The sequence below is a fragment of the Caldovatus sediminis genome, from assembly GCF_014644455.1.
GTDB lineage: Bacteria > Pseudomonadota > Alphaproteobacteria > Acetobacterales > Acetobacteraceae > Caldovatus > Caldovatus sediminis.
Genome location: NZ_BMKS01000005.1, coordinates 183716 through 230260 on the forward strand (window position 1 = coordinate 183716; position 46545 = coordinate 230260).

36 protein-coding genes (1 of these 36 running past the window's edge) are annotated in these 46545 nt (G+C 75.6%); 22 read left to right on the plus strand and 14 right to left on the minus strand.

The window, feature by feature from the left end:
* The 3 genes from IEX99_RS10330 to IEX99_RS10340 form a co-directional block, all read left to right on the plus strand.
* On the plus strand, nt 1–1549 hold the 3' portion of the coding sequence (locus IEX99_RS10330; RefSeq protein WP_188899952.1) for an SLBB domain-containing protein. Its footprint begins 1271 nt before the window's first position; only the last 1549 of its 2820 coding nucleotides appear in the window; its start codon lies off the left edge, out of view; the stop codon is at nt 1547–1549.
* A gap of 4 nt (nt 1550–1553) precedes the next feature.
* Nucleotides 1554–3770 (plus strand): YjbH domain-containing protein, encoded by a 2217-nt coding sequence (locus tag IEX99_RS10335; RefSeq protein WP_229677929.1) that lies wholly within the window; start codon nt 1554–1556, stop codon nt 3768–3770.
* A gap of 71 nt (nt 3771–3841) precedes the next feature.
* On the plus strand, nt 3842–4909 hold the full coding sequence (locus IEX99_RS10340; protein ID WP_188899953.1) for a glycosyltransferase family 4 protein: 1068 nt from the start codon (nt 3842–3844) through the stop codon (nt 4907–4909).
* A gap of 99 nt (nt 4910–5008) precedes the next feature.
* Here the strand turns inward: IEX99_RS10340 and IEX99_RS10345 are convergent, their stop codons facing one another.
* Nucleotides 5009–5725 carry a YjbF family lipoprotein gene (locus IEX99_RS10345; RefSeq protein WP_188899954.1) on the minus strand — a complete coding sequence of 239 codons (717 nt, stop codon included), beginning with the start codon at nt 5723–5725 and terminating at the stop codon, nt 5009–5011.
* 162 nt (nt 5726–5887) lie between these two features.
* Between IEX99_RS10345 and IEX99_RS10350 the strand changes: the two genes are divergently transcribed.
* Nucleotides 5888–6589, plus strand: coding sequence for a CBS domain-containing protein (locus IEX99_RS10350; protein ID WP_229677930.1), 702 nt, complete (start codon nt 5888–5890; stop codon nt 6587–6589).
* Here the strand turns inward: IEX99_RS10350 and IEX99_RS10355 are convergent.
* Entirely contained in the window at nt 6574–7911 is a 1338-nt protein-coding gene (locus IEX99_RS10355; protein ID WP_188899955.1) for an MFS transporter, read from the minus strand. The genes IEX99_RS10350 and IEX99_RS10355 overlap by 16 nt on opposite strands.
* A gap of 45 nt (nt 7912–7956) precedes the next feature.
* Here IEX99_RS10355 and IEX99_RS10360 point away from each other — a divergent pair, with 45 nt between their 5' ends.
* Complete coding sequence (locus IEX99_RS10360) at nt 7957–8418, plus strand: DUF6789 family protein (protein WP_188899956.1); 462 nt, start codon at nt 7957–7959, stop codon at nt 8416–8418.
* Between the two features lie 144 nt (nt 8419–8562).
* Here the strand turns inward: IEX99_RS10360 and IEX99_RS10365 are convergent, their stop codons facing one another.
* On the minus strand, nt 8563–13317 hold the full coding sequence (locus IEX99_RS10365; RefSeq protein WP_188899957.1) for an NAD-glutamate dehydrogenase domain-containing protein: 4755 nt from the start codon (nt 13315–13317) through the stop codon (nt 8563–8565).
* 151 nt (nt 13318–13468) lie between these two features.
* Between IEX99_RS10365 and IEX99_RS10370 the strand changes: the two genes are divergently transcribed.
* The 8 genes from IEX99_RS10370 to IEX99_RS10405 all read left to right on the plus strand — a co-directional run bounded on the left by IEX99_RS10370 (nt 13469) and on the right by IEX99_RS10405 (nt 20747).
* Nucleotides 13469–14725, plus strand: coding sequence for a cupin domain-containing protein (locus IEX99_RS10370; RefSeq protein WP_188899958.1), 1257 nt, complete (start codon nt 13469–13471; stop codon nt 14723–14725).
* A gap of 25 nt (nt 14726–14750) precedes the next feature.
* A complete protein-coding gene (locus IEX99_RS10375; protein WP_188899959.1) occupies nt 14751–15200 on the plus strand; it encodes an OmpA family protein in 450 nt (149 codons plus the stop codon).
* 198 nt (nt 15201–15398) lie between these two features.
* The gene (locus IEX99_RS10380) at nt 15399–15584 is read left to right on the plus strand and encodes a DUF1127 domain-containing protein (RefSeq protein WP_229677931.1); all 186 of its coding nucleotides are present in this window, start codon (nt 15399–15401) and stop codon (nt 15582–15584) included.
* A gap of 96 nt (nt 15585–15680) precedes the next feature.
* On the plus strand, nt 15681–16475 hold the full coding sequence (locus tag IEX99_RS10385; RefSeq protein ID WP_188899960.1) for an alpha/beta fold hydrolase: 795 nt from the start codon (nt 15681–15683) through the stop codon (nt 16473–16475).
* 20 nt (nt 16476–16495) lie between these two features.
* Nucleotides 16496–17743, plus strand: coding sequence for an LLM class flavin-dependent oxidoreductase (locus IEX99_RS10390; RefSeq protein WP_188899961.1), 1248 nt, complete (start codon nt 16496–16498; stop codon nt 17741–17743).
* Nucleotides 17744–17860: 117 nt separating this feature from the next.
* Nucleotides 17861–19168, plus strand: a complete 1308-nt coding sequence (locus IEX99_RS10395; RefSeq protein ID WP_188899962.1) for a thiolase family protein — start codon at nt 17861–17863, stop codon at nt 19166–19168.
* Nucleotides 19149–19613, plus strand: a complete 465-nt coding sequence (locus IEX99_RS10400) for an acyl-CoA thioesterase (RefSeq protein WP_188899963.1) — start codon at nt 19149–19151, stop codon at nt 19611–19613. Before IEX99_RS10395 ends, IEX99_RS10400 begins: the two co-directional genes overlap by 20 nt.
* 60 nt (nt 19614–19673) lie before the next feature.
* Entirely contained in the window at nt 19674–20747 is a 1074-nt protein-coding gene (locus tag IEX99_RS10405; RefSeq protein WP_188899964.1) for an NAD(P)-dependent oxidoreductase, read from the plus strand.
* Nucleotides 20748–20766: 19 nt separating this feature from the next.
* Here the strand turns inward: IEX99_RS10405 and IEX99_RS10410 are convergent, their stop codons facing one another.
* Nucleotides 20767–22086: a TIM barrel protein gene (locus IEX99_RS10410; RefSeq protein ID WP_188899965.1), complete on the minus strand. Its 1320-nt coding sequence runs from the start codon at nt 22084–22086 to the stop codon at nt 20767–20769.
* A gap of 361 nt (nt 22087–22447) precedes the next feature.
* On the opposite strand from IEX99_RS10410, the gene lepA reads away from it, so the two are divergent.
* Nucleotides 22448–24253, plus strand: coding sequence for a translation elongation factor 4 (lepA, locus tag IEX99_RS10415; protein ID WP_188899966.1), 1806 nt, complete (start codon nt 22448–22450; stop codon nt 24251–24253).
* A 21-nt stretch (nt 24254–24274) separates the two neighbouring features.
* Here lepA and aat read toward each other — a convergent pair whose 3' ends face one another.
* Nucleotides 24275–24958, minus strand: coding sequence for a leucyl/phenylalanyl-tRNA--protein transferase (gene aat, locus IEX99_RS10420; RefSeq protein WP_188899967.1), 684 nt, complete (start codon nt 24956–24958; stop codon nt 24275–24277).
* 106 nt (nt 24959–25064) lie between these two features.
* Entirely contained in the window at nt 25065–25535 is a 471-nt protein-coding gene (locus IEX99_RS10425; protein WP_188899968.1) for an Lrp/AsnC family transcriptional regulator, read from the minus strand.
* 158 nt (nt 25536–25693) lie between these two features.
* Here IEX99_RS10425 and IEX99_RS10430 point away from each other — a divergent pair, with 158 nt between their 5' ends.
* On the plus strand, nt 25694–26209 hold the full coding sequence (locus IEX99_RS10430; RefSeq protein WP_188899969.1) for a cupin domain-containing protein: 516 nt from the start codon (nt 25694–25696) through the stop codon (nt 26207–26209).
* A gap of 84 nt (nt 26210–26293) precedes the next feature.
* On the opposite strand, the gene IEX99_RS10435 is transcribed toward IEX99_RS10430, so the two are convergent.
* The 3 genes from IEX99_RS10435 to IEX99_RS10445 all read right to left on the minus strand — a co-directional run bounded on the left by IEX99_RS10435 (nt 26294) and on the right by IEX99_RS10445 (nt 29445).
* On the minus strand, nt 26294–27070 hold the full coding sequence (locus tag IEX99_RS10435; protein WP_188899970.1) for a competence/damage-inducible protein A: 777 nt from the start codon (nt 27068–27070) through the stop codon (nt 26294–26296).
* 197 nt (nt 27071–27267) lie between these two features.
* Nucleotides 27268–28359, minus strand: coding sequence for a bifunctional GNAT family N-acetyltransferase/(deoxy)nucleoside triphosphate pyrophosphohydrolase (locus tag IEX99_RS10440; RefSeq protein ID WP_188899971.1), 1092 nt, complete (start codon nt 28357–28359; stop codon nt 27268–27270).
* 33 nt (nt 28360–28392) lie between these two features.
* Entirely contained in the window at nt 28393–29445 is a 1053-nt protein-coding gene (locus IEX99_RS10445; protein ID WP_188899972.1) for a glycosyltransferase family 2 protein, read from the minus strand.
* A gap of 390 nt (nt 29446–29835) precedes the next feature.
* Here IEX99_RS10445 and IEX99_RS10450 point away from each other — a divergent pair, with 390 nt between their 5' ends.
* Nucleotides 29836–31740, plus strand: coding sequence for an AMP-binding protein (locus IEX99_RS10450; protein WP_188899973.1), 1905 nt, complete (start codon nt 29836–29838; stop codon nt 31738–31740).
* A gap of 24 nt (nt 31741–31764) precedes the next feature.
* Here the strand turns inward: IEX99_RS10450 and argJ are convergent, their stop codons facing one another.
* Both argJ and IEX99_RS10460 read right to left on the minus strand, forming a co-directional pair.
* The gene (gene argJ, locus IEX99_RS10455) at nt 31765–33009 is read right to left on the minus strand and encodes a bifunctional glutamate N-acetyltransferase/amino-acid acetyltransferase ArgJ (RefSeq protein WP_188899974.1); all 1245 of its coding nucleotides are present in this window, start codon (nt 33007–33009) and stop codon (nt 31765–31767) included.
* Nucleotides 33010–33121: 112 nt separating this feature from the next.
* Nucleotides 33122–34051, minus strand: a complete 930-nt coding sequence (locus IEX99_RS10460) for a peptidylprolyl isomerase (protein WP_188899975.1) — start codon at nt 34049–34051, stop codon at nt 33122–33124.
* 392 nt (nt 34052–34443) lie between these two features.
* On the opposite strand from IEX99_RS10460, the gene secA reads away from it, so the two are divergent.
* Nucleotides 34444–37185: a preprotein translocase subunit SecA gene (gene secA / locus IEX99_RS10465; protein WP_188899976.1), complete on the plus strand. Its 2742-nt coding sequence runs from the start codon at nt 34444–34446 to the stop codon at nt 37183–37185.
* A 22-nt stretch (nt 37186–37207) separates the two neighbouring features.
* Here secA and IEX99_RS10470 read toward each other — a convergent pair whose 3' ends face one another.
* A complete protein-coding gene (locus IEX99_RS10470) occupies nt 37208–37597 on the minus strand; it encodes a response regulator (protein WP_188899977.1) in 390 nt (129 codons plus the stop codon).
* The gene (locus tag IEX99_RS10475; protein ID WP_188899978.1) at nt 37594–40812 is read right to left on the minus strand and encodes a PAS domain S-box protein; all 3219 of its coding nucleotides are present in this window, start codon (nt 40810–40812) and stop codon (nt 37594–37596) included. The genes IEX99_RS10470 and IEX99_RS10475 overlap by 4 nt, the downstream gene beginning before the upstream one ends.
* A gap of 388 nt (nt 40813–41200) precedes the next feature.
* Here IEX99_RS10475 and IEX99_RS10480 point away from each other — a divergent pair, with 388 nt between their 5' ends.
* Nucleotides 41201–42343 (plus strand): CaiB/BaiF CoA transferase family protein, encoded by a 1143-nt coding sequence (locus IEX99_RS10480; protein ID WP_188899979.1) that lies wholly within the window; start codon nt 41201–41203, stop codon nt 42341–42343.
* 76 nt (nt 42344–42419) lie between these two features.
* On the plus strand, nt 42420–43598 hold the full coding sequence (locus tag IEX99_RS10485; protein WP_188899980.1) for a CaiB/BaiF CoA transferase family protein: 1179 nt from the start codon (nt 42420–42422) through the stop codon (nt 43596–43598).
* On the opposite strand, the gene IEX99_RS10490 is transcribed toward IEX99_RS10485, so the two are convergent.
* Nucleotides 43585–44400, minus strand: coding sequence for a crotonase/enoyl-CoA hydratase family protein (locus IEX99_RS10490; RefSeq protein WP_188899981.1), 816 nt, complete (start codon nt 44398–44400; stop codon nt 43585–43587). The two genes, IEX99_RS10485 and IEX99_RS10490, sit on opposite strands and share 14 nt — an antisense overlap.
* Before the next feature lie 122 nt (nt 44401–44522).
* Between IEX99_RS10490 and IEX99_RS10495 the strand changes: the two genes are divergently transcribed.
* From IEX99_RS10495 to IEX99_RS22475, 3 genes are all read left to right on the plus strand, one after another.
* Nucleotides 44523–45365 carry an alpha/beta fold hydrolase gene (locus IEX99_RS10495; RefSeq protein ID WP_188899982.1) on the plus strand — a complete coding sequence of 281 codons (843 nt, stop codon included), beginning with the start codon at nt 44523–44525 and terminating at the stop codon, nt 45363–45365.
* A 106-nt stretch (nt 45366–45471) separates the two neighbouring features.
* Nucleotides 45472–45969: a MarR family transcriptional regulator gene (locus tag IEX99_RS10500; protein WP_188899983.1), complete on the plus strand. Its 498-nt coding sequence runs from the start codon at nt 45472–45474 to the stop codon at nt 45967–45969.
* Nucleotides 45950–46545 (plus strand): HlyD family secretion protein (locus tag IEX99_RS22475; protein WP_229677932.1); only part of this gene is annotated, 596 nt, incomplete at its 3' end. The genes IEX99_RS10500 and IEX99_RS22475, both read left to right, overlap by 20 nt.

A 46545-nucleotide genomic window follows, 5' to 3' on the forward strand; every position in this document is an offset into this window, starting at 1 on the left:
GCCCGGCGCCGACGTCACGGTGAACCAGCTTCGGCTGAGCGGACACGTCGTCGCGCCGCTCACCCGCGCGAGCGGCGGGCGGGACGGCCTGTCGCTGCGCGCGCTGCTCGCCGATCCGCGCCTGATCCGTCCCGACCCCTATCCGCGCCTCGGCGTGGTGTGGCGCGCCGATCCGGCGACGCGGGTGCGCCGCTTCCTGCCCTTTGACCTGGGGCGGGTGCTGCGCGGCCAGGCCGACATGCGCCTCGCCGATTCGGACGAGGTGGTGGTGCTCGGCCAGGCCGACATCCAGTGGCTCGCGAGCCCGCCGGTGCAGCGCGCGCTGCGCGGCGAGGCCCCGGGCGAGGAGGGGCCGGGCGCCTGCCCCGCGCTCGTCCAGCTCGCCGTCGCCGCGCGCGCCTCGCCGCACCGCTTCGCCCATGCGCGCGGCGCCGGCTTCCCGGACATCGGCGCGCCGCCCTGCCCGCGGATCTTCCTCGACTACCCGGCCCTGCTGCCCTTCCTGCTCGACCAGACCGTGCTGCTGACCGGCGAGGCGCGCCAGCCCGGACTCTACCCGATCCTCAACGACACCGGCCTCGACGCCCTGCTCGCCGCGGCGGGCGGGACGACCGACGCCGTGGACCTCTCCGCGGTCGAGTTCGCGCGCGAGCCGGTGGAGCAGAGCGCGGCGATCCCGCTCGCCCGCAACCTGCTCGACCTGCGCAGCCGCAACTTCGCCGCCGTGCGCCTCTCGCCGCGCGACGCGGTGCGCCTGCCGCGCGGCTTCGCCGACCGCGACATCGGGCCGGTGACGCTGCTCGGCGAGTTCCAGCGCCCGGGCGTCTACGACATCCGCCGCGGCGAGCGGCTCTCCGAGGTGATCGCGCGCGCCGGCGGGCTGACGCCGCAGGCCTATCCCTACGGCGCCGTGTTCACCCGCGAGAGCGTGCGCCAGCGCCAGCAGGAGGGGTTCCTGCGCACGGCGCGCGAGCTGGAAACCTCGCTGCTGCAGGTGGCGGCGGGGCAGGCGGTGGCGGGCTCGCGCGGCTCGCCGGCGGATCTCGGCAGCGCCATCACCGCCGGGCGCGAGCTCGCCAACGCCATCCGCGAGGCGCGCGCCGCCGGGCGCATGGTGGTCGAGGCGAACCCGACCGTGCTCGCGGCGCGGCCGGAGCGGGACGTGCTGCTCGAGCCCGGCGACCTGATCGTGATGCCGAAGCGGCCGAACGAGGTCACCGTGGTCGGGGCGGTGCTGAACCCGGGCAGCCTGCAGTTCGTCTCGGGCTGGCGCGCCGCCGACTACCTGCGCGCCGCCGGGGGCGCGCAGCGCTTCGCCGACACGAGCCGCGCCTTCGTCGTGCTGCCGAACGGGCAGTCCACGCCGGCCGGGCTCTCGGCCTGGCAGCAGGGGGGGCCGCCGATCCCGCCGGGGAGCCTCGTGGTCGTGCCGCAGGACCCCTCGCCCTACGAGACCTGGGGCTTCGTCCGGGACCTGACGCAGGTGCTGACGCAGGTCTCGATCAGCAGCGCGGCGCTGGCGGTGATCGGGCGGCAGGTGCGGAACTGACGGCGTGGCGCGGGCTGCCTGCGGGGGGCTTCGCCGCATCGCCGGCCCCGGGCCGGCGATCCCGCCGCGCGGGGCCGGGAGGCCCCGGAGCCCGGCCTCCTGCCGCGCCGGCGCCCGCCTTCTGGCGCTGCTCGCCGCCCTCGGCCTCGTCCCCGCCGTCCGCTCCGAGGAGGTGCCGGCGACCGCCTCCGACTACGGCGGCGTCGGGCTGATCGAGATGCGCAACGCCCGCTTCCGGCCCGACGGGACGCTGGAGGCGGGCACCGCGCTGCGCCGCCAGCGGCGGTTCTGGTTCGCCGGCTTCCAGGCGCTGCCCTGGCTCGAGACGACCTTCCGCGTCACCGAGCGGCTGGACGCGACACGGGGCCGCGGCACCACCTCCGACCGCGCCCTCGACCTCAAGATCCGGCTCTGGACCGAGAGCGACTGGCGGCCGGCGCTCGCGATCGGCCTGCAGGACGCGATCGGCACCGGCCTCTACGCCGGCGAGTACCTAGTGGCGTCGAAACGCTGGTGGGATCTCGACGTCACGCTCGGGATCGGCTGGGGGCGGCTCGGCACCGGGGCGGATCTCGGCAATCCGCTGACCGCACTGCACCGCGGCTTCGCCGACCGCCCGCGCAGCGTCGGCGAGGGCGGCACGGTGCGCGTGCCCGGCTTCTTCCGCGGCGAGCGCGCGGCGGTCTTCGCCGGGCTGGAATGGAGCGTGCCGCCGCTGCCCGCGCCCTGGGGCGAGCTGGCGGGGCTGCGCGCCAAGCTCGAATGGTCGGGCGACGCGCTGCGCGACGAGCGCGGCGGCTATCCGGCGCGCCTCGATCCGCGCGCGGCGGGGCGGGCGCGGACGCGGCTGAACGCCGGGCTGCAATGGTCGAACGGCTGGATGGACGCCGGGCTGCACTTCGTGCACGGCACCGACCTGCTGTTCCGCCTCTCCTTCCGTCTCGATCCCTGGCGGCCGCCGGAGGCGGAGCGGCCGCCGCCGCCGCGCATGGCGCCGCGCCCGGTGGGCGGCGCGGGGGATGCCGGGATGGTCGCCGAGCGTGTCTTCGCGGCGCTGCGCGCGGCGGGATTCCGGCCGCTCGCCCTCGCGATCGCGGGCGATGCGGCGCGCATCGCCGTCGAGGGCGGCCGGCACCGCACCCTGGCGCAGACCGCCGGGCGGGTGCTGCGCGCCGCGCAGCCGCACCTGCCGGCGGCGGTGGAGCGCGTGGAGATCGCCTGGTCGCTGCTCGGCGTCGAGGTCGCGCGCCTCGAGCTGCCGCGCCGCGCGCTGGAGGACGCGGCCGCCGGCCGCGGCAGCGCCGAGGAGATCTTCGCCGGCGCCCTGCTGCTGCCGGCCGGGGGCGGCGATCCCTGGCCCGGCACGGTGCCCGGGCCGGCGGTCGGACCCGACTGGGGGATCGAGCCGCAATTGCGGCTGCTGCTCGGGGACGCCTCGCGGACGGCGCGCTGGGAGGCGGCGGGCGTGGCGGGGGCGCGGCTCTCCCTGCCGGCGGGGTTCGCGCTGGCGGGCGGGGTGCGGCAGACCGTGGCGGGCGATCTCGACCGCGGCCTGCCCTCCGACAGCCGGTTGCCGCATGTGCGCAGCGACTTCGCCCGCTACGCGCGCGAGGGCCGCACGGCGATCCCCGCGCTCTATCTCGAGCGGCTGTGGAACCCGGCGCCGGACTGGTTCGCGCGCGCCACCGCCGGCTATCTGGAGCCGATGTTCGCGGGCCTCTCCGGCGAGGTGCTGTGGCGGCCGCGGGAGTCGCCCATCGCGCTCGGGCTGGAGCTCGGCTATGTGGCGCAGCGGGCCTTCGACCAGCATTTCGGGCTGCGCCGCTACCGGGTGGCGACGGGGCACCTCTCGCTCTACGCCGACCTGCCGTGGTGGAACACCTATGCGGTGCTGCGCGCGGGGCGCTACCTCGCGGGCGACTGGGGGACGACGGTCGAGCTCGGCCGGCGCTTCGATTCGGGGATCGAGGTCGGGGCCTTCGCCACCTTCACCAACGTGCCCTTCGACCGCTTCGGCGAGGGGAGCTTCGACAAGGGGATCTATGTCCGCATCCCGCTCGACCTGTTCGGCGTGGAGACGCGCGGGCGGGCGGAGGCGCTGATCCGGCCGGTGCAGCGCGACGGCGGCCAGCGGCTGGCGGTGGACAACCCGCTGTGGGAGGTGGCGCGCGACGGGCGGGCGGACGCGCTGCGGCGCGGCGCGGCGGGGTTCGTCCGCTGAGCGCGCCCGCCCGGGCGCGGCCGCCGGCCGCTTGCCCGCCCGCGCCTTCTCGGCCATAGGCCGGCGCGCCCATGCTGCCCGAAGCCGTCCTTCGCCACCTGGCCTTCGCCGGGGGGCTCGCCCTGGTCTCCGCGCTCGCGGTGCGGCTGATGATCGCCTTCCCGATCCTCGACCACCCCGACGCGCGCAAGGCGCATGCCCATCCGACGCCCAAGGGCGGCGGGGTGGGGATCGTGCTGGCCTTCCTCCTCGGCATGCTGGTGCTGTTCGCGGCGGCGCGCTCGGCGCGGCTGGCCGATCCGCAGTTCCTCGGCGTGATCCTGGCCGCGGCCGCGATCGCCGCGGTGGCGCTCGCCGACGACATCCACGACTTCCGCTTCACCGTGAAGCTGGCGGCGCAGACCGCGGCGGCGCTGGTCGCGCTCGCCAGCGGGCTCGGCCTGACGCGGCTCGCCATCCCCTATGTCGGGCCGGTGGAGCTCGGCTGGCTCGGGCCGGCGCTGACGCTGTTCTGGATCGTCGCCTGCACCAACGCGGTGAACTTCATGGACGGGCTCGACGGGCTGGTCGGCGGGACGCTGCTGATCGCCTGCGCCGTGCTCTCCGCCATCGCGGCCTTCGAGGGCGGCTGGTTCGTCTACATCGCGGCGATGTTCCTGGCCGCGGGCCTGCTCGGCTTCCTGCCCTTCAACCTGCACCCGGCGCGCATCTTCATGGGCGATGTCGGCAGCCAGTTCTGCGGCTTCGTGATCGCCGTGCTGGCGGTGGCGAGCGCCAGGTTCGACGCGGCGCAGCTCTCCTTCCTGCTGGTGCCGCTGCTGCTCTTCGGGCTGCTGTTCGACACCGGCTTCACCCTGCTGCGCCGCGCCGCGATGGGCGAGCGGCTGAGCGCGCCGCACCGGACGCACCTCTACCAGCTCGCGCAGCGGAGCGGCGTGCCGGTGCGCGCGGTGGCGGCGCTGCACTGGGGTTTCGTCGCCTTCCACGCCGGCCTCGCGGTGCTGTTCCTGCGCCTGCCGCCGTGGGCGAAGCCGCTGGTGGTGCTGCCGGCGCTGGCGGTGCAGCTGCTGTGGCTGGCTTACGTGGCGCTGCGGGTGCGGCGGGCGGGGATCGGCTGGCGGGGGGCGGCGCGGGGCTAGAGCCGTCTTCGCTCGGCTGTGCTCGCTGCAACGGCTCCCGCTCGTTGTCTGCCGAGCCGATCCACGCTCCCGGCTGTTCCCGGCCGTCCGCGATCTGCTCTAGCGGGCGGCCGCGCCGGGCCCGGGCGGCGCCAGCACCTCCATCGCCAGCGGCGGCGTGTCCTCGCCGATCCACTGCACGGAGCGGAACACGGCGCCGGTGCGCGGATCGGCCCAGAAGCGGTTGGTGAACCGGGCGTCGCCGCCGCAGCGCTCCTCGATCAGCAGGACCTCCTCCTCCGGCGCCTCGGCGCCGCGCAGGCGGCAGGTGAGCACGAGGCCGAAGCGCATGCCGGCGGGGCCGCCGCCGGCGCGGGCGAGGTCCACGGTGCGGCGGGCGCGCCGCTCGCGTCCGACCAGGGCGCGGGGATCGTCCAGCGGGTCGGGGTCGTCGAAGCGGGTGGCGGTGACGCGCTCGGCGAGGCCGGCGGTGGCGACGACGCGCGCGCCGTCGGTCGCCACCACCACGCCGCCGACGCTGCGCCAGAGCCGGCGCTCGCCCTGCTGCTGGATCAGGAGGGCGCGGGCGCGGCGGCTGCCGAGGCGGAGCGAGAGCGCGGGTTCCTCCGCGGAGGGGGCGTCCTGCCCCGGCTCGGCGCGCCAGTCCACCGGGCGTTCCGGCTCGATGCCGTCGCGGCGCGGCAGGATCAGCTCGCCGAACGGCCAGAGCGCCGCGCGCGCCACGTCGCCCATCGTCGTCTGGCCGCAGCCGGGCGCGAGGGCGATGGCCGCGAGCGGCAGGAGGACGGGCAACGGCGCGCGGCGGCGGCGGCGCATGGCCCCCGGCTAGCACGGGCCGGCCCGGGGCGCGACGGCCGCGCCGGCGGTTCACGGCGTTTTCGCGCTGGGCGGCGGGGTCCGCGGATTTGACCTGGCGCAATGCGCAATTGAGGCGGGCCGCGCAACGTCCGGCCCGCGAGACCGGAGGAGGCTCTCCCCATGCAAGGCCTGCGCGCCCGCGACCTGATGACCCCGGACGTCGTCACCGTGCCCCCCGACACGCCGGTGACCGCGATCGCCCGGCTGCTCGCCGAGCGGGGCATCTCCGCGGTGCCGGTGACGGAGGCGGACGGCACGCTGCGCGGCATCGTCACCGAGGCCGACCTGATCCGCCGCCTGGCCGGGGAGGAGGACGAGCCGCCGGGCTGGCTCGGCAGCCTCTTCGCCGACCCCGAGGCGCTCGCCGACCGCTACGCGCGCACCCACGGCCTGACCGCCGACGAGGTGATGACCGAGCAGGTCGTGACCGTCGGGCCGGACGAGACCGCGCAGCGCATCGCCCACATCATGGAGGAGCGCGGCATCCGCCGCGTGGTGGTGACGGAGGGCGGGCGCCTCAGGGGCATCGTCAGCCGCGCCGACCTGCTGCACGCCCTGATCGCGCCGCCGCAGCCCGAATCGGCGGAACTGTCCGACGAGCGCATCCGGCGCGCGGTGCTGGCGGCGATGCGCCGGGAGCCCTGGGTGGACACCTTCTACACCATGGTCGAGGTGAAGGACGGGGTGGTCACCTTCCACGGCTTCCGGCGCTCGGACGCGGTGCAGCGGGCGCTGCGCGTGCTCGCCGAGAACGTGCCGGGCGTGCGCAAGGTGGAGGACCAGACGCGTCCGGTGCCGGCCTTCATCTACGTGGCGTCGTGAGGCGGCGCGGCCGCCGGTGCCGCCGCCGGTCCGGTCGTCGCCGGCGCGGCCGCCGCGTGCGGCGGCTCGCTGATCGTGGCGAGGATCGCCGCGCCGGCGCCGAGGAAGACCAGCACCGTCGCCATGCCGGCACGCTGGCTGCCGGTCGCCTCCGTCACCGCGGCCAGGGTCGCGGGGCCGAGGAAGGAGGTGATGCGGCCGGAGAGGGCGAACAGGCCGAAATGCGCGGCCTCCTCGCCCTGCGGCGAGAGGCGCGCCATCAGGGTGCGGCTCGCCGCCTGCGCGGGGCCGAAGAACAGGCCGAGCGCGAGCGCGAGGGCCCAGAAGGCGGTCTTGCCCTCGACCAGCAGCAGCGCGGCGCCGATCGTGATCAGGGAGCCGAGCGCGAGCAGGACGGTGCGGCGGGAGCCGAGCCGGTCCTCGACCAGCCCGAAGCCGGCGGCGCCGAGCCCGGCGGTGACGTTGAGCGCGATGCCGAAGACGAGGACCTCCTCGATGCCCATGCCGAAGACGCCGGCGGCGAAGATCGCGCCGAAGGCGAACAGCGTGTTCAGGCCGTCGGTGTAGAACAGTCGCGCGACCAGGAACCGGAGCAGCGTCGGGTTGCCGGGCAGGGTGCGCAGCAGCGCGGCGACGTCGCGCAGGCCGGTCCGCGCCGCCGTGCCCAGGGGGGGGCGCAGGACGCGCGGCGGATCGGGCAGCGCGAGCAGCACCGGCCAGCCGAAGCCGATCATCCAGGCGCCGACCAGCAGCGCCACGGCGCGCACGTGCTCCGCCTCGTCGCGGTCGAGGCCGAAGGGCGGAGGATCGGGCCGCACCAGCACGAACAGCGCGATGGCGAGGCAGGCGAGGCCCCCGACGTAGCCGAGGCCCCAGGCGAGGCCCGAGAGGCGTCCGATCCGCTCCGGCGTCGCGACGCGCGGCAGCATCGCGTTGTAGAACACCGTGCCGAGCTCGAACGCGACGGTGGCGACGCCGACGCAGGCGAGTGCCCACAGGGTCCACGCCGGGTCGGGCCGCGCGAACCAGACCAGCGCCGTGGCGCCGGCGGCGACGACGGTGCAGGCGAGCAGCATCAGCCGCTGCCGCCCGCCGGCGTCGGCGACCGCGCCGAGCGCGGGCGAGAGCAGCGCGATGGCGAGGCCGGCGGCGGTCTGCATCCAGCCCCACTGCGCCTGGCCGGTGACCGGATCGGGCGCGACGCCGCTGGCGAAATAGGCGGCGATGACGAAGGTCGAGACGACCGTCGGGAACGCGCTGTTGGCCCAGTCGTAGAGCGCCCAGGCCAGGGCCTTGCCCGGGGTCGCCGTGCCTGACGTCATGGCGCGGCGGGGCGGGGGCGCGGAGGCGCGGGGGAGGGAGCGACCATGGTGGACATCGGCCGGGGCATGGCGGCGGGCTTCGTCGCGACGATGGTGTTCTCGCTGCTCGTGCTGGCGGCGGTGGCGCTCGGACTGATGCCGCAGCTCGCCGCGGTGGCGATGTTCGGCCGCGTGCTCTGGGCGCAGGGCGCGCCGGCGGTGGCGTGGATCGCGCACTTCCTCATCGGGACGGTGCTCTGGGGCGGGCTGTTCGCGGCCTTCTCGCCGCGCCTGCCGGGGCGCACCCACACCGCGCGCGGCATGGCGTTCGGCCTCGTCACCTGGCTGCTCGCCATGGTTGTCCTGATGCCGCTGGCCGGCGCCGGGCCGTTCGGGCTCTCGCTCGGGCCGCTGGCGCCGCCGACCACCCTGGCGTTGCACCTCGCCTTCGGCGCCGTGCTCGGCGCGACCTACAGCTGGCTGCTGGAGCGGCGCGCCCAGGAGGGGCGCGGCACGCCGGGCGGCTAGGGCCGTTTTCGCTCGGCTGCGCCCGCTGCGCGATTCCGGCCCGCTGTTTGCCGAGCCGATCCGCGCGCCCGGGTGTTCCCGGCCGTCCGCGATCCGCCCCGGGCGCCCCGCCGGGCGGCGGCGGGCCGCGATGGCGCCGCCGGCTCACGCCAGCGCCGCCAGGGCGCGGCTGGCGACGGTGACGGCGGCGAGATCCGCGACGCCGGCCGCCTCCCGCGCCAGCCGCGCGGCGGCGGCGGCGCGGCCCGGGTCCGGCGCCTTGCCGCGCAGCCGGGCGAGGGCGAGCCGCATCTGGCTCGCCGTCAGCTCGTCGAGCAGCGCCGCCTTGGCGCGGGCGCCGAAGGCGCCGGGGGCGCGCGCGGCGGCGGTGGCGGCGCGCAGGGCGTCGAGCGCGAAGGCCTCGCCGGTGGCGCCCCAGGCGGCGGCGGCCTCGGCCGGCGCCACCCCGGCCAGGTCCGCCAGCCGCACGATCGCCGGCGCGGCGGCGAGGCGGGGCGCGGCGGCGACCAGCGCCGCGGGCTCCGCCGGCAGCCCGGCCTCGCGCAGCCCGGCCGCCGCGGCGTCGGCGCGCGCCGCCTCGGCCAGTGTCAGCGCCGCGACGCCCGGGCGCAGCATCGCCACCGCCTCGGCCAGCGGGCCGGCGGCGTCCGGCGCGGCGGCGAGCAGCTCGCGCGCCGCCGCCTCCTGCAGGCGGCGCAGCGCGAGCAGCGCGGCGAGGCGCGTGCCCGCGGGCGCCGGCGCGGCGTCGATCGCCTCCGCCGCCGCCTCGAGGCCGAAGGCGGCGTCGGCGAGCCAGGCGGCGCGCGCCGCGGCGGCCGGCGCCGCCTCCGTCGTCAGCCGCCCGAGCGCGGCGCAGCCGAGGCGGTTGGCGACGGCGTTGGCGAGGATCGTGGCGATCAGCTCGCGCCGCAGCCGGTGGCGGCGGGCGAAGCGGGCGAAGCGCGCCTCGCGCAGCGGGGCGGGGAAGTAGGCGAGCAGCAGCGGCTCCAGCGCCGGGTCGTCGGGCAGGGCGCTCTGCGCGATGGCGTCGGTGAGCCAGAGCTTGGCGAAGGGCAGCAGCGCGGCGAGCTCCGGCCGCGTGAACGCCTGGCCGGCGGTGATCCGCGCGCCGAGCGCCGCCGCGTCCGGCAGGCCGGCGACGGCGCGGTCGAGCAGGCCCTCCGCCTCGAGCCGCGCGATCAGCGCCGCCTGGGCGGGCAGCTCCTCGGCGCCGGGCAGGGCCTCGAGGCTGATCGCGAGCGACTGCCGGTGGTTGTCGCGCAGCACCAGCGCGGCGACCTCGTCGGTCATGGCGGCGAGCAGCTCGTCGCGCTGGCGGCGCGTGATGACGCCCTCGGCCATCGCGTCGGCGAGGAGGATCTTGATGTTGACCTCGTGGTCGGAGGTCGAGACGCCGGCGGAATTGTCGAGCGCGTCGGTGTTGATGCGCCCGCCCTGGCCGCCGGCGCCGAGGCGGGCGTACTCGACGCGCCCGGCCTGGGTGACGCCGAGATTGGCGCCCTCGCCGACGACGCGCGCGCGGAGGTCGCGGCCGTCCACGCGCACCGCGTCGTTGGCGCGGTCGCCGACCTCGGCGTGGCTCTCCGTGCTCGCCTTCACGTAGGTGCCGATGCCGCCGAAGTAGAGCAGGTCCACCGGGGCGCGCAGGATGGCGCGGATCACCGCGGCGGGCTCGGGCCTCTCCTCCTCGATGCCGAGCAGGGCGCGCGCCTCGGGCGAGAGCGGCACCGTCTTGGCGCTGCGCGGATGGACGCCGCCGCCGGGGGAGAGCTTCGCCGGGTCGTAGTCGGCCCAGGAGGAGCGCGGCAGGGCGAAGAGCCGCGCGCGCTCCTGGTAGGACAGCTCCGGGTCCGGGTCGGGGTCCACGAAGATGTGGCGGTGGTCGAAGGCGGCGAGCAGGCGGGTCCTGCGGCTGATCAGCATCCCGTTGCCGAACACGTCGCCGCTCATGTCGCCGACGCCGACGCAGGTGAAGGGCGCGTCGTGCACGCCGCGGCCGAGCGCCTCCCGGAAGTGGCGCTCGATCATCACCCAGGCGCCGCGCGCGGTGATGCCCATGCGCTTGTGGTCGTAGCCGGCCGAGCCGCCGGAGGCGAAGGCGTCGCCGAGCCAGAAGCCGTACTCGGCGGCGATCGCGTTGGCGATGTCGGAGAAGCTCGCGGTGCCCTTGTCGGCGGCGGCGACGATGTAGGGGTCGTCGCCGTCGCGCCGCACGATCCCCTCCGGCGTCACCACCCGGTCGCCGAGGATGTTGTCGGTGAGGTCGAGCATGGCGCGGATCAGCGTGCGGTAGCAGGCGACGCCCTCGGCCTGGAACGCCTCGCGGTCGGTCGCGGGCGGCGGGCGCCTGAGGACGAAGCCGCCCTTGGCGCCGGTCGGCACGATGACGACGTTCTTGAGCACCTGCGCCTTCATCAGGCCGAGGATCTCGGTGCGGAAGTCCTCGCGCCGGTCGGACCAGCGGATGCCGCCGCGCGCCACCGGGCCGGCGCGCAGGTGGCAGCCCTCCATGCGCGGGGAGAGGACGAAGATCTCGCGCCAGGGGCGGGGCGCGGGCATGTCGCCGGCCCGGGCGCTGTCGATCTTCAGCGCGAGGTAGTCCCTGCCCTGGTGGAAGTTGCTGCGCAGCACGGCGCGCGCGAGTGTCATCAGGCGCGAGAGGATGCGGTCCTCGTCCGGGTTCTCGACGCCGGCGAGCAGCGCCTCCCAGGCGGCCTCCAGCGCGGCCTCGCGCGCCGGATCGCGCGGGCGGGCGGGGTCGAAGCGGGCGTGGAACAGGTCCACGAGGATGCGCGCGGCCCCGGGATGGGCGGAGAGCGCCTGCTCGACGCTCGGCTGGGCGAAGGGGAAGCCGACCTGCTTGAGCCAGCGGAACATGGCGCGCAGCAGCCGGCATTCCTGCCAGGTGAGGCCGGCGCGCAGGACCAGGCGGTTGAAGCCGTCGGCGTCCGCGCGGCCCTCCTGCAGCGCGGCGAGCGCCTCGAGCAGCGCGGCGTCGCGCTCCTCGCCGCAGGGCATCGCGGCGCGCAGCGCGAAGACGTGCAGCACCACCTCCGCCGCGTCCGCCGGGGTCAGGCGGTAGGCCACCTCCTCGATCGCGCGCAGGTCGAGGCTCTCGAACAGCGGCAGCGCGTCGGCGAGCGCGATGGCGCCGCCCGGGTTGGCGACGCGCAGGGTCAGCGCCTCGGCCGGCGCGCCGGGGGCGCGCTCGATCCGCGCGGCGGGGCGGCCGGCGGCGAGGGCGCGCTCGGCGAGGTGCAGGTCGGCGACGCCCTGCGCCGCGGTGGCGACCTCGCGGTAGGTCGGCGGGAAGGCCTCGCGCCAGCGGGCGAGCAGGCGGGCCGCCTCGGCCTCGCCCGCCTCCGCGGCGAGCGCCTCGGCGAGGCGGTCGCGGAAGCCGCGCGCGGCCTGGGCGACCGCGGCCTCCAGCGCCGCCGCGTCCACCGCGGGGACGCGGCCGGGGACGGTGGCGATGATGTAGTGCACGCGCGCGAGCGGGGCGTCGCCGACCGCGACGTAGTTGGCCGAGAGCCGCCCCTCGTGCGCGCGCGCCAGCATCGCGCCGACGCGCTCGCGCAGGCGCGTGTCGAAGGTGTCGCGCGGCAGCCAGGCGATGGCGGAGACGAAGCGCCCGAACGGGTCGCGCCGCAGCACCAGCGCCGTGCGCGGATGGATCTGCAGGTCGAGGGCGCGGCGGGCGCCGGCCAGGATCTCCGCCTCCGGCGCCTGGAACAGCTCGTCGCGCGGCCAGGTGTCGAGGATGTTGCGCATCGCCCGGCCGTCGTGGCTGTTCGGGTCGACGCCGGCCATGGCGAGGATGCGGTCCGTCTTCTCCCGCAGCAGCGGGATCGAGCGCGGGTTGCGGTTGTAGGCCGAGGCGGCGAACAGGCCGAGGAACAGCCGCGCGCCGGCGACGCGCCCGCCGGCGCCGTAGATGCGCGTCGCCACCACGTCGGCGTGCTGCGGGCGGTGCACGCTGGAGCGCATGTTGGCCTTGGCGACGGCGAGCGGCGCCGCCGGGTCGAGCAGCGCCGCGCGCACCGCGGGCGGCACGGCGGAGAGGTCGCGCAGCACGTCGAACACCGCCACCGCGGGGTCGCGCAGCAGGCCGAGATTCTCCGCCTCGACCACGGCGAGCCCGCCCGTGGGCGAGACGGCGAAGCGGCGGTGGCCGAGCAGGACGAAATTCTCCTCCGCCAGCCAGCGCAGGAATTCGCGGGCGACCGCGGGCTCCAGGGCGGCGCCCTCCCTGTCCGGCGCGGGGGGCGGCGCGGCGGCGAGCTCGGCCTCGGCCTCGCGCAGCCGGGCGAGCATGGCGGGGAAGTCCTCGACGGCGGCGCGCAGCTCGCCCATGGCGCGGCGCAGCGCCGCCTCGAGCCCGTCCCAGCCCTCGCCGGCGGCGGCGGGGCCGTCGCCGGCGAGCGTGATGCGCATCATGCTCTCGCGGTCGGGCGCGGCCGGGTCTATCGCGAGCAGCCGGCCGGTCGCGGGGTCGCGCCGCACCGGGACGACCGGGTGGAGCAGGCGCTGCACCGTCCGCCCGCGCAGCGAGAGCGCGGCGAGCGCGGTGTCCACGAGGAAGGGCATGTCGTCGGTGACGATCTCCGCCACCGCGCGCGGGCCGCGGCCGGGGCCGGGGGGGAGGATGCGGACCTTGGCGGTGCGCGGCGTCCGCTCGGCGGCGAAGGACCAGAGGCTGGCGGCGGCGGCGGCGAGCGATTCGGGGGATTCGGCGGCGAGTTCCGCGGTCGGCAGCGCGGCGTGCAGGCGGCGGAGCAGCTCGGCGGCATCGGGCGGGAGGTCGGGGGCGAGGCGGCAGAGCGCCTCCGCGGCGGCGCGCAGCAGCTCCTCCCTCGCCGTGTCCCGCAGCTCAAGGCCGCCGCTTCGGTCGTCGGGCATCGGATGGGCCTCTCCCTCGCTGCCGGCAGGATCGTCCGGGCGGCGCGCCGGGGGCAAGCGTTCCGGTCCCGGCCCGGAGGGGCGCGCCGGAGGCGCCGCCGCCCCGGGAGCGGCCCTGCCGCGCCGCCCGCCCCTCTGCTAGGTTCGGGCCATGACGATGACGTTGGCCGATCTCCTCGCGCCGATGGCGCCGGAGACCTTCTTCGCCGAGTACCACGACCGCCAGCCGCTGCACCTGCGCGGCGAGGCGGCGAAGTTCGCCTCCGTCCTCTCCTGGCGCCAGATCAACCGCCTGCTCGACATGACGCACATCTGGACCAGCCACTCGCTCAAGCTGGTGCTGGACGGGGTGCCGGTGCCGGCCGAGCAGTACTGCGTCCGCGCCACCACGCGCGACGCGGGCGTGCCGGGCCTGCAGCCCGACGCCCGGCGCGTGCAGGAGTGGGTGCGGCGCGGCGCCTCGGTGGTGATGAACGACGTGGACAGCCTCACCCCCGGCCTCGCCGCGGTGTCGGAGGCGCTGGAGTCCGCGGGGCTCGGGAAGGCGCAGGCGAACGTCTACATCTCCTGGCAGAGCCACAAGGCCTTCCCGGCGCACTACGACACCCACGACGTCTGGGCGGTGCAGGTCGAGGGCGAGAAGACCTGGAACGTCTGGGAGGGCCGCGCCGAGTGGCCGATCGCCCACCCGCTGTTCCGCGGCGAGGGGCAGGAGCACCACGAGCGCGCCAAGGGGGCGCTGCGCGCGAAGGTGGTGATGCGGCCGGGCGACCTGCTCTACCTGCCGCGCGGCTGGTACCACGACGCGCTGGCCGAGGCGCCGGCCTCGGTGCACGTCGCCTACGGCGTGCACGCGCCGCTCGGGATGGACCTCGTCAACCTGCTGTTCGAGCGGGCGCTGCAGGATGTCGAGTTCCGCAGGCCGCTGCCGCGCCAGGACGGCAGCGCGGCGGCGAGGTTCGCGCTGACCAGCCGGGCGGCGCAGCTCGGCGGCCGCCTCGCCGAGCTGTGCCGCGACCCGCGGGTGACGGCGGCGCTGGAGCAGATGATGCACGAGTTCCGCTTCCGCCGCGGCGGCAACGACCTGCTCGCGGCGCGCGGCCTGGCGCCGCCGGTCCCGGCCGGCGGCGCGGCGGGGACGGGGGGCGGCGAGGAGGGCGCGGCCTTCCGCGTGGTCGCGAACGGCGCGCGGCCGGTGCGGCGCGGCGCGGAGTTCGTGCTGAAGGCGCCGCAGGGCGGGGCCGCGCTGCCGCTCACCGCGGCGGAGGCCGAGGCGGTGGGCTGGATCCTGGCGCGGCCCGACGTGACCGAGGGCGAGCTGCGCGCGGCGCATCCGGCGGTGGACGCGGCCGGGCTGCTCGCGCGGCTGCGCGCGGCAGGCGTGCTCGCCACGGTTGCCGTTGCCTGAGCGCGGCACGCGGGGGCGGTCGGCGATGAGGGCGTGGTCGGCCCTGCCCCTGTTGCTGCTGCTCGGCGCGGCGGCGCCGCCGGCGGCCGCGCAGCCGCGGTCGTTCAGCTGCGTCGGCGCGGAGTGGCTGGAGGACGACGTCTTCGCCATACCCTTCGCGCGCATGAGCGCGACGGTCGAGGAGGCGGCGCGCGCCCCGCTCGCCGCCGCGGCGGCGCTGGCGCGCGCGAACCCGCTCCGGCTCATCTGCGTGCTCGGCCATGCCGCGGCGGACGAGGGCGGCGCCACCACCGGCCAGCGCCTGGCCGCGAGCCGCGCGCGGGCGGTGGCGGAGCGCCTCGCGGCGATGGGGGTGGAACGCGACCGCATCCGCGCGGAGGCGCGCCACGCCAGTTTCATGCCGCGCCCGCGGCGCGACCCCTGGGCCGGGCGCAGCGCCACCATCGTCGTGCTGCCGGAGCCGGTGACCCCTTAGCCCGCCGTCACTCCGGTCCCGCATGCCCGGGCGCGGTCGGGCGTTCCGGGCCGAGCGCACGGCGATGCGCGCGCAACGTCGCGCGCAACCTTTGCAATCCGCCGCGACATCGGACTGCAACAGCGGGCTGGCAGAATCCGCGGCGAGGACGGAGCCGGGAGAACCGCCGCCGCCCATCGCAAAAGGAGCCAGACCGACATGCCCGCCATGCTTTCCGCCCGGTCGAGGGCCGCGCTGCACCTCGGCCGCCTGATCGCCACCTGGCGCGCGCGCCACGTGGAGCGCCAGCAGCTCGCCGCGATGGACCATCGCGCGCTGCGCGACATCGGCCCCACCGTTGCCGACGTCCGTTCCGAGATCGGCAAGCCGTTCTGGCGCAGCTGAGCCCGCGCGGCACGCCGGCCGCGACGCCCGCGGCGGCCGCCACGGATTGACGCCGCGCCGGGCGGCTGCGACGCTCCCTCGCGGGAGGGACCGCGCATGGCCGGTGCGGTGGAGTGGCGGAAGAGCCTGGTCGAGGTCGCCGGGGTGCGGGTGGCGCTGAGCCGCGCCGGCAGCGGCCCGCCGCTGCTCCTCCTGCACCGCGACACCGGCACGCTCGAGCGCCTGCCCTTCCACGACGCGCTCGCCGAGCGCTTCGACGTGCTGATCCCGCGCCATCCCGGCTACGGCAGCGAGGCGCAGCGCGCGGACTGGATGCGCAGCGTGCGCGACCTCGCCGTGGTGCACCGCTGGCTGCTCTCCGCGCTCGGCATCGAGCGCTGCGCGGGGCTGCTCGGCCTCGGCTTCGGCGGCTGGGTGGCGGCGGAGATGGCGACGATGGCGCCGCGCGACCTGGACAGGCTCGTGCTGGTCGGGCCGATGGGCATCAGGCCGCCGGGCGAGGACCACATCCTCGACCAGGCGCTGCTGAGCTACATCGACTACGCCCGCGCCGGCTTCCACGACCAGGCGCGGTTCGACGCGATCTACGGCGCCGATCCCTCGACCGACCAGCTCGTCGAGTGGGACATCTGCCGCGAGACGAGCTTCCGCATCGCGTGGAAGCCCTACATGTACAGCCAGACCCTGCCGCACCTGCTCGGCGCCGTGCGCGCGCCGGCGCTGGTGGTGTGGGGCGCGGAGGACCGCGTGGTGCCGCCGAGCGCGGCGGAGCGCTGGATGGCGGGCCTGCGCGGCGCGCGGCTCGAGATGCTGCCGGAATGCGGCCATTGCGTGGAAATGGAGAGGCCGTCGGAGCTGGCCCGGCTGGTCGCCGGCTTCGTCGCGGGCTGAGGCGGGAGGAGCGGCGCGCCATGGAGATCCTGTACTTCACCGAGCAGCCCATGTCCGCCTACCCGGTCGAGGAGGGGCGGAAGTTCGGCGCCACGGCGCTGATGTTCTCCAACCGGCACTTCGATCCGGTCGCCGGCTCGCGGCTCTACAACGAGTACATCGAGCAGTACCGCCTCGCCGAGGCGGTCGGCTTCGACGGCATCATGCTGAACGAGCACCACAACGCGCCGTTCTGCATGCAGGCCAAGTGCAACATCTTCGCCGCGATCCTCGCCGCCATCACCGAGCGGGTGCGGATCGTGCTGCTCGGCAACCCGCTGCCGCTCGCCGAGAACCCGGTGCGGCTGGCGGAGGAGCTGGCGATGGTGGACATGATCTCGAAGGGCCGCCTCGTCTCCGGCTTCGTGCGCGGCGGCGGGCAGGAGCAGCTCGCCACCGGGGTGAACCCGGCCTACAACCGCGAGCGCTTCGAGGAGGCGCACGACCTGATCGTGCGCACCTGGACCGAGTTCGGCCCCTTCCGCTGGGAGGGCGCGCACTACCAGCAGCGGGTGGTGAACCCCTGGGCGCTGCCGCTGCAGAAGCCGCATCCGCGCATCTGGATCCCCGGCGTGATCAGCCGCGAGACGGTGGTCTGGGCGGCGCGGCACCGCTACCCCTACATCGCGCTCAACACCACGGTCGAGCAGACGCAGCGCATCTGGAAGCTCTACGACGACACCGCGGCCGAGGTCGGGTTCGAGGGCGGCCCGCCCTACCACGGCTACCTCAAGCAGGTGCACGTGGCGGAGACCGAGGAGAAGGCGATCGAGAACGCGCGGCAGTTCATGTGGATGCAGGGCGAGTTCACCGGCCTCGCGCATCCCGTGTGGAGCACGCCGTCGGGCTATTCCTCGCCGGAGAACCGGCGGGGGTTCGTGGAGTTCTCGGTCGGGCGCGGCGGCAATCCGCGCCGCCGCCCGCCCTTCGAGGAGCAGCTCGCGAGCAACATGATCATCGCCGGCACGCCGAGGACGGTGATCGCCAAGCTGCGGCAGGTGATGGAGCAGACGCGGCCGGGGATCATGGCGATGTGGGCGAACGACGGCGCGGTGTCGCACCGGGACTCGATGACCTGCATCCGCCTGTTCGGGCAGGAGGTGCTTCCGGCGATGCGCGAGATCGCGAGGGAGCTCGACCTGAAGAGCCCGTTCGAGGCGGCGACGCCGGTGAGCCTCGCCTTCTCGGCCGACCTGGCGCCGAAGGCGCCCGCCGCCGCGGCGGAGTGATCGGGCGCGGCGGGCCGCATTTTCCGCCTTGCCCGCGGCGCCGGCGGCGGCGAGACAATTCCGGACGGCTCCGGCCCGACGCGCGCCGGGGCCACCCCGTGCAGGGAGAGCACCGACATGCCCGAGGCTGCCGCCGCCACCACGACGACGTCCAGGACGGACCGCGCCCTCGCCTCCGCCTGGGAGGACGCCTGGCTGCTCGACGGCGTGCGCACGCCCTTCGCCGATCTCTGCGGCCCCTTCGCCCAGGTCTCGCCGACCGACCTCGGCATCAAGGCGGCGCGCGAGGCGCTGGCGCGCGCCGCGGTGGCGCCGGAGGAGGTGGGGACGGTCATCGCCGGCAGCCTCGCGCCCGGCGGCTTCGACGCGCTCTACCTGCCGCGCCATGTCGGCCTCTACGCCGGCGTGCCGATCGAGGTGCCCTCGGTGCTCGTCCAGCGGCTCTGCGGCACCGGCATCGAGGCGCTGATCCAGGCCGCGGACACGGTGACGCACAAGGAGGGGATCGAGGTCGCGCTCTGCGTCGGCACCGAGAGCATGAGCCGCAACCCGGTCGCCGCCTTCACCCACCGCACCGGCTTCGGCCTCGGCAGGGTGGAGTTCAAGGACTTCCTCTGGGAGGCGCTGCACGACCCGGCGCCGGGCGTGAACATGGGCGGCACGGCGGAGGAGCTCGCGCGCCGCTACCAGATCACCCGCGCCGAGGTGGACGCCTTCGCCGCGCGCAGCTTCGACCGCGCCCTCGCGGCGCAGGCGAGCGGCTTCCTCGAGGGCGAGATCGCGCCGGTGCGGAGCGAGGTCTTCACGCGGGAGGGCTACGCGGACCGCGCCATCGAGCTGCCGCGCAAGGTCGAGGAGGTGCGCGCGGACACGCATGTCCGCCCCTCGCCGGTGGAGGCGCTGGCGAAGATCCGGCCGGCCTTCGGCGGCGTGCAGACCGGGGGCAATTCCTCCGGCATGGTGGACGGCGCGGCGGCGGCGCTGGTCGTCTCCGGCGCCTGGCTGCGCGCCAACCGGCGCGCGCCGCTGGCGCGGCTGGTCGCGGGGGTCGCGGTCGGCTGCCCGCCGGAGATCATGGGCATCGGCCCGGTGCCGGCGATCCGCGCGCTGCTCGCCCGCACCGGCAGGACGCTCGCCGAGATAGACCGCATCGAGATCAACGAGGCCTTCGGCGCCCAGGTGATGGCCTGCGCGCGCGAGCTCGGCCTCGACGAGGACCGGCTGAACGTGAACGGCGGCGCCATCGCCATCGGCCACCCGCTGGCGGCGACGGGGCTGCGCATCGCGGTGACGCTGGCGCGCGAGCTGAGGCGCAGCGGCGGGCGCCTCGGCATCGCCTCCGCCTGCATCGGCGGCGGGCAGGGGATCGCGCTGCTGGTCGAGAACCCGGAGGCGGCGGCGGGCGGTGGCGCCGGCGCGCACTGACGGCGGGCCGCCCGGCTTCGTCCACGCGCGGCGCCTCGCCATCGAGTGGGGCGACTGCGACCCGGCGGGGATCGTCTTCTATCCCCGCTACTTCGCCATGTTCGACGCGAGCACGGCGGCGCTGTTCGCCGCCGCGCTCGGCATGGGCAAGGCCGCGATGCTCCGCCGCTTCGGCATCATCGGCATCCCGATGGTGGACACGCGGGCGTGGTTCCACGCGCCGAGCCGCTTCGGCGACGAGGTCGCGATCGAGAGCCGGGTGACGGCCTTCCGCCGCTCCAGCTTCGACGTCGCGCACCGGCTGCTGCGCGCCGACGGCACGCTCGGCGTCGAGGGGTTCGAGACCCGCGTCTGGGCGGCGCGCCATCCGGAGGACCCGGAGCGGATCCGGGGGGTCCCGGTGCCGGAGGAGGTGGTCGCGGCCTTCGCCGCCGCCCGGGCCTAGCCGGCCCCGGCCCCGGCTGGCATTCTGCCGGCCGCCTTCCAACGCGGGGATCGTGGACGGATGCAGGACACCAGGGCCGGCGGCGCGCCGGTGCGGCTCAGGATCGGCTATCTCGGCAAGCCGCCGCACCCGACGTTCTTCGAGCTCGCGCGCGCGCACCCCGAGCTCGAATTCGTCGAGATCGCGCCGGCCGATTCGGGCGAGGCGATGCGCGCGCCGCTCCGCGCCTGCCACGCCTACTACGTGAGGGCGTCGCGGCAGGAGCTGCCGAAGCCGCTGCACGTGACGGCGGAGTTCCTGGCCGCGGTGCCGAACCTGCTGGCGATGGTGAGCTCCGGCGCCGGCTTCGACCCGATCGACCTCGCCGCCTGCACCGACGCCGGCGTGCCGGTGATCAACCAGGCGGGCGCCAACGCGCAGGGCGTGGCGGAGCACGCGGTCGGCATGATGCTCGGCCTGCTCAAGCGCATGCCGGAGACGGGGGCGGCGATGCGGGCGGGGCGGGCGCAGGACCGCGCGGCCTTCATGGGGCGCGAGATCACGGGCCGCACCGTCGGCCTGGTCGGGATCGGCAATGTCGGCACGCGGGTCGCGGCGATCCTGCGCGCGGGCTTCGGCTGCCGCGTGCTCGCGGCCGATCCGTTCCTGGATGCCGCCACGGTGGCGGAGCGCGGGGCGGAGAAGGTGGAGCTGCCGGCGCTGCTCGCCGAGAGCGACGTGGTCTCGCTGCACTGCCCCTACGACGCGACGACGCGCGGCATGTTCGGCGCGGCGGCCTTCGCGGCGATGCGCGAGGGCGCGGTGTTCGTCACCACCGCGCGCGGCGGCATCCACGACGAGGCGGCGCTGCTCGCCGCGCTGGAGTCCGGCCGCCTCGCGGGCGCGGGGCTCGACGTCTGGGTGGACGAGCCGCCGCCGGTGGACCACCCGCTGCTCTCGCACCCGCGGGTGATCGCGACGCAGCACACGGCGGGCGTGACGGATGAGAGCCGCAGGCGCATCGCGCGCTACGCGGTGGAGGCCTTCGCCGACATCGCCGCCGGGCGCCGCCCGCCGCGGGTGCAGAACCCGCAGGCGCTGGACCGCTACCGCGCGCGCTGGGCGGCGGTGTTCGGCCGCGAGCCGGGGTTCTGAGCGGAGGCGCGCCGCGCCGTCAGGCGGGGACGCCGGCGGCGCGCGCCTTCTCGACGAGCCAGTCGCGCGCCGCCTGCATGTCCTCGAGCGAGCCGAAGGCGTTCATGTAGCGGCCGCGGTAGCCCTTGCCCTCGATGCGGCGGAACATGTCGCCGAAGTCGAAATCGCCCTCGCCGGGGCGGAGGTGCTGCTCCTTGCCGTTGCGGAAGCAGTCGGCGAGGCGGACCTCCTGCACCCGCTCCCAGGGGAGGCCCTCGACGAAGCCGGCGACGCCCTCCGGCACCAGGTGGGCGTGGTTGGCGGTGAAGGAGAGGGCAAGGGCAGGCGAGGCGATGCGCTCGTAGTACCAGCGCCATTCCTCCAGCGTGTGGGCGAGGTAGTGCACCTCGGCGTCGGGCGGCTCCTTGTTCAGGTTCTCGAGCAGCAGGACGACGCCCTTGCCCTCGGCGTAGGCGGCCGCGCGCTTGAGGCGCTCGAGCCCGGCCTCCATGCGCATCGCGACGTCGGAGGTGAAGTGGTAGCCGGCGTGCACGACGATGCTGCCGGCGCCGAGCCGCGGCGCGACGTCGATGTAGGCGCGCAGATAGGCGTCGGCCGCCTCCGACAGCAGCGGCGAGTACTCGGCGACGTTCACCGCCGAGAGGGTGTGCAGGCCGAGGTGGATGCCGTGCCGCTCCAGCGCGGCGCGGACGGCGGCGGCGCGCGCGTCGTCGAAGGCGGTGAAGGCGTTGGCGCCGGTGTCGAGCTGGATGTCGATGTGTCGCACGCCGTTGCGCGCGGCCCATTCGATGCCGTCCTCCAGCCGCAGCTTGCGGCCGATATCCACGCCGATCCGGTCGCGCAGGGAGTCCGCCATCGGCCTGTCTCCTCCTCTTCCTCGATCGCGATCACCCGCGCCGGCGCGTCGTCCGCCCCGGGGCTGAGCCGGATCGGCAGCGCGACGGCGAGGCAGCGCGGCGCGCGCAGCGTCCCCGTGTTGCAGAGAGAGATACTCGAACATGATGACGCCGCGCGCCAGCAGGCGGTGGTGCGAGGCGTGATCCTCCAGAGGCGGGCGCGCCGCGCCGGTGAGGAAGAGGCGGATCGGATAGTCCTGCGGGAAGTCGAAGCCGACGGCCTCGACGCCGCCCGGGTGCGGCCATTCCGCGGCCTCTGCGGCCATCCAGGGCGCGTCGGCCCAGAATGCCGGCGTGTCCAGGCCGCGGCGCTCGTCCCAGCGGGTCTTGAGGACCGCGATGTCGCCGCGGCGGAGATGGGCGCCGGCGGTGCGGGCCTCCCCGATCGGGCTGCTCTCCGGCACCTCGGAGAGGTCGAGCACCGCGGCATCGCCGAGCGTCATCTCGGGCGTGACGCGTCGATGGTGAAGCCGTGCGGGTTCCGGCCGGCTCGGGTGCCCTCGCTGCCGTCGCCGGCGGCGTGGCCCGTGAGCAGGCGGCGCCCGACGGGCCAGCGGAAATGGCCGGTGCGGACCGGGGTGGAAAGGGCGATCAGGCGGCGGGCCGGCACCGCGAGGCCGCCTCGTTTCGCGGGCGTGGCTGGCGCGCGGCGGCGCGATCCACCGAGGCCCCTCCCCGGCCGGGCGGTCCGGGCGCGCCCGGCGGACCGCAACGCTTTGAACCGGTGGCGATCTGCCCTATCTGACCGGCACAGAGCCGCCGGACCGCCCCCTGCTCCGCCCGCCGGCGCCATCCGGATTCCCGATGACCGACATCCCGCTTTCCCGCATCCGCAACTTCGCGATCATCGCGCACATCGACCACGGCAAGTCCACCCTGGCGGACCGGCTGATCCAGGCCACCGGCGCCCTTTCCGAGCGCGAGATGAAGGAGCAGGTGCTCGACTCCATGGAGCTCGAGCGCGAGCGCGGCATCACCATCAAGGCGCAGACCGTGCGCCTGCGCTACCGGGCGAAGGACGGGCAGGAGTACGAGCTGAACCTGATGGACACGCCCGGCCACGTGGACTTCGCCTACGAGGTCAGCCGCAGCCTCGCCGCCTGCGAGGGCTCGCTCCTGGTGGTGGACGCCTCGCAGGGCGTGGAGGCGCAGACCCTCGCCAACGTCTACCACGCGATCGAGGCCGGGCACGAGATCGTGCCGGTGCTGAACAAGATCGACCTCCCCGCGGCCGAGCCGGAGCGGGTGAAGCGCCAGATCGAGGAGGTGATCGGCCTCGACGCCTCCGACGCCGTCGAGGTCAGCGCCAAGACCGGCCTCAACATCGAGGGCGTGCTGGAGGCGATCGTCACGCGCCTCCCCCCGCCGAAGGGCGATCCCGCCGCGCCGACCAAGGCGCTGCTCGTGGATTCCTGGTACGACCCCTATCTCGGCGTCGTCGTGCTGGTGCGGGTGAAGGACGGGCGGCTGCGCAAGGGCCAGCGCATCCGCATGATGTCCACCGGCGCCGTGCACACGCTGGAGCAGGTCGGCGTCTTCACGCCGAAGATGGTCGCGGTGGAGGAGCTCGGGCCGGGCGAGATCGGCTACTTCACCGCCGCGATCAAGGCGGTGGCCGACACCAAGGTCGGCGACACCGTCACCGACGACCGCAACCCCGCCGCGGAGCCGCTGCCGGGCTTCAAGCCGAGCGTCCCGGTGGTGTGGTGCGGCCTCTACCCGGTGGACGCCGACGACTTCGAGAAGCTGCGCGACAGCCTCGCCAAGCTGCGGCTGAACGACGCCTCCTTCCACTACGAGCCGGAGACCTCCGCCGCGCTCGGCTTCGGCTTCCGCTGCGGCTTCCTCGGCCTGCTGCACCTCGAGATCGTGCAGGAGCGCCTGGCGCGCGAGTTCGGGCTCGACCTGATCGCGACCGCGCCCTCGGTCGTGTACCGGATCCGCAAGACCAACGGCGAGACGGTCGAGCTGCACAACCCGGCCGACATGCCGGACGGCAGCGTGGTGCAGAGCATCGAGGAGCCGTGGATCAAGGCCACGATCCTGGTGCCGGACGACTACCTCGGCGCCGTGCTCGCGCTCTGCAACGAGCGGCGCGGGCAGCAGGTGGAGCTGACCTATGTCGGCAGCCGCGCGATGCTGGTCTACCGCCTGCCGCTGAACGAGGTGGTGTTCGACTTCTACGACCGGCTGAAGTCCGTCTCGCGCGGCTACGCGAGCTTCGACTACGTGATGGACGGCTACGCCGAGAGCGACCTCGTCAAGGTCTCCATCCTGGTCAACAACGAGCCGGTGGACGCGCTCTCCTTCATGGCGCACCGCTCGGCGGCGGAGAAGCGCGGGCGGGCGATCTGCGAGAAGCTGAAGGAGCTGATCCCGCGCCAGCTCTTCAAGATCCCGATCCAGGCCGCGATCGGCGGGCGCATCATCGCGCGCGAGACGATCCCGGCGCTCGCCAAGGACGTCACCGCCAAGTGCTACGGCGGCGACATCACCCGCAAGCGCAAGCTCCTCGAGAAGCAGAAGGAGGGGAAGAAGCGCATGCGCCAGTTCGGCAAGGTCGAGATCCCGCAGAGCGCCTTCATCGCGGCGCTGAAGATGGGGGCCTGAGGCGGCCGCCGCGCGCCGGCGCTACGGCGCCGCCTCCCCGGTGCCGGCCCGCAGGCGGCGGATCTCGGCCGCCAGCACCGCGGGCTGCACGGCCCGCGGCCAGCGCGCCGGCGCCTCCACCGCCTCGGCGAGGCGGCGCTTGTACTCCGCGCGCGGGATCTCGACCGCGCCGAACTGCGCGAGGTGCGCGGTCAGGAACTGGGTGTCGAGCAGCGCGAAGCCGCCGAGGCGGAGCAGCGCCACCAGGTGCACCAGCCCCACCTTGGAGGCGTCGCGCGCGCGGCTGAACATGCTCTCGCCGAAGAAGGCGCCGCCCAGCGCCACGCCGTAGAGCCCGCCGACGAGCCGCCGGTCCTCGCTCCAGACTTCGATCGAATGGGCGTAGCCCTGGCGGTGCAGGGCGCCGAACAGGCGCTCGATCTCGGGGTTGATCCAGGTGTCCTCGCGCCCGGGGGCGCGCGCCGCGCAGCCCGCGATGACGGCGGCGAAGTCGGCATCCGCGGTGACCCGGAAGCGCCCGGAGAGCACGGTGCGGGCGAGCCGCCGCGGCAGGTGGAAGCCCTGATCGAGCGGCAGCACGCCGCGCAGCTCGGGGTCGAGCCAGTAGAGGCGGTCGCCCCAGCGGCTCTCGGCCATGGGGAACAGGCCCGCGCGGTAGGCGCGCAGCATCAGCTCGGGCGTGATCTCGAAGGAGCGGCGGCTCATGGCGCGGCGGGGGCGGCCTCGGGCCGCCAGTATGGCGCAGGACCGCGCGGCGCGGAAACGGGGCCGCTGCGCGGGCGGCGGCGCCCAGGCGCCGGCGGCCGGGGGCTCATTCCTCCTCCGGCGGCGCCGGGGCGACCGGCAGGATCGCGGTCTCCTTCGCCGTGGCGAGGGCGACCAGCACCTCGGTGCGGTCCACCGCGGCCTGCCCGCGCAGCCCCGCGAGGAAGCCCTCGAGCGCGGCGAGGTCGGGGAGGCGCAGCTTCAGCAGGTGGGTCCAGACGCCGCTCACCTGGTGGCATTCCAGCACCGCCTCCTCGCGCCGCATCGCCTTGCGGAAGGCCGCCTCCTCCTTGGCCCCGCCGCGCAGCGCGACGAAGACGAAGGCGAGCAGCGGGCATCCGACCGCCGCCGGGTCGAGGTCGGCGCGCCAGCCGCGGATCACCTGGCGCTCCTCCAGCCGCTTCACCCGCTCGGCGGTGGCGGAGACGGAAAGCCCCGCGACCTTGGAGAGTTCCGCCAGCCCCGCGCTGCCGTCCTGCTGCAGGGCGACGAGGATCTTCCGGTCTATCGCGTCCATGGCCGGAGGATATGCGCCTTTCGGGCCGGGCGGAACGGAAGCGGGCGGGGTTCGCGCGGAGGGTTGCGACCGGACGGCCATCCCGCTTCCCGTCCCCAGCCGGGCGCTGCTAGCCTTGCGGGCCTGTCACGCGAATTCCGGAGGTCCCGTCCATGGGCATGTCGCTCGAACAATTCGCGGCCCGGTGCCACGAAGCGCTCAAGTCTCGCCCCGGCACGGAGGGCCGCAGGCAGGTCTGCGCGCTGGTGAAGGAGGCGCTGCAGGACCGGGAGTTCGTCGCGACCTACATCCCGGAGGGCACGCCGGAGCGGAAGGTGCTCTACGAGGACCCGGAGCTCGGCTTCACCATCCTCGCCCACGGCTACACCGGGGCGCGGGGCAGCCCGCCGCACGACCACGGCCCGTCCTGGGCGATCTACGGCCAGGCGGCGGGCGAGACGGTGATGACCGACTGGGAGTGCCTGGCGCGGCCGGCCGAGGGCAGGCCGGGCAAGGCGCGGCGCCTGCGCGACTACGTGATGCGGCCGGGCGATGCGTATCTGTACGAGCCGGGCGTGCTGCACTCGCCGCGGCGCGACGGCCCGACCCGCCTGCTGCGCATCGAGGGGGTCAACATGGAGCGCGTGAAGCGCGATCCCTACGAGGCGGTCGAGGACGCGGCCGCCGCGCCGTAGGCGGGACGGCTCCGCAGGCGACGACGCCGGGCGGGCGGTCTGGCCCGGATCGTCCCGGCCGTCCCCAGCCGCCCGCGATCTGCCCTAGGCGGGCTCGCCCTCGACGGGGTGGCCGCCGGCGGCGCGCATGAAGGCCGCGACGTCCTGGGCGGCGGCGCGCACCATGTCCGGGTCGGTGCCTTTCGCCACCACCGCGACGCCGCCGCCGCCCGCCGGCCGGTAGTAGGGGTAGCTGCCGATGTCCACCTCCGGCCAGCGCCGCTGGATGTCGGCGAGGCCCTCGGCGATGCGGCCCTCCATCATCCCGTGTGCGTGCACCGTGCGCGAGACGATGGGCGGACCGCCGCGCAGCCGCGGCGCCAGCGCCTCGAACATCGCCTGGCAGATGCGCGGCACGCCAGCGAGCACGTGCACGTTGCCCATGGTGAAGCCGGGGGCGAGGGAGATCACGTTGTCGATCAGCGTCGCGCCGCGCGGCATGGTGGCCATGCGCTGGCGCGCCGGGTTGAAGTCGCCGGGCGAGCCCCGGCTGCGGTAGTAGTTGTCCAGCCGCGCCCAGGCCTCCGGATGCGGCTCCCACGGCACGCCGAAGGCCTCCGCGATGCACTCGCTGGTGATGTCGTCGTGCGTCGGGCCGATGCCGCCCGTGGTGAAGACGTGGTCGAACTTCGCGCGCACCTCGTTGACGGTGGCGACGATCACCGCGCGGTCGTCGGGGATGACGCGCGCCTCGCGCAGCGGGATGCCGATCTCGCCGAGCCGCCGGGCGATGTACTGGAGGTTGGCGTCCCGGGTACGGCCGGAGAGCACCTCGTTGCCGATGATGAGCAGGCAGGCGGTGGGGTTGCTGGGGGCGGTCATGCGGTGTTCGGCTCCCGGGGTGTCGTGCGGCGGTCGGGGCCCCGAGCGGCGTGCCGCGGCACGAGGCGACGGCCGTGCCCCGCCGCCCCGCGCGCGCCGCGCCCGGCCGCGGCGTCGTCCGGCTTGCGGCGCGGCATCCGGCCCGTCGGCACCCTCCGACGCGAACCGGCGCGGATCATAGCCCGTCCGCGGCCCGGCTACAGGAAGTCCCGCAGCAGCGCGACCAGCGGCCTGTCGGCCGGCGGCATGGCGTAGTCGCCGAGCCGCTGCGGGCGCACCCAGGCCAGCGCCTGCCCCTCGCGCGCGACCACCGCGCCGTTCCAGCGGCGGCACAGGTAGAGCGGCATGAGCAGGTGGAAGCGCTCGTAGCCATGGCTCGCAAAGGCGAAGGGGGCGAGGCAGCTCTCGGCGACGTCGATGCCGAGCTCCTCCTTCAGCTCGCGGATCAGCGCGGCCTCCGGCGTCTCGCCGGGGTGGACCTTGCCGCCGGGGAACTCCCAGAGGCCGGCGAGCGGCTTGCCCTCCGGCCGCCGGGCGAGGAGCACGCGGCCGTCGGCGTCGATCAGCGCGACCGCGGCGACCAGGACGATGGGCTTGCCCGCGGTGGCGGCGACCGGCGGCGGCGCCTTCTCGTCGCGCGTCGCCGCGGGTTGCGGTGCCGCGGACTCCGCGACGGGGAGGTCCTCGCGCCGCGCGACGAAGCGCCGCACCGGCATCGGACCGCCGCGGGAGAGGAACTCCATCACCCGCTCGCCGGCCTCGCGGAAGCCGATCCGCCGCAGCACCGCGGCCGAGCGGGCGTTGTCGAGCAGCGCATCCGCCTCGACATGGTCGATGTCGAGATGGGCGAGGCCCCAGCGCAGCAGCCGCCCCGCCGCCTCGGCGGCGACGCCGTGGCCCCAGTAGCGGCGCCCGACCCAGTAGCCGAGCTCGGCGACGCGCGGCGCCGCGGGATCGAGCCGCAGGCCGACGCAGCCGACCAGCACCTCTCCGCCCCGGTCGTCGCGGCCGACGATGGCGAGGTCGTAGCCCTCGCCCGCGGCGAGGCGCGCGCGGGTGGAGGCGATCCACTCGTCCGCCAGCTCGCGCGGATAGGGGAAGGGCACCCGGGCGAGGTTCTTCGCCACCTCCCAGTCGTTGACCAGCCGATGCAGCTCGGGCGCGTCCTCCGGCCGCAGCGGGCGGAGGACCAGGCGCTCGGTGACGAGCGGCGCGAAGCCGGGCTCCGGCGGCGCCGCAGCGGGGGGCGGTGCCTCCGGCGGGGCGGCGCGGGGTCGGGAGCGTGGCATGGTCGGCGGCGATCCTCTCGGCCCGCGCGCGACTCAGCCGGCGGCGGCCGGCGACGGGGGCGCGGCCGTGCCGACCGCCCCGCCGGCGGGGCGGGCGCCGGGGGGGGAGCCGCTCGGGAGATGCCGCTCGACGATGTAGAGCGGACGCTGCTTGGTCTCGTTGAACACGCGGCCGAGATACTCGCCGATGATGCCGAGCGTCATCAGCTGCACCCCGCCGAGGAAGAGGACGACGGTCATCAGGCTCGGATAGCCCGCCACGGGGTTGCCGAACAGCACCGTCTTGACCACCACCTGCAGGCCGTAGAGGAGGGCGACGACCGAGGTCGCGAGGCCAAGATAGGTGGCGACCTTGAGCGGGGCGACGGTGAAGCTGGTGATGCCTTCGAGCGAGAGGTTCCACAGCCGCCAGTAGTTCCACTTGCTCGTGCCGGCGGCGCGCGGGTGGCGCTCGTAGCGCACGGCGCGCGAGGGGAAGCCGATCCAGGCGAACAGGCCCTTCATGAAGCGGTGGTGCTCGCGCAGGCGGAGCAGCGCGTCGAGGGCGCGGCGGCTCATCAGGCGGAAGTCGCCGGTGTCTTTGGGCAGCTCGACGCGGCCGCCGATGCGCTGCATCAGCCGGTAGAACGCCGCCGCCGTCGTGCGCTTCAGCCAGCCCTCGCCGTGCCGGGCGCTGCGCTGCGCGTAGACGACGTCGAAGCCCTCGCGCCAGGCGGCGACGAGCTCGGGGATCACCTCGGGCGGGTCCTGGAGGTCGGCGTCGATCACCACCACGGCCTCCGTCGCGGCGGCGTGGTCGAGGCCGGCGGTGAGGGCGATCTCCTTGCCGAAATTGCGGCTGAGGTTGACGAGGGCGACGCGCGGATCGGCGGCGCGCAGGGCGAGCAGGCGCGCGAGGGTGGCGTCGCTCGAGCCGTCGTTCACGTAGACCACCTCCCAGGGGAGGCCGATGCCGTCCATGGTGGCGGCGAGGCGGGCGTGGAAGGCGTCGAGCACCGCCTCCTCGTTGTAGGCGGGGACGACCACCGAGAGGGCCGGGCGCGGCGTCTCGGCGGCGGGGGCGGCAAGGGCGGCGGTATCGGGCATGCGGCGGTCTGCGCGGGCTTGCGGGCGCTCCCGCGCAGGGGCCGGCGCCTCCTCGCCCGGCCGGGCGGCGGTGCGCACGGTGCCGCGCGGCGGCGCCACACTACGGTGGGGCGGGAGCGCGTCAATATTGCGGCGTCGCGGCGCCGCCCGGGCCCGCCCGGGGAGCAGGCCGGGGCCTTCCGGCGCATCGCGGTCGCTGCCGCCCGGGCGGCGCGCCTTCGGGATGTGCGCCGCCGCCCTTGCGGCGCGGACGGGATGGCGGCATCGCCGGGCGGGGGGCTGTCCGGCCGCGCGCCGGGCGGGACGGTGTCGCCCGCCCGCCGCATCGCCCGCTTGCGCGCAGCCGCGGGAGCCGGCAGGGGAAGGCCGGGACGAGGGAGGGTCGGAGATATGGCGGGCGATGGCGGCGGCAGCCGGTACGACGAGGTCTATGCGGCCTGGAAGCGCGATCCGCAGGGCTACTGGGCGGAGGCGGCGCGCGGCATCGCCTGGGACCGCCCGCCCGAGCGGGTGTTCGACCCGGCGCTCGGCGTCTATGGCCGCTGGTTCCCGGGCGGGCGGCTGAACACCTGCCACAACGCCGTGGACCGCCATGTGGCCGCCGGGCGCGGCGGCCAGGCGGCGATCGTCTGGGACAGCCCGATGACCGGCCGCTGCGAGACCCTGACCTACGCCGGGCTGCAATCCCGGGTGGCGAAGCTCGCCGGCGCGCTGGCGGCGCGCGGGGTGGGCAAGGGCGACCGGGTGGTGATCTACATGCCGATGGTGCCGGAGGCGCCGATCGCCATGCTCGCCTGCGCCCGGCTCGGCGCGATCCATTCGGTGGTGTTCGGCGGCTTCGCGGCGGCCGAGCTCGCCGCCCGCATCGCCGACGCCAGGCCGAAGGCGATCGTCTCGGCGAGCTGCGGCCTGGAGCCGGGACGGGTGGTGGCCTACAAGCCGCTGCTCGATGCGGCGATCGACCTCTCGCCGCACAAGCCGGAGGCGGTGCTGATCCTCCAGCGCGAGCAGGCGCCCTGCGCGCTGCGCCCCGGGCGCGACGAGGACCTGCTCTTGGCGGAGGCAGCGGCGGCGCCGCATCCCTGCGTGCCGGTGGAGAGCACCGACCCGCTCTACATCCTCTACACCTCGGGCACGACCGGGGCGCCGAAGGGGATCGTGCGCGACAACGGCGGGCACGCGGTGGCGCTGCACCACTCGATGGGCCTCGTCTACGGCGTCGGCGCCGGCGACGTCTACTGGGCGGCGAGCGACGTCGGCTGGGTGGTCGGCCATTCCTACATCGTCTACGGGCCGCTGCTCGCCGGCTGCACGACGATCCTCTACGAGGGCAAGCCGGTCGGCACGCCGGACGCCGGCGCCTTCTGGCGCGTCTGCGCCCAGCACGGGGTGAAGGTGCTGTTCGCCGCGCCGACCGCGATCCGCGCGATCAAGAAGGAGGATCCGCGCGGCGAACTGATGGCGCGGCACGACCTCTGGCGGCTGGAGGCGCTCTATGTCGCGGGGGAGCGGTGCGATCCGGACACCGTGACCTGGGCCCAGGCGCTGCTCCGCAAGCCGGTGGTGGACCACTGGTGGCAGACCGAGACGGGGTGGGCCATCACCGGCGATTTCCGGGGGCTCGGACTGTTTCCCGTGAAACCGGGCTCCGGCGGCAAGCCGGCGCCGGGCTACGAGGTGGTGGCGCTGGACGATGCGGGGCGCGAGGTGCCGCGCGGGCAGATCGGCTCGCTGGCGGTGAAGCTGCCCCTGCCGCCCTCCGGCCTGCCGACGCTGTGGAACGCCGACGAGCGGTTCCGCGAGGCCTACCTCTCCGCCTTCCCCGGCCACTACAGCACCGCGGACGCGGGGATGGTGGACGAGGACGGCTACGTCTGGGTGATGAGCCGCACCGACGACATCATCAACGTCGCCGGCCACCGGCTGAGCACGGGGGCGATGGAGGAGGTGCTCGCCTCGCATCCGGACGTCGCCGAATGCGCCGTGGTGGGGGTGAAGGACAGCCTGAAGGGCCAGGTGCCGCTCGGCCTCGTGGTGCTGAAGGCGGGCGCGGCGAAGGAGGAGGCGGAGATCGTCGCCGAACTGGCGGCGATGGTGCGCGAGCGGATCGGTCCGGTGGCGGCGTTCAAGGAGGCGCGGGTGGTGCAGCGCCTGCCGAAGACGCGCAGCGGCAAGATCCTGCGCGCCACCCTGCGCAGGATCGCCGACGGCGAGAGCTACACGGTGCCGCCGACGATCGACGACCCGGCGATCCTCGACGAGGTGGGGGCGGTGCTGCGCGCGGCGATGCGCTGAGCGGGACGCGCCGCCGCCGCGCCCTCACGAGCGGTAGCTGCCGTTGATGTCGATGTAGCCGTGCGTCAGGTCGCAGGTCCACACCGTGGCGCTGCCGCGGCCGAGGCCGATGTCCACGGTGATCTCGATCTCGCGCCCGCGCATGTGCTCGACGACCGGCGTCTCGTCGTAGCCCGGGATCACGCCGCCCTCGCGCGCCATCCACACCCCGCCGACGGCGACCGAGAGCCTGTCGCGGTCGGCCGGCTCGCCGGCCTTGCCGACCGCCATGACGATACGGCCCCAGTTCGCGTCGCCCCCCGCGATCGCCGTCTTGACCAGCGGCGAGTTGGCGATCGCCATGGCGATGCGGTGGGCCGACCGCGCGGTGACGGCGCCGGTCACGTCGATGCGGACCAGCTTCTGCGCCCCCTCGCCGTCCCGCACCACCTGCAGCGCGAGGTCGAGCAGCAGATCGTCCAGCGCGCGGGCGAAGTCGCGCAGGATCGGGCCGCCCGCGGCCGGCACGCGCGGATGCCTGGCCGCGCCGGTGGCGAAGAGCAGCACCGTGTCGCTGGTCGAGGTGTCGGAATCCACGGTGATGCGGTTGAAGGAGCGGTCCACGCCCCGCTTCAGCAGGCGCTGCTGGACGGCGGCCGGCAGCCTCGCGTCGGTGGCGACGAAGCAGAGCATGGTCGCCATGTCGGGCGCGATCATGCCGCTGCCCTTGGCGATGCCGTTGATCGTCACCGTCGCCTCGCCGATGCGCGCGGTGCGCGTCGCCGCCTTGGGGAAGGTGTCGGTGGTCATGATGGCGCGCGCCGCGGCGTGCCAGTTCGCCTCCGACAGCGAGGGCATCAGGCCGGGCAGCGCCCCGGTCAGCTTCTCGGTCGGCAGGCGCTCGCCGATGACGCCGGTGGAGGCGAGGAAGACCTCGCGCGGGCGGCAGCCGAGCAGCTCGGCCATGACGCGCGCCGTGGCCTCGCAGGTCTCGCGCCCGGCGCGGCCGGTGAAGACGTTGGAGTTGCCCGCCGTGACGACGAGCCCGCGCGCCCTGCCGCCGCCCTTGGCGAGCGCGGCGCGGCACCAGTCCACCGGCGCGCCGGGGCAGCGGTTGCGCGTGAACACGCCGGCGACGGTCGTGCCCTGGGGGAAGGCCATCAGCGTCACGTCCTCGCGCGCGCGGTAGCGGATCTCCGCCATGCCGGTGGCGAGCCGCGCGCCGGGCACGGGCGGCATCTCCGGCAGCGGAACGGCGAGCGGGGAGACGGGCAGGTTGCCTGCGGCCATGGCGGTCCTCGTTCCTGGTCGCTGGTGCTTGCTGGTGCTGGATGGCGCGCCGGCCGCCCCCCGGCGGCCGCCGCGGGCGCGGCGCCTCTCTCTAGGTCGTCACGACGCCCCCTCAGCGTCGCTGCGGCGCGGCGGGCGGCGGGGTCGCGCCGTCGAGCAGGCCGCCGCGGCCCGAGGCGGGCGGAGACGGGCCCTGCCACGGCGTGCCGTCGAGGTTGAGCCGCTCGATCTCCGCCGCCGCGCGGACGCGCTCCACCACCGCGCCGACCTGCTCCTCGACGACCTGCTGGCGCAGCGCGTCGCGGACCGCCTCGAAGGGCGGCGGCGGCGCGGCGCGGCGCTCCTCGACCTTGATGACGTGCCAGCCGAACTGGGTGCGGACCGGGGTCTCGCTGATCTGCCCGGCCTGGAGGGCGAAGGCGGCGTCGGCGAACTCCTGCACCATGTCGTCGCGCCGGAAGAAGCCGAGGTCGCCGCCCTCCTGCGCGGCGGGGCCGATCGAGCGGCGGCGGGCGACCTCGGCGAAGTCGGTGCCGGGGCGGCGCACCTCGGCGAGCGCGGCGCGCGCCTCGGCCTCGCTCGGCAGCAGGATGTGGCGGGCGCGGATCTCCTCCTCGGACGGACGGCCGGCGATCTCGCGCCGGTAGCGCTCGCGCAGCGCCTCCTCGGAGATGCTGCCGGAGATCTCGCGGCTGATCAGGGCCTGCTGCAGTTCCTGCTCCTCGGCGCGGCGGATCCGCGCGGCGACGGCGGGATCGCGGTCAAGCCCGGCGCGCCGCGCGGCGGAGACCAGGGCGCGCTGGGTGATGATCTGGTCGAGCAGCAGGGGGTAGAGGATCTGCGGCGGCGCGGCGCGCAGCTCCTCGGGCAGCAGGCGGGCGGCCTCGCCGACGTCGCCGATCGTGATCGGCTCGCCGTCCACTCGGGCGACGACGGTCTCGGCGGTCGGAGCGGCGGGCGGTGCCGCCGGGCCCGGGGCCTGCGCCGCCGCGCTTCCCGCGAGGAGCAGCAGGGCAAGGGAGGTGGCAGCCGGAAGGCGCATGGGGTTCACCGATGGCGAGGGGGCCGGAGCATGACGGAACGCCGCCTGTGCCACAAGCGTTCGCCCCGGAGGGGCAGGCGGTCCGTTCCCCGACCCGGCGCGGTGCTGAGAACGATCCCCTCCCGGACGCCTCCCGACAGGGGCTCGCCATCCCCCTCTCCTCGGGACCGCTGGCGGGCGATGGCTGCCGCGCGGCGCCGGCGGGGACGGTCCCGGGAGAGGCCGGCCGGCCCCGGACGTTGACGGAGCGGGGGGCGAAGCCTATTTCTCTGGCGCCGCGCCGCACCTGGCAGGACCCAAGGTGGTCCGGCCGGGGCGGCGCTTTCCGTGTTCAGCCTGCCCCGGACCGCGTAGGGGCCTGCGGCGCCCCGACCCCGGAGATTCCGCCCCGCATGTTCGCCCGACTCGCCCGCGCCATCCTCGGCACCTCGAACGAACGCTCGCTGAAGCGCTACCGCGCCCGCGTCCCGGCGATCAACGCGCTGGAACCGGCGATCGCGGCGCTCCCCGACGAGGCGCTGCGCGGCAAGACCGAGGAGTTCCGCGCCCGCCTCGCCCAGGGCGAGACGCTCGACGACCTGCTCGAGGAGGCCTTCGCGGTGGTGCGCGAGGCCTCGAAGCGCACCCTCGGCCTCCGGCACTTCGACGTGCAGCTCATCGGCGGCATGGTGCTGCACGAGGGCAAGATCGCCGAGATGAAGACCGGCGAGGGCAAGACCCTGGTCGCGACGCTGCCGGTCTACCTCAACGCGCTCTCCGGCAAGGGCGTGCACGTCGTCACGGTCAACGACTACCTGGCGCGGCGCGACGCCGAGTGGATGGGGCGGATCTACCGCTTCCTCGGCCTCTCGGTCGGCGTCATCGTGCACGGGCTGACCGACGAGCAGCGGCGCGACGCCTACGCCTGCGACGTCACCTACGGCACCAACAACGAGTTCGGCTTCGACTACCTGCGCGACAACATGAAGTACCGGCTGGACGAGATGGTCCAGCGGGACTTCAACTACGCGATCGTGGACGAGGTGGACTCGATCCTGATCGACGAGGCGCGCACCCCGCTCATCATCTCCGGCCCGACCGACGACACCTCCGAGCTCTACCGCAAGGTGGACGCGGTGGTGAGGGAGCTGGTGAAGGACAAGGACACCTACGAGAAGGACGAGAAGTTCCGCACCGTCTCGCTGACCGAGCTGGGCAGCGAGCGCGTGGAGGGGATGCTGCGCGACGCCGGCCTGCTGACCGAGGGCGACCTCTACGACATCCACAACGTCACCCTCGTGCACCACGTGCAGCAGTCGCTGCGCGCGCACACGCTGTTCCACCGCGACGTCGAGTACATCGTCCGGCAGGACAAGATCATCATCATCGACGAGTTCACCGGCCGCATGATGGAGGGCCGCCGCTACTCCGACGGGCTGCACCAGGCGCTGGAGGCGAAGGAGGGCGTGACGGTCCAGCCGGAGAACCAGACGCTGGCCTCGATCACCTTCCAGAACTACTTCCGCCTCTACCCGAAGCTCGCCGGCATGACCGGCACGGCGGCGACCGAGGCGGACGAGTTCGCCGAGATCTACAAGCTCGACGTGGTGGAGATCCCCACCAACCTGCCGGTCGCGCGCGAGGACCAGGACGACGAGGTCTACCGCACCGCGCGCGAGAAGTACGACGCGGTGGTGGCGCTGATCGAGGAGTGCCGCGGCCGCGGCCAGCCGGTGCTGGTCGGCACGACGAGCATCGAGAAGTCCGAGCTGATCAGCGGGGTGCTGCGGAAGAAGGGCATCCCGCACAACGTCCTCAACGCCCGCTACCACGAGCAGGAGGCGGAGATCATCGCCCAGGCCGGCCGGCCCGGCGCGGTGACGATCGCGACCAACATGGCCGGCCGCGGCACCGACATCCAGCTCGGCGGCAACGCCGAGATGCTGGCGCGCCACGACGCCGGCGGCGCCGCCGAGGGGCCGGAGTACGAGGCCGCGCTCGCCCGCCACAGGGCGGAGGTCGAGGAGGCGAAGAGGAAGGTCATCGCGGCCGGCGGACTGTTCGTCATCGGCACCGAGCGGCACGAGAGCCGGCGCATCGACAACCAGCTCCGCGGCCGCTCCGGCCGCCAGGGCGACCCGGGCGCCTCGCGCTTCTTCCTCTCGCTCGAGGACGACCTGATGCGGATCTTCGGGTCCGACCGCATGGGCGGGATGCTGCAGAAGCTCGGCCTCAAGGAAGGCGAGGCGATCGTCCATCCCTGGATCAACAAGGCGCTGGAGAAGGCGCAGAAGAAGGTCGAGGCGCGCAACTTCGACACCCGCAAGAACCTGCTGAAGTACGACGACGTGATGAACGACCAGCGCCGCGAGGTCTACGCGCAGCGCAAGGCGTTCATGCAGGCCGAGGAGGTCTCCGAGACCGTCGCCGAGATGCGGCGCGAGACCGTCGAGGACATGGTCGAGCGCGCCATCCCCGAGAACGCCTACCCCGAGCAGTGGGACGTCGAGGGGCTGCAGCGCAGGGTCCGCGACGTGCTCGGCCTCGACCTGCCGGTGGCCGACTGGGCGCGCGAGGAGGGGATCGACGAGACCCAGGTGCGCGAGCGGCTGCTCGAGGCGACGGAGCGCGCCTACGCCGCCAAGGTCGCCAACATCGGCCCCGATCTCATGCGCATGGTGGAGAAGAGCCTGCTGCTGCAGGTCTTCGACCAGGTGTGGAAGGAGCACCTGCTCGCCCTCGACCACCTGCGCCAGGGCATCGGGCTGCGCGCCTACGGCCAGCGCGACCCGCTGAACGAGTACAAGCGCGAGGCCTTCGCCCTGTTCAACAACATGCTTGGCGAGCTGCGCGAGCGGGTGACCGGCCTGCTGATGCGCGTCGAGCTGCGCCCGGAGGCGCCGCCGCCGATGCCCGAGCCGGTGCGGGTGCTCGACATGCGCCATCCCGATCCGGCGATGGCCGGGGCGGAGCTGGAGCCCGCCATGGCCAATGGCGGCGACGGCTCCGCCTGGGCGCCGGCGCCGGCGCAGCCGCGAGTGGCCGAGGCGGTGGACCCGGCCGACCCCTCGACCTGGCACCGCACGCCGCGCAACGCGGCCTGCCCCTGCGGCAGCGGCCGGAAGTACAAGCACTGCCACGGGCGGGTGGCCTGAGCGGCCGCCGCCCCGCGCCGCGTCAGCGCGCCGCCGGCTGCCGGCCGGCGCACAGGCGCGCCAGCGTCGCCGTCAGTTCCGCCGGATCGTACGGCTTGGCCAGGACCGGCGCGTCCTTGTGCTCGGGCGGCAGGCCGGCGGCGCCGTAGCCGGTGGCGACCACGAAGGGGACCCCCCGCGCCGCCAGCACGTCCGCGACCGGCACCGAGGTCTCCCCCGCCAGGTTGAGGTCGAGCACGGCCGCGTCCGGGGGCGCCTCGCTGTCCAGCAGCGCGACCGCGTCCGCGACGGTGGCGACCGGGCCGATCACCTCGCAGCCCGCGTCCACCAGCGCGTCCTCGACCAGCATGGCGACCAGCGCCTCGTCCTCGACGACCAGGATCCGCCGCCCGTCCAGTAGTCCCCCGCTCATGCGCTGCCCTCGCTGGCTGCCGTGGCGCCCTGCGGAGCGGCACGGAAGCGTATGATCGCCTCGAAACCCGGCGGGTCATAGCGCAGCGTCACCGACGCGTCGCGACCCAGCTCGCCGGCAAGCCCCCGTTCCAGCAGGCGTTTGCCGAAACCGCTGCGCGTCGGCGGCCGCACCTCCGGCCCGCCGCGCTCGCGCCAGGTGAGGCAGGCGAGGCCGGCCGGGCGGCCTGTCTCCTGCGCGGTCCGGGCGCCGTCGTCCCCGCACGCCTCCAGCGCCTCCCAACGCAGCGTCACGATGCCGCCGCGGCGCGAGAGGGCGCCGTGCTTGGCCGCGTTGGTGGCCAGCTCGTGCAGCCCGAGCGCGAGGCCGAGGGCCTGGCGCGGCGCCAGCCAGAGCACCGGCCCCTCCTCGACGATCCGCGCCGAGGCCGCGCCGGCGGCCTCGGCGCTCCGCCAGGGGGCGAGCGCGGCCGTGACCACCTCGCCCAGCGTCGCGCCGCGCCAGGTGCGGGCGGTCAGCAGGTCGTGCGCGCGGGAGAGGGCGAGCAGCCGGGCCTGGAAGTCGGCGAGGAAGCGCTCGAGCTCCCGGCCGCCGCTTGACGGGGCCGCCGCGTCGGGCGCCGCCCCGCCCTCGCCGGTCTTGCCGCGGGCCGTCTGGCGGGCGAGCGACTGCACCGTGGCGAGGGTGTTCTTCACCCGGTGGTTGAGCTCGCCCATCAGCATCGCCTGGCGCTCCTCCCATCGCTTGCGCGGCGTGACGTCGCGCACCAGGCGCCCGACCCGGACCACGCGCCCGGCGGCGTCGCGGATCGGGAACAGGATGTCGCGCACCCAGCGGAGCCGCATGCCGTCCGGGCCGCGGTCCGGAGCGTCGTCCTCCGGGGCGCCGTCATCCCGCTCGGCGATGCCGCCGTCGTCGGGGAGGAGGACCCGGTACTCGCTGTCGATCGCCGGCGCCGCGCCCGCCGCGGCACGCCGCTGCGCGGCGGCGGCCCGCTCGCGGTCGTCGGGGTGGACGCGCTCCAGCCAGCGGCCCGGCTCGGCGGCGAGCGCGGCGCGGGAGAGGCCCCAGATGCGCTCGAAGGCGGGGCTCACATATTCGACACGGCCGCCTTCGGGATCGCCGATCCAGAGGCCGTCGGGACTCGCCTCGGCGAAGCGGCGGAAGCGCTCCTCGCTCGCCGCCAGCGCCTCGGCGGCGGTGAGCGCCGCCCGGCGGGCGGCGGCCTCGGCCGCGACCTGGCGCCTCAGCGCCTCGGCCGCCTCGCGCTCGGCGCCGATGTCGGCGAAGGCGACGACGGCGCCGGTCAGCCGCCCCGTCGCGTCGCGGATCGGTGCGCTCCAGGCGCGGATCCAGACCGTGCTGCCGTCGGGGCGCAGCAGGCGCAGCTCGTCCTGGGCGTGGGCGCCGCTGGCGAGGGTGCGGGCGAGCGGCAGCTCCTCGGCGGACAGGCGGCACCCCCGGGAATCGTAGGCCTGCCACGCCGCCTCGGCCGCGCCGCCCGCCGCCGGCGCCGCCGCGCCGAGCCCGGCCATCCGCGAGGCGCCCGGGCGCTCGCCAAGGATCTCCGCCGCCCGGCGGTTGGCCAGCAGCAGGCGGCCGGCCGCCGCCTCGGCCAGGAGCACCCCGACCGGGACGTGCTCGAGCACGGCCTTGAGCCGGGCCTCGCTCTCGCGCAGCGCCGCCTCGGCGACCTTGGCGGCGCTGACGTCGCGGAAGAACAGGGTGAGCCCGCCGCCCCCGCCCGGGAAGGCGTCGGCGCTGAGCCAGAGGCCGAGCCGGGGATGGTAGCCGCAGACGCCCTGCGGCAGCCGCTCGCGCATAGCGCGGCGGAAGGCCGCCTCGAAAGGGTCCCCGGGATCCGGCCGGAGCGCGTCCCAGAGGCTGGCGCCGAGCAGGCCGCGGGCAACCCCCGGCGTCGGGCCGGAGCCGTCGCGTCCGAGCAGCCGCCGCGCCCGGCCGTTCGCGTAGCCGATCCGCCAGTCCGCATCCACCATCACGACCGCGTCGGTGGTGCTCTCCAGCACCGAGTCGAGGCGGGCGGCGAGGGCGGCACCCTCGGCCTCGCGCTCGCGCCGCTCGGCGGCGGCGGCGGCGAGCGCGATCGCCACCGCGTCGAGCTCCCGCAGCCCGGTCGCGGGGCCGGGGCCCGGCACCTCGCCGCGACCGACCGCGGCGGCGGCACGCTCGAGCAGCGCCAGCGGCCGCGCGATGCGCCGCGTGCCCCAAGCCGCGAGGCCGAGCGACAGGCCGAACACGATCACCGCGCCGCCGGCCGTCACCGAGATGACCGAGCGCCGCATCGTGCCGTCCACCGCCGCCTCCGGCACCTCGACCAGGGCGGTCCAGGGCGCGGCGGAGAGCCTCTGCCAGGCGACATAGAGCGGGCGGTCGTCGCGGCTCGCGGTGCCGACGCCCCAGCCGGCCGGAACGTCCTCCGGCGCGGCGCGGATCGCCGCCAGGGCGTCGGGGTGCACCGGCTGCCCGACGAAGCGCTCCGGATCGGGCTGGCGGGCGAGGATGGTGCCGCGCCGGTCGTGGACTGCGGCGCTCCAGCCGGGCGGCAGCGCCACCTGGCGCAGCGCCTGGGACCAGAACCGGACCGCGTCGGCGCCGATCGAGAGCAGGTCCGACGCCCCGTCCGGCTCGCCCTCGCCGCCGCGGAGCCGCACCGGCAGGCTGACGGCGATGGTGGCGCGCCCTCCCACCGGGGCGCGGAACACCTCCGAGACCAGCGTGTCCGGCGCCGCCGCGACGCCCTGGTCGAGCCCGTCCGCCCAGGTCGCGCGTGGCAGCGGCCGGCCGAAGGGGAGCGCGGTGTTGACCAGCTGTCGTCCGTCCGCCGCGGTCAGCATCACCTCCGCGCCGATCGCCGCGGCCAGGGTGCTCGCCTGGCGGTGGAACTGCGCGAGGTCCCCCGCCGCGAGCGCGGGCGAGGTGGACAGCGCGACCAGGCTGGCGTGCAGGGCGCCGATCTCGCGCTCGGTCGCCGCCGCGACGGCGCGCGCCATCTCGACCCCCTCGGCCGCGACCGCCTGGCGCCTCGCCTCGGCGAGCCGGAAGGCGGCGAGGGTGGCGACGGCCCAGGCCGGCAGCAGGAGGGTGAGGACCAGCGCGACGAGATAGGCGCGCACGCTCCGCCCGCCACGCCCTGGCGCGGCGCGGCGCGGCGCGGCCGCAACGAGATCCGGCGCCGCGATCAGGCCGGCCCTCATCGGTCGCCACCTCGTTTCCTCGCTGAGACGGCCGTCGTCCACGGCAGACGTTCGTTCGGTCCCCCTGGCAAGGTGCCGTGGCTAGCGCGGATCGGCCATCGTCGCCGCCTCACTTCGCCGTGAAAGCCCGCATCGCCCGACGCCGCCGCGATCCTGGACGTTGCGCGCCCACCACGACGCCCGATCGCGCCCCGCCCGGAGGCGCTCCGCGCCGGCCGCGGCTGGGCAAGCGCCGGGCGGCGTCGCACACTGCGCGGCGAGACCGGCATCCGATCACATCGCAGGGAGACTTGCCCGTGCCGCAGCCGACGACGGACCGCAACCAACCGCCTTCGCACCGCGCCACCGCTGCGGCCGCCGGTGCCTGCCGCGGCCGCGGGACGTGCCGATGAGCGGCGGCGACGCGAGGGGCGGAGCGCTCGCCGGCGTCACCGTCCTCGACTTCTCGACCCTGCTGCCGGGGCCGATGGCGACGCTGCTGCTCGCCGAGGCGGGCGCGGAGGTGATCAAGGTCGAGCGGCCGCCGGAGGGCGAGGACATGCGCCGCCAGGAGCCCTTCCGCGGCGGCACGAGCGTCAACTTCGCGCTGCTCAACCGCGGCAAGCGCAGCGTCGCGCTCGACCTCAAGGACCCGGCGCAGCGGGCGCGGCTCGAGCCGCTGCTCGCGCGCGCCGACGTGCTGGTGGAGCAGTTCCGGCCCGGGGTGATGGAGCGCCTCGGCCTCGGCTACGCGCAGCTCGCGGAGCGGCATCCGCGGCTGATCTACTGCTCGATCACGGGCTACGGGCAGACCGGGCCGAAGCGGCTGCGCGCGGGGCACGACCTCAACTACATCGGCGATGCGGGGCTGCTCGCGCTCGGCCACGGCGATCCGGAGCGGCCGGTGGTGCCGCCGGCGCTGGTGGCGGACATCGCCGGCGGGTCCTGGCCGGCGGTGGCGAACATCCTGCTCGCGCTGCGCGCGCGCGAGGCGACGGGGCGCGGCTGCCACCTGGACATCGCCATGACCGAGGGCGTGCTGCCCTTCCTCTACTGGGCCATGGGCGCCGCGCTGGGTGCGGGGCAGTGGCCGCGCAACAACGGCGAGCGCGTCACCGGCGGCTCGCCGCGCTACCGGCTCTATCCGACGGCGGACGGGCGCCTCGCCGCCGTCGCGGCGCTGGAGGAGAAGTTCTGGCGCGCCTTCTGCGACGCCATCGGCCTGGCGCCCGAGTGGCGCGACGATGCGCGCGACCCGGCGGGGAGCATCGCCGCGGTGGCGGCGGCGATCCGCGCGCGCCCGGCGGCGCACTGGCGCGCGGCCTTCGACGCCGCCGACTGCTGCTGCACCATCGTCGCGACGCTGGAGGAGGCGCTGGCCGATCCGCAGTTCGCCGCGCGCGGGGTGTTCGCGCGCCAGGTGTCGGCCGGCGCGGCGGCGCCGATGCCCGCGGTGCCGGTGCCGATCGCGCCGGCGCTGCGCGACGCGCGGCAGCTCGCCGCCGCCCCGGCGCTCGGCGCCGACAACGAGGCGCTGCTCGGCCGGCGCTGAGCGCCGGGACGGCTTGACCGCCGCCGCGCGCGCCGCCGAAGCTGGCGCGCGCAGCAAGGGGGTCGCCGGCGCCGCCATGACCGCATCCGACACGCCGCCGCCGCTGCCGCTCGCCGGCATCCGGGTGGTGGAGATCGCGCAGAACCTCGCCGGTCCCTTCGCGGGCGAGATCCTCGCCGCGCTCGGCGCCGAGGTCGTCAAGGTCGAGCGGCCGGAGGGCGACGACGCGCGCGGCTGGGGGCCGCCCTTCGTCGGCGGCGCGGCGGCGACCTTCCAGACGGTGAACCGGGGCAAGCGCAGCGTCGCGCTCGACCTCAAGGACGAGCGGGCGGTCGCCTGGCTGAAGGACCACCTGCTCGGCTGCGACATCCTGGTGCAGAACCTCCGCCCCGGCGCGATGGAGGCGCTCGGCCTGGATGCGGAGAGCCTGCGGGCGCGCAATCCGCGGCTGATCTACTGCTCGCTGCACGCCTTCGGGCGCGCGGGGCCGAAGCGCCTCGCTCCCGGCTACGAGCCGATCGTGCAGGCCTTCGCCGGGATGTTCAGCGTCAACGGCACGCGCGAGGGGCCGCCGAGCCGCGTGGGGATGCAGGTGCTCGACCTCGGCACCGGGGTCTGGGCCGCGCTCGGCTGCCTCGCCGCGCTGCTGCGGCGCGCGCGGACCGGCGAGGGCTGCGTGGTGGACACCTCGCTGTTCGAGACGGCGCTGGGGTGGATGACGATCCACCTGGCGGCGTTCGGCGTGACCGGCCGGCAGCCGCCGCGCGACCGCACCGGCAGCCCGCGGCTGATCGTCTTCCAGGCCTTCGAGACCGCCGACGGCGAGCTGGTGGTGGCGGCGGCGAACGACCGGCTGTTCGCCAGGCTCGCCGTCGAGCTCGGCCGCGCGGACTGGGCGCGCGACCCGCGCTTCCGCACCAACGCCGACCGCATCGCGCACCGCGATCTGCTGATCCCGGAGATGGAGGCGATCTTCCGCGCCCGCCCGACCGCGGAGTGGGCGCGGCGGCTGGAGGCGATCGGCATCCCCTGCTCGCCGATCAACGACCTCGCCGCGGTGCGGGACGATCCGCAGACCGCGGCGATCGGCGCGCTCGCGCCGCTGCCGGACCTGCCGGAGCTGCGCACCGTCGGCCTGCCGGTCTCCTTCGACGGGGTGCGGCCGGCGCATCGCCACCGCGCGCCGGCGCTCGGCGCCGACAACGCGGCGCTCGGCGCGCCGGTGCCCGGCGGGGCGAGGGCTACTCGCCCCTGAAGACGGGCTTGCGCTTCTCGCGCAGCGCGGCCATCGCCTCCTTGTGGTCGGCGGTGGTGTGCGCCACGGCCTGCATGGCGGCGGAGAATTCGAGCACCGTCTCGAGCCGGTTGTTCCATGCCTCGCGCAGCAGCCGCCGCGTCATGCGCACGGCCTGCGGCGGGTTGGCGGCGATGCGGGCGGCGATGGCGCGGGCCGCGTCCATCAGCTCGGCGTCGGGCACGACCCTGGAGACGAGGCCGCAGGCGAGCGCCTCGGCGGCGGAGAGCGGGTCGCCGGTCAGCGCCATCTCGGACGCCTTGGCGAAGCCGACGACGCGCGGCAGCAGCCAGGCGCCGCCGTCGCCCGGGGTGATGCCGAGCTTGACGAAGCTCTCGGCGAAGCGGGCGGATTCGGCGGCGATGCGGAGGTCGCACATGCAGGCGAGGTCGCAGCCCGCGCCCATCGCCGGGCCGTTCACCGCGGCGATGATCGGCACCTCGCAGCGCTCGATGGCGAGCGGGATGCGCTGGATGCCGTGGCGGTAGTACTGGCGCGACTGCGCGGGGGTGCGCTCGGCCGGGCCGCTGGCCGCCGCGCTCATGCGCCGGACGTTGCCGCCGGAGGAGAAGGCGGTGCCGGCGCCGGTGAGGATCGCGACGCGGATGCCGGGCTCGGTGTCCAGCCGATGGATGGCGGCGATCAGCGCGTCCTGGGTGTCCTGGTCGAGCGGGTTGCGCGACTCCGGGCGGTTCAGGGTGATGATCGCCAGGTGCTCGCCCTCGCGCGAGAACAGGACCGGCTGCGGCTCGGCTTCGCTCATGCTTCGTTCCTCCTGCGGCGCGCGGCCCGCCCCGCAGGCGCGGGATCGCGTCTTCCCCGTGGTGCTCCGCGTGCCATCATGGCGGGGCGCGCCGGGGAGCGCGAGAGGGGGACGGACGACGCATGCCGCTGCTGGAACGCCCGGGGAAGCCCTCGATCCACTACGTGGTGGACGACTACACCGACCCCTGGCGCGAGGCGCCCTGGCTGATGCTGCAGCACGGCTACGGCCGCTCGGCCGAGTTCTGGCGCGCCTGGGTGCCCTACCTCGCGCGCTTCTACCGGGTGGTGCGCGCCGACCTGCGGGGCTTCGGCCGCTCGCCGCTCGACTTCGACCCGCATGCCTGCTTCGCGCCGGAGGAGTTCGTCGGCGACCTGTGCGCGGTGATGGATGCGGTCGCCGGCGGCGCGCCGGTGCACTACTGCGGCGAATCCTTCGCCGGCGTGTTCGGCCTCCTGCTCGCCGCGACGGCGCCGGAGCGGCTGCGCAGCCTGACGCTGCTCGCGACGCCGCTCGCCATGCGCGAGGCGGTGCGCGAGCGCTTCGCCTTCGGCCATCCGAGCTGGCAGGCGGCGCTGCGCGCGATGGGCACGCGCGGCTGGACCGAGGCGGCGAACGGCTCCTCCCGCTTCCCGCCCGGCACCGATCCCGGCCTGCTCGGCTGGTGTGCCGCCGAGATGGGGCGCACCGACGTCGAGGCGATGGTCGCCTTCGCCGACATGTCCATCCGCACCGATGCCGAGCCCTGGCTGCCGCGGGTGCGCGTGCCGGTGCTCGGCCTCTATCCCGAGGCCGGGATCGTGACCGGCGCGGAGGAGGCGCGGCTGCGCGCGGGGATCCCGCACATCCGCATCCTCCACCTGCCGACGCGCTTCCACGCCATCCAGGTGCTGATGCCGGCGGCCTGCGCGAGGGCGCTGCGGCACTTCTGCGGCGAGGTGGACGGGGTCGTGCATCACGAGTGACGGGCGGGCCGTCGTGGCGCTGCCCCGCGCGGGGCGCGGGGCAGGTGTCCGGTTTGTTAGTTGGCTAGCTATCGGCCAGGGCGCTACAAATCCAGCGATGGTCGAAATGAGCGCCCAGGCGCAGCTCCGCTACCGCGTCGGCCGCACCATCGGCCGCGTCGCCCGCCGCTGGCGGGCGCGGCTCGACGCGCGCATCGCCGCCTTCGGCCTGACCGAGTCGCGCTGGCTGGCGCTGCTCGACCTGGCCCGCAACGGCGACGGGGTGACGCAGAAGGAGCTCGCGGCGCGGCTCGCCATCGAGGCGCCGAGCCTGGTGCGCACCCTCGACTGGCTGGAGCGCGAGGGCCTCGTCGAGCGCCGCGGCGTGGCGCACGACCGGCGCGCCAAGACCGTGCACCTGACGGCCAAGGCCGCGCCGCTCCTGCGCCGCATCGAGGAGGTGGCGGCCAGGGTGCGGGCGGAGATCCTCGCCGGCATCCCGGAGGACGACCTCGCCACCTGCCTGCGCGTGCTGGAGCGCGCCGCGCTCAACCTCGCCGCGACGCCGGACGCCGAGGAGCCGGCGGACGGAGGGGAGGACGCCCGTGGACATCGGGCAGCCTAGCGGCGCCCCGGCGGTGCTGGAGCGCGCCGCGCCGCGCGCGGCGGGACGCCTCTCGCTCCGCACCCATGCGGGGCGGCGGCTGCTGCGGATGCTCGCGCTCGGCGCGCTGCTGCTCGCCGCGCTGGGCGCCGGCGGGCACTGGCTCTACCGGCAGTACACCCACGTCCTCCTCGACGACGCGCGCATCGCGGCGGACATGGTGACGCTCGCCAGCCGCGTGCCCGGCTGGGCGACGGAGGTGCGCGTGATCGCCGGCGACCAGGTGCGCCGCGGCGCGGTGCTGGTGCGCATAGACGGCCGCGAGACCGAGCTCGCGCTGCGCGAGATCGCGGCGCGCCTCGCCGGCCTCGCCGCGCGCCGGCGCGAGATCGAGGCGCGGATCGAGATGGTGGACCGCCAGACGCGGAGCGAGCAGGAGGCGCAGGGCGCGCGGCTGGCGGCGGCGCGCGCCGACCTCTCGGCGGCCGAGGCGGAACGGGCCTTCGCCGAGGCCGAGTTCGCGCGCGCGCGCGACCTGATCGGCAGCGGCTCCGGCACCCGCCAGCGGCTAGACCAGACGCGCGCGCAGCTCGAATC

Excerpts from the sequence above, each read along its gene's own strand:
- IEX99_RS10340 (WP_188899953.1), top strand. The coding sequence starts at position 3,842 with ATGCTGCCCGAAGCCGTCCTTCGCCACCTGGCCTTCGCCGGGGGGCTC.
- IEX99_RS10345 (WP_188899954.1), bottom strand. The coding sequence starts at position 5,725 with ATGCGCCGCCGCCGCCGCGCGCCGTTGCCCGTCCTCCTGCCGCTCGCG.
- IEX99_RS10350 (WP_229677930.1), top strand. The coding sequence starts at position 5,888 with ATGCAAGGCCTGCGCGCCCGCGACCTGATGACCCCGGACGTCGTCACC.
- IEX99_RS10355 (WP_188899955.1), bottom strand. The coding sequence starts at position 7,911 with ATGACGTCAGGCACGGCGACCCCGGGCAAGGCCCTGGCCTGGGCGCTC.
- IEX99_RS10360 (WP_188899956.1), top strand. The coding sequence starts at position 7,957 with ATGGTGGACATCGGCCGGGGCATGGCGGCGGGCTTCGTCGCGACGATG.
- IEX99_RS10365 (WP_188899957.1), bottom strand. The coding sequence starts at position 13,317 with ATGCCCGACGACCGAAGCGGCGGCCTTGAGCTGCGGGACACGGCGAGG.
- IEX99_RS10370 (WP_188899958.1), top strand. The coding sequence starts at position 13,469 with ATGACGATGACGTTGGCCGATCTCCTCGCGCCGATGGCGCCGGAGACC.
- IEX99_RS10375 (WP_188899959.1), top strand. The coding sequence starts at position 14,751 with ATGAGGGCGTGGTCGGCCCTGCCCCTGTTGCTGCTGCTCGGCGCGGCG.
- IEX99_RS10380 (WP_229677931.1), top strand. The coding sequence starts at position 15,399 with ATGCCCGCCATGCTTTCCGCCCGGTCGAGGGCCGCGCTGCACCTCGGC.
- IEX99_RS10385 (WP_188899960.1), top strand. The coding sequence starts at position 15,681 with ATGGCCGGTGCGGTGGAGTGGCGGAAGAGCCTGGTCGAGGTCGCCGGG.
- IEX99_RS10390 (WP_188899961.1), top strand. The coding sequence starts at position 16,496 with ATGGAGATCCTGTACTTCACCGAGCAGCCCATGTCCGCCTACCCGGTC.
- IEX99_RS10395 (WP_188899962.1), top strand. The coding sequence starts at position 17,861 with ATGCCCGAGGCTGCCGCCGCCACCACGACGACGTCCAGGACGGACCGC.
- IEX99_RS10405 (WP_188899964.1), top strand. The coding sequence starts at position 19,674 with ATGCAGGACACCAGGGCCGGCGGCGCGCCGGTGCGGCTCAGGATCGGC.
- IEX99_RS10410 (WP_188899965.1), bottom strand. The coding sequence starts at position 22,086 with ATGACGCTCGGCGATGCCGCGGTGCTCGACCTCTCCGAGGTGCCGGAG.
- lepA (WP_188899966.1), top strand. The coding sequence starts at position 22,448 with ATGACCGACATCCCGCTTTCCCGCATCCGCAACTTCGCGATCATCGCG.
- aat (WP_188899967.1), bottom strand. The coding sequence starts at position 24,958 with ATGAGCCGCCGCTCCTTCGAGATCACGCCCGAGCTGATGCTGCGCGCC.
- IEX99_RS10425 (WP_188899968.1), bottom strand. The coding sequence starts at position 25,535 with ATGGACGCGATAGACCGGAAGATCCTCGTCGCCCTGCAGCAGGACGGC.
- IEX99_RS10430 (WP_188899969.1), top strand. The coding sequence starts at position 25,694 with ATGTCGCTCGAACAATTCGCGGCCCGGTGCCACGAAGCGCTCAAGTCT.
- IEX99_RS10435 (WP_188899970.1), bottom strand. The coding sequence starts at position 27,070 with ATGACCGCCCCCAGCAACCCCACCGCCTGCCTGCTCATCATCGGCAAC.
- IEX99_RS10440 (WP_188899971.1), bottom strand. The coding sequence starts at position 28,359 with ATGCCACGCTCCCGACCCCGCGCCGCCCCGCCGGAGGCACCGCCCCCC.
- IEX99_RS10445 (WP_188899972.1), bottom strand. The coding sequence starts at position 29,445 with ATGCCCGATACCGCCGCCCTTGCCGCCCCCGCCGCCGAGACGCCGCGC.
- IEX99_RS10450 (WP_188899973.1), top strand. The coding sequence starts at position 29,836 with ATGGCGGGCGATGGCGGCGGCAGCCGGTACGACGAGGTCTATGCGGCC.
- argJ (WP_188899974.1), bottom strand. The coding sequence starts at position 33,009 with ATGGCCGCAGGCAACCTGCCCGTCTCCCCGCTCGCCGTTCCGCTGCCG.
- IEX99_RS10460 (WP_188899975.1), bottom strand. The coding sequence starts at position 34,051 with ATGCGCCTTCCGGCTGCCACCTCCCTTGCCCTGCTGCTCCTCGCGGGA.
- secA (WP_188899976.1), top strand. The coding sequence starts at position 34,444 with ATGTTCGCCCGACTCGCCCGCGCCATCCTCGGCACCTCGAACGAACGC.
- IEX99_RS10470 (WP_188899977.1), bottom strand. The coding sequence starts at position 37,597 with ATGAGCGGGGGACTACTGGACGGGCGGCGGATCCTGGTCGTCGAGGAC.
- IEX99_RS10475 (WP_188899978.1), bottom strand. The coding sequence starts at position 40,812 with ATGAGGGCCGGCCTGATCGCGGCGCCGGATCTCGTTGCGGCCGCGCCG.
- IEX99_RS10480 (WP_188899979.1), top strand. The coding sequence starts at position 41,201 with ATGAGCGGCGGCGACGCGAGGGGCGGAGCGCTCGCCGGCGTCACCGTC.
- IEX99_RS10485 (WP_188899980.1), top strand. The coding sequence starts at position 42,420 with ATGACCGCATCCGACACGCCGCCGCCGCTGCCGCTCGCCGGCATCCGG.
- IEX99_RS10490 (WP_188899981.1), bottom strand. The coding sequence starts at position 44,400 with ATGAGCGAAGCCGAGCCGCAGCCGGTCCTGTTCTCGCGCGAGGGCGAG.
- IEX99_RS10495 (WP_188899982.1), top strand. The coding sequence starts at position 44,523 with ATGCCGCTGCTGGAACGCCCGGGGAAGCCCTCGATCCACTACGTGGTG.
- IEX99_RS10500 (WP_188899983.1), top strand. The coding sequence starts at position 45,472 with ATGAGCGCCCAGGCGCAGCTCCGCTACCGCGTCGGCCGCACCATCGGC.